Source organism: Cohnella nanjingensis, assembly GCF_014212125.1.
Taxonomy (GTDB): domain Bacteria; phylum Bacillota; class Bacilli; order Paenibacillales; family Paenibacillaceae; genus Cohnella; species Cohnella nanjingensis.
Window position 1 is genome coordinate 1 of sequence record NZ_JACJVP010000025.1, and the last position, 57,671, is coordinate 57,671.

At 61.0% G+C, this 57,671-nt stretch carries 43 protein-coding genes and 1 riboswitch (1 of these 44 running past the window's edge); of the genes, 15 read left to right on the top strand and 28 right to left on the bottom strand.

The features are described 5' to 3' along the window. The 12 genes from H7C19_RS15485 to H7C19_RS15540 form a co-directional block, all read right to left on the bottom strand. Positions 1-363 (bottom strand): helix-turn-helix domain-containing protein, encoded by a 363-nt coding sequence (locus H7C19_RS15485; protein ID WP_185143566.1) that lies wholly within the window; start codon positions 361-363, stop codon positions 1-3. 176 nt (positions 364-539) lie between these two features. Further along, positions 540-1,541: a type I glyceraldehyde-3-phosphate dehydrogenase gene (gene gap / locus H7C19_RS15490; protein ID WP_185143567.1), complete on the bottom strand. Its 1,002-nt coding sequence runs from the start codon at positions 1,539-1,541 to the stop codon at positions 540-542. Positions 1,542-1,850: 309 nt separating this feature from the next. Then, positions 1,851-3,053, bottom strand: coding sequence for a trans-sulfuration enzyme family protein (locus tag H7C19_RS15495; RefSeq protein WP_185143568.1), 1,203 nt, complete (start codon positions 3,051-3,053; stop codon positions 1,851-1,853). 45 nt (positions 3,054-3,098) lie between these two features. Further along, positions 3,099-3,935: a carbohydrate ABC transporter permease gene (locus H7C19_RS15500; RefSeq protein WP_185143569.1), complete on the bottom strand. Its 837-nt coding sequence runs from the start codon at positions 3,933-3,935 to the stop codon at positions 3,099-3,101. Further along, positions 3,935-4,831, bottom strand: a complete 897-nt coding sequence (locus H7C19_RS15505) for a carbohydrate ABC transporter permease (protein ID WP_246469537.1) — start codon at positions 4,829-4,831, stop codon at positions 3,935-3,937. Before H7C19_RS15505 ends, H7C19_RS15500 begins: the two co-directional genes overlap by 1 nt. Positions 4,832-4,899: 68 nt before the next feature. Beyond that, positions 4,900-6,174, bottom strand: coding sequence for an ABC transporter substrate-binding protein (locus H7C19_RS15510; RefSeq protein ID WP_313731684.1), 1,275 nt, complete (start codon positions 6,172-6,174; stop codon positions 4,900-4,902). A gap of 326 nt (positions 6,175-6,500) precedes the next feature. Beyond that, entirely contained in the window at positions 6,501-7,178 is a 678-nt protein-coding gene (locus H7C19_RS15515) for a FadR/GntR family transcriptional regulator (RefSeq protein WP_185143572.1), read from the bottom strand. Positions 7,179-7,398: 220 nt separating this feature from the next. Continuing rightward, positions 7,399-11,289: a galactose-binding domain-containing protein gene (locus tag H7C19_RS15520; RefSeq protein ID WP_185143573.1), complete on the bottom strand. Its 3,891-nt coding sequence runs from the start codon at positions 11,287-11,289 to the stop codon at positions 7,399-7,401. A 411-nt stretch (positions 11,290-11,700) separates the two neighbouring features. Continuing rightward, positions 11,701-13,518: a potassium transporter KimA gene (kimA, locus tag H7C19_RS15525; protein WP_185143574.1), complete on the bottom strand. Its 1,818-nt coding sequence runs from the start codon at positions 13,516-13,518 to the stop codon at positions 11,701-11,703. Between the two features lie 133 nt (positions 13,519-13,651). Beyond that, positions 13,652-13,820, bottom strand: a riboswitch (cyclic di-AMP (ydaO/yuaA leader). Positions 13,821-14,070: 250 nt separating this feature from the next. After that, positions 14,071-14,865 (bottom strand): ABC transporter ATP-binding protein, encoded by a 795-nt coding sequence (locus tag H7C19_RS15530; protein ID WP_185143575.1) that lies wholly within the window; start codon positions 14,863-14,865, stop codon positions 14,071-14,073. Continuing rightward, on the bottom strand, positions 14,865-15,791 hold the full coding sequence (locus H7C19_RS15535; RefSeq protein WP_185143576.1) for an ABC transporter permease: 927 nt from the start codon (positions 15,789-15,791) through the stop codon (positions 14,865-14,867). Before H7C19_RS15535 ends, H7C19_RS15530 begins: the two co-directional genes overlap by 1 nt. A 69-nt stretch (positions 15,792-15,860) precedes the next feature. Continuing rightward, positions 15,861-16,934 carry an ABC transporter substrate-binding protein gene (locus H7C19_RS15540; RefSeq protein ID WP_185143577.1) on the bottom strand — a complete coding sequence of 358 codons (1,074 nt, stop codon included), beginning with the start codon at positions 16,932-16,934 and terminating at the stop codon, positions 15,861-15,863. A 581-nt stretch (positions 16,935-17,515) separates the two neighbouring features. Here H7C19_RS15540 and H7C19_RS34320 point away from each other — a divergent pair. Beyond that, on the top strand, positions 17,516-18,001 hold the full coding sequence (locus tag H7C19_RS34320) for a hypothetical protein (protein WP_221469270.1): 486 nt from the start codon (positions 17,516-17,518) through the stop codon (positions 17,999-18,001). Positions 18,002-18,039: 38 nt separating this feature from the next. On the opposite strand, the gene H7C19_RS15545 is transcribed toward H7C19_RS34320, so the two are convergent. The 12 genes from H7C19_RS15545 to H7C19_RS15600 all read right to left on the bottom strand — a co-directional run bounded on the left by H7C19_RS15545 (position 18,040) and on the right by H7C19_RS15600 (position 33,452). Further along, positions 18,040-20,052 carry a metallophosphoesterase family protein gene (locus H7C19_RS15545; protein ID WP_185143578.1) on the bottom strand — a complete coding sequence of 671 codons (2,013 nt, stop codon included), beginning with the start codon at positions 20,050-20,052 and terminating at the stop codon, positions 18,040-18,042. A 17-nt stretch (positions 20,053-20,069) separates the two neighbouring features. Further along, positions 20,070-22,817, bottom strand: coding sequence for a peptidoglycan-binding protein (locus H7C19_RS15550; protein ID WP_221469271.1), 2,748 nt, complete (start codon positions 22,815-22,817; stop codon positions 20,070-20,072). Between the two features lie 334 nt (positions 22,818-23,151). Further along, a complete protein-coding gene (locus H7C19_RS15555) occupies positions 23,152-23,592 on the bottom strand; it encodes a hypothetical protein (RefSeq protein WP_185143579.1) in 441 nt (146 codons plus the stop codon). An 81-nt stretch (positions 23,593-23,673) separates the two neighbouring features. Next, the gene (locus H7C19_RS15560) at positions 23,674-24,585 is read right to left on the bottom strand and encodes an ABC transporter ATP-binding protein (protein WP_185143580.1); all 912 of its coding nucleotides are present in this window, start codon (positions 24,583-24,585) and stop codon (positions 23,674-23,676) included. Further along, the gene (locus H7C19_RS15565; RefSeq protein ID WP_185143581.1) at positions 24,578-25,597 is read right to left on the bottom strand and encodes an ABC transporter ATP-binding protein; all 1,020 of its coding nucleotides are present in this window, start codon (positions 25,595-25,597) and stop codon (positions 24,578-24,580) included. The genes H7C19_RS15560 and H7C19_RS15565 overlap by 8 nt, the downstream gene beginning before the upstream one ends. Before the next feature lie 40 nt (positions 25,598-25,637). After that, complete coding sequence (locus tag H7C19_RS15570; protein ID WP_185143582.1) at positions 25,638-26,483, bottom strand: ABC transporter permease; 846 nt, start codon at positions 26,481-26,483, stop codon at positions 25,638-25,640. Continuing rightward, positions 26,480-27,439 (bottom strand): ABC transporter permease, encoded by a 960-nt coding sequence (locus H7C19_RS15575; RefSeq protein WP_185143583.1) that lies wholly within the window; start codon positions 27,437-27,439, stop codon positions 26,480-26,482. Before H7C19_RS15575 ends, H7C19_RS15570 begins: the two co-directional genes overlap by 4 nt. Before the next feature lie 206 nt (positions 27,440-27,645). Further along, positions 27,646-29,262 (bottom strand): ABC transporter substrate-binding protein, encoded by a 1,617-nt coding sequence (locus tag H7C19_RS15580; protein ID WP_185143584.1) that lies wholly within the window; start codon positions 29,260-29,262, stop codon positions 27,646-27,648. 298 nt (positions 29,263-29,560) lie between these two features. Then, positions 29,561-31,174 (bottom strand): ATP-binding protein, encoded by a 1,614-nt coding sequence (locus tag H7C19_RS15585; RefSeq protein ID WP_185143585.1) that lies wholly within the window; start codon positions 31,172-31,174, stop codon positions 29,561-29,563. Positions 31,175-31,318: 144 nt separating this feature from the next. Next, complete coding sequence (locus tag H7C19_RS15590) at positions 31,319-31,705, bottom strand: aspartyl-phosphate phosphatase Spo0E family protein (protein ID WP_185143586.1); 387 nt, start codon at positions 31,703-31,705, stop codon at positions 31,319-31,321. Further along, positions 31,665-32,948: a hypothetical protein gene (locus H7C19_RS15595; RefSeq protein WP_185143587.1), complete on the bottom strand. Its 1,284-nt coding sequence runs from the start codon at positions 32,946-32,948 to the stop codon at positions 31,665-31,667. Before H7C19_RS15595 ends, H7C19_RS15590 begins: the two co-directional genes overlap by 41 nt. Positions 32,949-33,260: 312 nt before the next feature. Then, the gene (locus H7C19_RS15600) at positions 33,261-33,452 is read right to left on the bottom strand and encodes a hypothetical protein (RefSeq protein WP_185143588.1); all 192 of its coding nucleotides are present in this window, start codon (positions 33,450-33,452) and stop codon (positions 33,261-33,263) included. A gap of 117 nt (positions 33,453-33,569) precedes the next feature. On the opposite strand from H7C19_RS15600, the gene H7C19_RS15605 reads away from it, so the two are divergent. The 3 genes from H7C19_RS15605 (at position 33,570) to H7C19_RS15615 (ending at position 39,185) form a co-directional block, all read left to right on the top strand. Further along, positions 33,570-34,112 carry a general stress protein gene (locus H7C19_RS15605; RefSeq protein ID WP_185143589.1) on the top strand — a complete coding sequence of 181 codons (543 nt, stop codon included), beginning with the start codon at positions 33,570-33,572 and terminating at the stop codon, positions 34,110-34,112. 454 nt (positions 34,113-34,566) lie between these two features. Further along, positions 34,567-36,183 carry an SWIM zinc finger family protein gene (locus H7C19_RS35255; RefSeq protein ID WP_185143590.1) on the top strand — a complete coding sequence of 539 codons (1,617 nt, stop codon included), beginning with the start codon at positions 34,567-34,569 and terminating at the stop codon, positions 36,181-36,183. Beyond that, positions 36,180-39,185, top strand: coding sequence for a DEAD/DEAH box helicase (locus tag H7C19_RS15615; RefSeq protein WP_185143591.1), 3,006 nt, complete (start codon positions 36,180-36,182; stop codon positions 39,183-39,185). The genes H7C19_RS35255 and H7C19_RS15615 overlap by 4 nt, the downstream gene beginning before the upstream one ends. Before the next feature lie 40 nt (positions 39,186-39,225). On the opposite strand, the gene H7C19_RS34325 is transcribed toward H7C19_RS15615, so the two are convergent. From H7C19_RS34325 to bglX, 4 genes are all read right to left on the bottom strand, one after another. Further along, positions 39,226-39,717 (bottom strand): hypothetical protein, encoded by a 492-nt coding sequence (locus H7C19_RS34325; protein WP_221469272.1) that lies wholly within the window; start codon positions 39,715-39,717, stop codon positions 39,226-39,228. Positions 39,718-40,060: 343 nt separating this feature from the next. Then, positions 40,061-41,026 carry a LacI family DNA-binding transcriptional regulator gene (locus H7C19_RS15620; RefSeq protein ID WP_185143592.1) on the bottom strand — a complete coding sequence of 322 codons (966 nt, stop codon included), beginning with the start codon at positions 41,024-41,026 and terminating at the stop codon, positions 40,061-40,063. A 75-nt stretch (positions 41,027-41,101) separates the two neighbouring features. Then, on the bottom strand, positions 41,102-44,455 hold the full coding sequence (locus H7C19_RS15625) for a GH36-type glycosyl hydrolase domain-containing protein (protein ID WP_185143593.1): 3,354 nt from the start codon (positions 44,453-44,455) through the stop codon (positions 41,102-41,104). Positions 44,456-44,477: 22 nt separating this feature from the next. Continuing rightward, on the bottom strand, positions 44,478-46,649 hold the full coding sequence (bglX, locus tag H7C19_RS15630) for a beta-glucosidase BglX (RefSeq protein WP_185143594.1): 2,172 nt from the start codon (positions 46,647-46,649) through the stop codon (positions 44,478-44,480). Between the two features lie 446 nt (positions 46,650-47,095). Between bglX and H7C19_RS15635 the strand changes: the two genes are divergently transcribed. The 11 genes from H7C19_RS15635 to H7C19_RS15685 all read left to right on the top strand — a co-directional run. Next, a complete protein-coding gene (locus H7C19_RS15635; RefSeq protein WP_185143595.1) occupies positions 47,096-48,358 on the top strand; it encodes a sugar ABC transporter substrate-binding protein in 1,263 nt (420 codons plus the stop codon). A gap of 241 nt (positions 48,359-48,599) precedes the next feature. Continuing rightward, a complete protein-coding gene (locus H7C19_RS15640; RefSeq protein WP_185143596.1) occupies positions 48,600-49,487 on the top strand; it encodes a carbohydrate ABC transporter permease in 888 nt (295 codons plus the stop codon). 26 nt (positions 49,488-49,513) lie between these two features. Beyond that, complete coding sequence (locus tag H7C19_RS15645) at positions 49,514-50,365, top strand: carbohydrate ABC transporter permease (protein ID WP_185143597.1); 852 nt, start codon at positions 49,514-49,516, stop codon at positions 50,363-50,365. 277 nt (positions 50,366-50,642) lie between these two features. Continuing rightward, positions 50,643-51,299 (top strand): response regulator transcription factor, encoded by a 657-nt coding sequence (locus H7C19_RS15650; protein ID WP_185143598.1) that lies wholly within the window; start codon positions 50,643-50,645, stop codon positions 51,297-51,299. A 4-nt stretch (positions 51,300-51,303) separates the two neighbouring features. Further along, positions 51,304-52,746: a HAMP domain-containing sensor histidine kinase gene (locus H7C19_RS15655; RefSeq protein ID WP_185143599.1), complete on the top strand. Its 1,443-nt coding sequence runs from the start codon at positions 51,304-51,306 to the stop codon at positions 52,744-52,746. Continuing rightward, positions 52,743-53,564: a hypothetical protein gene (locus H7C19_RS15660; protein ID WP_185143600.1), complete on the top strand. Its 822-nt coding sequence runs from the start codon at positions 52,743-52,745 to the stop codon at positions 53,562-53,564. The genes H7C19_RS15655 and H7C19_RS15660 overlap by 4 nt, the downstream gene beginning before the upstream one ends. A 756-nt stretch (positions 53,565-54,320) precedes the next feature. Next, positions 54,321-55,082: a M15 family metallopeptidase gene (locus H7C19_RS15665; RefSeq protein WP_246469538.1), complete on the top strand. Its 762-nt coding sequence runs from the start codon at positions 54,321-54,323 to the stop codon at positions 55,080-55,082. After that, a complete protein-coding gene (locus H7C19_RS15670; protein WP_185143601.1) occupies positions 55,079-56,305 on the top strand; it encodes a CapA family protein in 1,227 nt (408 codons plus the stop codon). Before H7C19_RS15665 ends, H7C19_RS15670 begins: the two co-directional genes overlap by 4 nt. Continuing rightward, positions 56,295-57,071 carry an N-acetylmuramoyl-L-alanine amidase family protein gene (locus H7C19_RS15675; protein ID WP_185143602.1) on the top strand — a complete coding sequence of 259 codons (777 nt, stop codon included), beginning with the start codon at positions 56,295-56,297 and terminating at the stop codon, positions 57,069-57,071. Before H7C19_RS15670 ends, H7C19_RS15675 begins: the two co-directional genes overlap by 11 nt. Positions 57,072-57,092: 21 nt before the next feature. Further along, positions 57,093-57,347 (top strand): S-layer homology domain-containing protein, encoded by a 255-nt coding sequence (locus tag H7C19_RS35710; RefSeq protein ID WP_185143747.1) that lies wholly within the window; start codon positions 57,093-57,095, stop codon positions 57,345-57,347. A gap of 185 nt (positions 57,348-57,532) precedes the next feature. Next, positions 57,533-57,671, top strand: partial view of an S-layer homology domain-containing protein gene (locus H7C19_RS15685; RefSeq protein WP_512698976.1) — the 5' end (the start) only. The gene runs 2,855 nt beyond the window's last position; 139 of the gene's 2,994 nt are visible here — the first part of the coding sequence; the start codon lies at positions 57,533-57,535; its stop codon lies off the right edge, out of view.

Consider the following 57,671-nt stretch of genomic DNA (forward strand, 5'->3'; position numbering starts at 1 on the left):
TCATAGCGTTTGCTCCCTCGTCAACCGTTTTATGGCTGTTATGTCGATTGTACTTGTCTTCCTAGTTTGTGTGGGTGTACGGCTTGCCATTTGGTATTTATCGATGAGTTCATATTGTGAATACTGGCCGGAGAGATAATCTTCAACTGCCTTCATTTTCAAGTCCGCTGAATACCTGCGGTTACGAGCTTGAATCTCTAAACCGTTCATTCCATACCGTTCATAGCGATGCCGCCATGTCACCAGCGTTTGGACACTGATGTTATGTTTGCGGGCGACCTCCATCCGAGTGCCTTCACCTGATTCCAGTTCTCTAAGAATCCTCAACTTCGCTCCAGCGGAATATTCATTCTTCTTGGCCAAAGAAATACTCCCCTCCAAGCAGCAGGTTTGTTTATTTAACCTGTCTACTTAAAGGGGAGCATATCAAAGGAATCGCGGGACAGCCTCATCTCGTTTATGGCCTTAATCGATCTCGATCAACCCCGCACCTACCAGCATCCGCCGGATCATCGCCACCGTCTCCGCGGGCATGACCATCACAATTCCGTGAGATATTTGGCGGTGCGTATCATTTGGCTGGTAAAGGAGTTTTCGTTATCATACCATGCCGCTATTTTCACCAGGGTATCGGTTCCTAGTTCCGTGACCTTGGTTTGCGTAGCGTCAAACAAGCTGCCGTAAGTCATGCCGATAATATCGGACGAAACAAGTTCTTCCTCTGTATATCCGTATTGATCCGATTGGGATTGCTCCATTTTCTCGTTGACCTGCTCCGCGGTCACCGAACCACTCACGACTGCTGTCAATTCTGTCAGAGAGCCGGCCATAACCGGTACTCTTTGGGACGTACCGTCCAGTTTGCCATCCAAGGACGGGATGACGAGCCCTATGGCTTTTGCTGCCCCGGTTGACGTTGGGATGATGTTGCCGGCCGCGGAGCGCGCCCGGCGCAAGTCGCCTTTGGCGTGAGGGCCATCAAGGGTATTCTGGTCGTTTGTATAAGCGTGTATCGTTGTCATAAAACCTTTTTGAATCGGCGCAAGCTCGTTCAAGAAATAGGCCATTGGCGCGAGGCAGTTCGTGGTGCAGGACGCGGCCGAAACAATCTTGTCGTCCTTCGTCAGCGTGTTTTCATTAATACCATATACGATGGTGGGTACATCTTTCCCTGCGGTGGTGGAGATCACCACTTTTTTTGCACCCGCATCGATATGCGCTGCCGACGCTTTCTTGGACGCGAAAAAGCCTGTACACTCCAGGACCACATCGACTTGCAGTTCTTTCCACGGAAGTTTACCGGGGTCTTTTTCCGCATAAATCGGAATATCCACGCCGTTCACGATCAAGCTGTTATCGCTGTAGCCGATCTTTTCGTCATATGGTCGCTGCGTCGTATCGTACTTTAGCAAATGTGCAAGCATCTTCGGACTTGTCAGGTCATTGATGGCGACGATCCGATATCCTTCTGCACCAAAAAGCTGCCGAAAGGCAAGCCTGCCGATTCTGCCGAAACCATTAATCGCAATGTTGATTGCCATCATCATAGCCACCTTTCTTTATCTTTGTTAACAGTATAGGCCTCGAATCCTTATGGTACACTGTCATAAGTGAAGCAATTCACTATACTATTTGTCAGGTGAGGACCATGCCGCAAATTGACCGCCACACGGACAATTATTCGCAGCCTTAATTGCTTCCTTCTCCAGCGGTTGCACAACAGCACCAAGCCATCCATCATTTCCCATTGTCAATCCAATCGAACTTATTTTATAAAAAAAAGAGACCGGGCAGCAAGCTTCAGCTTGTCTCTGCACCGGTCAACTTCATGCCGTCAACTATTTTCCGCCTTAAATTTCCTGCATCAATGCCGCGCTCGCTTGCTCGAGATCCGCGATCAATTCCTGCGGATCCTCCAGGCCGACATACAGCCGGACGAGCGAACCCGGCACCGACTCATACCCCGGCCCGAGGCGGCCGACGGTGACGAGGCTCTCGTGCCCGCCCCAGCTGACGCCGATGCGGAAGTATTCGAGCCGGCTCGCCCAGGCTTTCATCCGCTCGGCCGGCAGGTCGGTCTCGAAGGAGAAGAGGCTGCTCACGCCTGTCATCTGCTGCCGTGCCAGCTCATGCTGCGGGTGGGAGGCGAGCCCCGGGTGGTTGACCTTGCGCACGAACGGCAACGTAGCCAGATGGCTCGCGACAGCAAGTCCGCTCCGCTCCGCGCGTTCGAGACGCAGCGGCAGCGTCCGCAAGCCGCGCATCGCGAGCGATGCCGTATGCGGGGTCATGATCCCGCCGAACAGCAGGTACTCCCGCGCGTTGATGCGGTTGATCCGCTCCGCGGAACCGATCAGCACGCCGCCGACGACGTCGCTGTGGCCGCCGATGTACTTGCTGATCGAGTGGGCGACGAGATCGACGCCGAAGGCGAGCGGGTTCTGAAGGAGCGGCGTCGCCCACGTGTTGTCGATGATCGTCACGGCGCCGATGCGCTTCGCCAGGTCCGCGCACGCGCGCAGGTCCTGCAGCTGGAACGTGAGCGTCGTCGGGCTCTCCAGGTAGATCAGCTTCGTATTCGGACGGATCGCCGCTTCGAGCGCTTCGAGGGAAGCCCCGTCCGCGAAGGTCGTCTCCACGCCGAATTGCGGCAGGAAATAGGCGAGCAGCTCGCGGGTCGGTCCATACGCCTGATCCACGCAGACGATATGGTCGCCGCCGCGAACGTTCGCGAGAATCGCGGTGGAGATGGCCGCCATGCCCGAGGCGAAGCAGCGCGCCTTCTCTCCGCCTTGCAGCAGGGCGAGCCGCGCCTCCAGCTGACGGACGGTCGGGTTGTGGCCTCGCGAGTATACCGGCGTATCGTCGGTCCCCGTCGAGGCGCGATCGAATGCCTCGTAGTCGGCGAAGGTGAACAGGCTGTTCTGGTAGATCGGCATGACAACGGCGCCTTGGTGCGTCTCGTCGTGCGGATCGTGCGCCACCCTCGTATAGGGATCAAGCGATGCCGCCTGGCTTTTCTCGTTAGCTTTGCCTTTGTCTAGCTCCTCCACAGCTTTCCTTCCCTTCGTATGATTATCCTTGATGCGCGGCGCGCGTCATCCCTTGACGGCGCCCTGGGTCAGCCCTTCGACGATGAAGCGCTGGCAGATGGCGAACAGCACGACCGTCGGGACGACGGACAGCACCGTAGCGGCCGACATGGAGCCCCAATCGATGTCGAACTTGGTGATGAACGAGTTCATCGCGACCGGCAGCGTCTTCGAGCTCTCCCGGTCGATGAACATGATGGCCATGAACAGCTCGTTCCAGTTCTGCACGAAGGCGAAGATGAACGTCGCGGAGATGCCCGGCATCATGATCGGCACGATGACCCGGTAGAGCGCGCCGAGCCGCGAGCAGCCGTCGATCATCGCCGCTTCCTCGAGGCTCGCCGGGATGCGCTGGAAGAATCCCCGCAGCATGATCGTACAGAACGGCACGAGCCCGACGGTATACATGAGGATCAAGGACGCTTGCTTGTTCAAGAGCCCCATCTTCGACATCATCATATACAGCGTGCTGAAGCCGATGAACAGCGGGATCATCTGCGTCACGAAGAACGCCATCATGAGCTGTCCGCTCCCCCGGAACGAGAACCGCGCCAGGACGTACCCGCTCAGGATCGTCACGAGCAGCACGATCGCCGCGGCGACGAGCGAGATGAACAAGCTGTTGCCGAGATAGACGTGGAACTTCGAGATCTTGAAGATCTGCACGTAGTTCTCGAAGGAGATCTTCTTCGGCCAATACTGCAGCGGGAGCGTGAAGATCTCGTTGCGCGGCTTGAGCGAAGTAATGATCATCCAGTACAACGGGAATACCATGAATACCAGGTAGATGCCGAGAACGACGATCTTACCGGCAAGGCCGAGCTTCGCGAATCTTTTCTTCATTAGAAGTCACCCGCCTTCCCCGCGCGTGTGGCGAAGAGATAGAAGGTCGTGAACAGCACCAGGATCGCGATGCAGATGATGCCGATGGCGCTCGCTTGGCCGTAGTCGCCGGAGAAGACGATCTTGTCCAGCATGTACGTCGTCAGGATATGGGTCGAGCCGGCCGGACCGCCGTTGGTCATCCCGTAGATCAGGTCCGGGAAGTTGAAGATCCAGATCACCCGCAGCGCGGTCGTGGAGATAATCGTCGGCATGATATACGGGATCGTGACGTGACGCAGCTGGCCGAAGCTGCCCGCCCCGTCGATCTCCGCCGCCTCGTACAGCTCGGACGGAACGGACTGCAGCGCCGCCAGCAGCATGATGGCGAAGAAGGCGACGCCGTACCATACGTTGGCGACGATGACCGAGAACATCGCCCACTTCGGATCCGACAGGAAGCCGATCCTCTCCGAGATCAAGCCCATCTTCAGGAGCAGATCGTTCACGACGCCGATCTGTCCGTTGAACAGCCAGCGCCAGATGATGCCGATCAGGAAGCCGGACAGCGCCCAAGAGTAGAAGACGAAGCCCTGATAGACGCCGCGCCCGCGGAAGCTCCTGCGCATGAGCAGCGCCACGCCGAAGCCGATGACGAACTGCAGCACGAGCGAGATGGATACCCACAGCGCCGTATTTTTCAGGATCGTGCCGAACTGCGCCGAGCTCGTCACGGTCTTGAAGTTGTCCATGCCGATATACCGGACGTCGGACAGATTGAATAGCGAGTAGTTGCGGAACGCGACGTCGATGCCCTTCACGATCGGATAGTACGTGAACCCGAAGACGAGCAGGATGGTCGGAAGCAAGCATAGGAAGATAAAAGTCTGCGTGCGGTTCAGCCGGAATAACTTCAACTTCATCGACTCCTTCCGGAACGAAGACGACGGGTAGAGGGAATCTACCCGCCGTCCCGGTTAATCTGTTATTTGCCCTGTTGTTTTTCGTTCATCCAGTAGGCATCCCACTTCTTCAGCGCGTCGTCGATCGACAGCTGGCCGAGGAGGACGGCTTGCCCGTCCTGCTGGACGATCTTCCGCCACTCGCCGAAGCCCTTGTAGTCCGTCTCCGGCTTGTAAGCCACGAAGTGCTCGGGATCGTTCGCCATGTCGATATACGGCTTGTACGCGCCTTCCTTGAAGTAGCTGTCGACGGATGCGCTGTTGTGGATCGGGATGACGCCCGCCGTCTTGGTGAAGATCGCGTTCTGCTCGGGACTCGAGAGGAACTCGATCAGCTTCCAGGCTTCCTTCGGATGCTTGGAATAGGAGGTCATGCCCCATCCGGCCGCTCCCACTTTGTAGTGCGAGACTCCCGTCGGACCGACCGGCATCGGCGCGGTCGCCCACGTGCCTTCGCCCAGCTTCTGCTTGACCGGATCGATCGTGTCCGGATCTTGGATCAGCATCGCCGTCGCGCCGGAGACGAAGCCCTGCACCTGCTCGGCGAACGCCCAGTTGATCGCGTCCTTCGGCGAGCCGTCTTTGTAGAGATTCGTGTACAGCGTCAAGCCTTGCTTCGCTTCAGGCGTGCTGAAGATCGTAGCGCCGCTCTTCAGGAACATCGCGTCGTCCGTGTTCACGTTCGCGCCGTTGAAGTCGCGGAGCAGGTCGACGATGTACCCGTCTGCGCCGGAGCCGCCGCGGAACGAGTAGCCGAAGCGGTTGTTCGCGGAGTCGGTCAGCGTCTTGGCCGCGTTCAGCAGGTCGTCCCACGTCTTCGGCGGGGTCAAGCCTTTCTCGTCGAACCAGTCTTTGCGGTAGAAGAGCATCTTTTGATAAAGGCCGTAAGGAATGTAGTAGGGCTTGTTCTCGATGTAGTTGGCCATAGCGAGCGAGTTGGCGTTCAGGTCCTTGTATCCGCTCCATGCGTTCGTGTCCTCGGTCAGATCGGCGATCCACTTGTTCGTCACGAACTGCTTGACCGTCACGTCGCGGACTTCCAGGACGTCGAGGCTTTCTTTGCTGTTCAGCATGGTGGAGATCTTGTTGTCGGCGCTCTCCAACGGCGGAGAGATCAGTTCGACCTTGATGTTCGGGTTCGCTTCTTCAAAGCTGGCGATCATCTTCTTGATCACTTCGGTACGGGCGGGACTGGTGAGACTCTCGATCATCTTCAGCTTGACGGTACCTTTGCCGTCGCCCCCATCGCTACTGCCGGAGCAACCGCTTACGACACCAGCCGCCAGCGCGGCAACCACAGGTAGAGCTAACCATCTCTTCGTCCCCTTCACACTACCAACCTCCACCTAATGAGTTTTTCGACACCCTGTGGACCCGTATACCTGTCTGATAGGTCGCGACCTCGTTCAGCGAACATCGGCTGCGCCGAGACGGGGGTCTCTCAGAATCTGCTCGCTCGCCGGCTATATACCTGTATGACAGGTAAACAGGCAGCTGCGTTAGACAAATCATAATATGGAGAAAGTAGAACCGTCAATATGTTTTGTCATCTTTCTTCGGCATGAAGCAAAATGAAAACGCTCTACTGGCAATCAAATGAAATATTGCGTTAGGTATTATGACATCACAGTCCGAATTTTCGAATGGAAACCTCCATATTGTCCATCATCCGATTGAATTCCTGACGCGCCCTTGCCGGATCTTTGTCGACGATGGCTGCGTATAACGTTTGATGGAAAGGATAGCTCTCTTCGAAAATCTCCTGCTTGCCGAAAGGCGCATTCCAGAAAACGGAAAACAGCTCCCACACGGACTCGACGATGCTCTGCAGAATCGGGTTGCCCGTCGCCTTGTAGATCGCTTGATGGAACTTCATATCGGCGATCGAGCTCTCGTGCCCTCTCGTTCTGCCGATCTCGATCAGGTAGTATTCCATCTCTTCCAGATTCTCCGGCTTGGAACGCAGCGCCGCCAGTTCGACCGCGAGCACTTCCAGCGCCTTGCGCACCTCCATGAGCTGCAGCAGCGCGGCCCGCTCGTCGTCGATCTGAATCTTGGCCGACATGTGGTACTGCGCCGTCTCCTTCACGTAGATCCCTTTGCCGTTGACGACTTCGATGACGTCGCCAGCCTCGAGATACCGCAGCGCTTCCCGGAGCGACGATCGGCCGACGCCCAGATTCCGCATGATCGTCTCGGCGGGCGGGAGCTTGTCTCCTTTCTTGAGGTCGTTGCTGCGAATGTAATCCTTCAACTCTTCGGACACCATCTCATGCATTCGGACCTTATTGATTTTTTTCATCCCGCTCTTCCCTTCCTTATCCGCAATCCATTTCCCATTATAGCAATTCTCCCCATGAAAGGAACCCTGACGAAATTGGAAACGCTAGATTGCGAGACGCCCGGCGCGCAGCAACGCTGCCCGTCCGGCCCGCCGCCGCTTGCCGATTCGTCCATAACGGCAGAAGCCGGAGCCCCCTTCGGGCGGCCCCGGCTCTCCCCTTGCTGTCGGCTGCGCCGAGTTACGGATTGACCTTGATGGTGAACGTGGAGGTCGTGTTCTTGATCGGCGTGACCACGTTGTTGAACTTCAGGTTGTTGAACGTAACCGAGCCGACGGCCGGTCCTTGCCCCGGTTCGGCCGATTCGTTCGCCCAGATGCCGACGCCCGACTTGGCGTCGTAGGCGTCCCCGCTCTTCCGCGCGCCGGAGATCGTAATGTTGGTGAAGATCGTGTCCGCGACGGGGAACTGCGGGTTGCCTCCGACGTAGTTCGTCTGGAACATGATGCCGTGATACGTCGGATCGATGATGTCCACGTCGCTGACGCGGATGCCCTGGAAGATCTTCGAGGCCGAGAACACCCAGATGGCCGGGAACGTCTGCGCCCCCCAGAAGTGGCCGCCCGCGCGGACGATCGAGATATTCTGCAGGTTCGTCGTCGGCGACGCCCCGAAGCCGTTCATCGGGTAGCCGAAGTCGAGCGAGCTGATCGTGATGCCCGAATAGCAGAGCGTATCGGCGATGTAGATGTTCCTGAACGTGTTGGCGTACCCGCCGTAGACCGCGACGCCCGCCGCTCTCCAGGTGAGGATCGACGTCAGGTTCTCATACACGTTGTCCTTCATGTCCGAGCCGCCGGCGTCGATGGCGGAGAACAGCGCGAAGCTGTCGTCCCCGGTCGCGCGGGCTTCGTTGTTCGAGACGAGATTGTTCGTGCTGCCGTTCGTCATGTTGATGCCGTCCGCGAACGTATTGCGGATGCGGGAGTTCTTGATCGTCATGTAGTCCGTATTCGCGCCCCAGTACATGCAGACCTGGTGCTCCGTCCAGATGTTGTCGATCGTCATATTGGCCACGTTGGAGAAGTCGAACACCTTGCCCGGACCGTCGATCCGCGACGTGTAGTTCCCGAAGTACGCGAAGTTGGCGAAGGTGGAGCCGTTCGCCGACGAGGTAGCCGAGAACCCGATGTCGGTATTCGACTGGTTCGCCGGCGCGACGAAGCGCGTATACCACGGTCCGGCGCCGATCACCTGGATCGCTTTGCCGTACACCTGGAATTTGTTCGACGTCTCATAGGTGCCCGGAGGCAGATAGACGCCCACGAATTTGCCCGTCGTATCCATGCGGACCTGATCGAGCGCGTTCTGCACCGCCTGCTGCGTGAATCCGGCCGGCGTGACATACTTCGCAGGGTCCGGGTTCGCGATCGGCGCGACCTGCTCCAGGCTGATGAAGTCGATCGCATAGTTCGTCGTGTTGGCCCCATCCTTCTGCAGCTTGATCGTGCTGCCCTTCGGGATGCTCGTATCGAACATCATGTTCGCCTCGTCGTAGATATGGCGCGGCGACCCGGCACTCGGACTGTTGCCGGGATTCGTCTCGGATCCGTACAGCCATGCGTACTTGGAGGTCAGGTTGATCGCCTTCGCGAACGTCCCGTTCACGTAGACGTTCAGCGTCGAGTCGATCCCACCGCCGCCCGGCGCGTCGGGAATAGAGAACCGGACGACCAGCGTATTCGTGTCCGCCTTGGTAGTGAACTGCACATAGCTGCCGGTGGTGTTCAGCGTAACCGCTTTGCGGCCGGACGCTTCGCCGGCCAGATCGCCGATATCGCGGTTCGGGCCGACGACCGCGGCGCCGCCGCCGATCGATCCGTCTTCGGCCTCGTACATGTCATACGGCATGTTGGCGCCGCGTCCGACGAAGAACGGCTGCGTGGAGACGTTGTTGGCTTGCTTCACCGGCAGCTCGTTGGCGTCGACGGCGACCTCCGTCTTCAGGTTGTACTTGCCGTTCGCGGCCGTCCACGTACCCATACTGATCGGAGCCGCTGTAGCGCCGCTCGCGATCGTCCCGCTCACGCTGCCCGTCAGCGTCTTCACGACCGCGCCGGTCGTCGCGTCGGTGAGCGTCAGCGTGACGCCATGCGCGCCCGCGGCGGATGCAGCCGTGCCTTGGTTTTTCAGGACGACGGTGAAGCTGATCGTGTTGCCCGCCGCCGGATTGCCGGGCGACCAGCTCACGGCGGACGCGATAAGATCCGAGCTGGAGACGGGCGCCACGACCAGGTTCGTCGGGCTGGTGTAGCTGTTGTTCGTCTTATCCAGTTCGATGATGGCGTTCGATTCGTCCACCTTTACGCTCGGCGCATAAGTGCCCGCGTCCTTCGCGCCGATATTCAGCGAGACGTTCGCTGAAGCGCCGGCAGCGAGGGCGCCGACCGGCGCGGAGCCGGCCAAGGCCGAGCCGAGGTAGAAGTTCGCGGTCGTCGCGCCGGACGGCAGCGTGCCGATATTCTTGACCGTGGCCGTCAACGTGATCGCGTCCGTCTCGACGGGCGCCGTCGGTGTCCAGGCGAGGCCGGTCACGGCGAGGTCCGGGTTAGGCGCAGGCGAACCGATCACTTGGAACTCGGCGACTTGGCCGGCGCTCGCCCCCGTGTTGGCCGTGAACTTCAATTGCACGGCGCTGGCCGTCGCGCTGACCGGAATCGTCACCGTATTGCCGGTCGCCGGATTAAAGGTGTAGTTTGCCGAAGAAACCAAGTTTGCGTAATTCGTGCTGTTCTGATCGTGCGACAGCACCTGCAGCGTCTGCGTCCGGGTCGACCAGGCCGGGTCCGGATTCAGCTTCAGCACGATTGAGGTGATATTCGCGTTCGCGCCCAGATCGACGCTCAGCGTATTCGGATAGCTGTTCGCGCCGCCCTCCCAATAAGACGTCACGCTGCCGTCGTTCGCATTCGTCGCCACATAGGTGAAGACGTAAGACGATGCGGCGATCGGCTTGCCTTGGGCGAGATTCACCGAGCCCGGAGGCGGTGTTGGCGTTGGTGTCGGTGTCGGCGTTGGTGTCGGTGTCGGCGTTGGCGTTGGCGTCGGCGTCGGCGTCGGCGTCGGTGTTGGTGTTGGCGTCGGTGTTGGTGTTGGCGTCGGCGTCGGTGTTGGTGTTGGCGTCGGCGTCGGAGTCGTTCCAGTCGCTGCCACCGTAATGTTATCCAGATTGATGTTGCCGGAGTCCGCCGCATCGTACTTGTACGCGATCGTGTTGCTGCCCGCGTTCAAGCTGACGGTCTCGGCGCTCGTCGACCAAGCGTCCCAGTTCGCGAGATTGGCGAGCGAGATCTGTTTGAGCTTCGTCCCGTTCACGTAGAAGCTCACCGTCTTGGCTGCGCCGCTCGCATTCCCGTATCGCAGCGTTACGCTGTAATTGCCCGCCGCGGCGGCATTCACCGTGAACGTCGTCGCGGCGCCCTGCGTCCAATAGCCGTCGACGAATCCCGTGCCCGTGTAGCCCGCATGGTCCGTATTCACCTTGGCGCCCCCGGACAGGGCCGCGGCTTCCGCTTCGTAAGTGCCGGGCGGCGGAGGCGGCACCGATCCGTAGACCTCGAACTCGGACAGCTGGCCCGCCGGCCAGCCGCTGTTGGCGGTGTAATTCAGTTTGACGTATCGCGCGCTAGCGGCGGTGAAGTTCACCGTCACCGTATTTCCGGTCGACGGATCGAACGAATAGGTCGCCGAAGCGGCCAGATTCGTGTACGTAGAGTCGTTCGTACTCCCCTGGACGGACAGCGTCTGCGAGCGGGCTTCCCAGTTCGCGGGAAGCTTCAGCACGACTTGGTTGACGGTGGCCGCGGCGCCCAAGTCCACCCGGATCCACTGCGGGAAGGCGTTGTTCGCGCTCTCCCAGTAGGTGGCGGCATTACCGTCCACGACGTTGCCGGCCGCATACACATCCGCATAAGAGCTGGCCGTGACTCCTTTGCCCGCAGCCAGGTTCGTCCCGGCCGCGCTCGCCGGCGCAGCGGCCGGCGGGTACGCGAAGGATGTAAAGACGAGTGCGAGGACCAAGAAGATGGCTGCGATGGGTTGGCGCCGAATACCGTGCCCTCTGATCAGCATAATCAACCTCCTAAGTTTGGATAATCCCGTGCGATTCGATCCGCAATGCCGCTCATTCGCTCAGCCTTTCGACAAAGTATGCGCTTACATTTTACCGAATCCGTTCTCCGATCTTCCCACCCCCTTCGGGTCTCCGTCCGGATGCGTCGTGCGGACCTGTGCCGTACCCTCATTTCCGGGACGCAAGAGGTATTATACGGCAGCCCTCCCGCGCGCTCGATGCACATTTCTACGATGAATGTGTGCATTCTTATGGATTGCGTGGACAGCGTTCCCGGCGAAGCCGCGCCCTGCTCCGCTTCCGTGGCAGCGGGACGTCAGCCGGGATCGTCGTCAGCTCGCCGTCGTCCCCAATCAGAAAGCCGCCCGAATGTCGGACGGCTTCATACACATGCGCGGGATGCCCCCAAACTAGCGCTTTAGGTGATAAGGCACCGTGGCGATCACCACGTCTTTCTGGTTGTACAGGTATGCCCGCAGCAGCAAGCTGGACTGATTATGCAGAATATGCTGCCACCAGTGCTTGGCGATGAATTGGGGAATGAGCACGGTGATATGATCCGTGTCTGCGGTCTTCCATTCGATCGTATCGATGAACTTCATGATCGGCCGGATGATGCTGCGATAGCTCGAGCGAAGCGTAATGAGCCGCACGCCCGGATTCCACTCCTCCCACTTTTTCTCCATCCGCTCGATCTCCTCGTCGTCGAACCCCACGTATACGGCGACCACGTTGTCCGTCAGCGACTTGGCGTAGCCGAGCGAATTCATCACGACGCGCGTGATGCCGGCGACCGGTACGACGATCGTGCTGCCCTTGATGCACGGTTTATCCGTATCCAGGTTAATGCGCAGCTCGGCGGCCGTGTTGATGTAGTGGCGTTGAATCTGATAGAAGAGCCCGATGACGATCGGCAAGAAGACGAAGACCATCCAGACGTGCGCGAACTTGGTGAAGATGAAGATCAGCGTGATGGACAGGGTCGTCAGCATGCCGATCGTATTGACCGCGAAGCGGCCGATCCATTCGGCAGGCCTTAGCTTTAGCCAGCGGATCATCATCCCGAGCTGTGACAAGGTGAAGGGGATGAATACCCCTACCGCATACAGCGGGATCAGATTCTCCGTATCGCCGTGGAAGAGAACGACGAGCAGCGCCGAGAAGACGCCCAGGAAAATGATGCCGTTCGAGAACCCGAGCCGGTCCCCGCGGACCATGAAGGCATGCGGCATGTATTTGTCCTTGGCGAGCATGAAGGCGAGCAGCGGGAATGCGGAGTAAGCCGTGTTCGCCGCCAGGAAAAGGATGAGCGCAGTCACGCCTTGAATGGCGTAATAGAGGGCGCCCCGTCCGAAGGTGGAGGCCGCGATCTGCGACACGACCGTCTGCTTCGGATCGGGCGAGATGCCGTACCAGTAAGCCAGCAAGCTGATCCCGATGAACATGGCGCCCAGAATGGCCCCCATCATTATGAGCGTAGCCGCGGCATTGCGTTCCGCCGGCTTCTTGAAGTTCGGGATGGCGTTGGAGACGGCTTCGACCCCCGTTAGGGCCGAACAGCCCGAGCTGAACGCCTTGAGCAGCAGGAACAGGCTGATGTTGGAGACCGTCGCCCCGAGCTCCGGCACGTCCGCATGGATGCCTCCGGTCAGGTATTTCACGATGCCCGACACGATGAGGACGAAAATCGCGAAGACGAACAAGTAGATCGGGATCGCCAGCACGGACGCGGATTCCGTCACGCCGCGCAGGTTCATCACCGTGAGGAAGACAATCATGATCAAAGCGATGAGGACGCGGTGTTCATGCAAGGACGGGAAGGCGGAGGTGATCGCGTCGGTCCCGGCGGAAGAGCTGACCGCCACCGTCAGAATATAGTCGACGAGGAGCGATCCCCCCGCCAGCAGCCCGGTCGGCACGCCCAGGTTGTCCTTGGCGACGATGTATGCGCCGCCTCCGGCCGGGTAGGCATAGATCGTCTGACGATAAGACAGGATCAGGATCAGCAGCAAGCCCAGGACGGCCAACGAGATCGGGAGCGAATACCAGACGGCCGCGAATCCGGCCGCCATCAGGACGAGCAGAATCTGCTCCGTGCCGTACGCGACGGACGACAGCGCGTCCGACGACAGCACCGCCAGCGCCTTCAGCTTGCCAAGCTTCTCCCCTTCGATCTCTCCGCTCCTCATCGGCCGGCCGATTAACAATCGCTTCAACCTGCTGACCATGCGCGATTCCCCATTTCATTCGACTGTTCCTTCGCGAACCGAACACCCGTTGCCCGTAAGCGAACAGCACAAAAAAGCCGCAGGAAAGCTGGACCTTCCCGCGGCTTCTCTTGGCAAAGAGAAGCTTGCGACAATATCCTCTTCCGGACGCTTACGAGGTTAGCTGACGGATTCGGGCACGGAGAGCAGCCCTACGCGATCGGCGCTTGCCGATGCGATTCACCCCTTGGACGCAGCTTGCGGCCGCGGTCCTGTTGGGTCCCCCGATCCCCTCCGAAGACGGGATTCAGCGATTAGGATTTTTATGAGGTTAACTACCCGGACCTGCACGTTCTTGAAGCACGAGATGAATAATACTACGCGTGAAAAAAGGTGTAAAGGAACAAAGTCGCGCAAACGCGGCGGGTATCGGGCGGCTGTAGCCGGAGAGAGCGTTTACAACCGAATCGGTCTTCGATTATCACCTATTATCTGCGCCTGTCTTCCGTTCTCCGCAAAACGGAAAAAAAGGCTGCGCCCGGAGGGCTTTTCGCCCGGGAACAGCCTCCTATCCTAACCTAACACGACGCGGTCGTCCGCCATCTTGTGCCCGCTGATCCGCTCGAACTCGCCCAGCAGCTGCGCGACCGTCAGATCCTGCTTGCGGCTCTCGGGGATATCGAGGATGATCCGTCCCTTGTCCATCATGATGAGCCGGTTGCCGAGCCGGATCGCCTGCTCCATGTTATGGGTGACCATCAGCGTCGTCAGCTTCATGTCCCGAACGATCTGCTCGGTGAGCTTCGTGATCAGCTCGGCGCGCGCCGGATCGAGCGCCGCGGTATGCTCGTCGAGCAGCAGGATATCCGGCTTCGTGAAGCTCGCCATCAGCAGGCTGAGCGCCTGCCGTTCGCCGCCGGACAGCATCCCGACCTTCGCCTTCAGGCGATGCTCCAGACCGAGTCCGAGTCGCTGCAGTTGCTCGCGGAACAGCTTGCGCCTGGCGGCGGACACGCCCCAGGAGAGTCCGCGCGGCTTGCCGCGCCTGTACGCCATCGCCAGATTCTCCTCGATCGTCATCGTCGGCGCGGTGCCGGCCATCGGATCCTGGAACACGCGTCCGACCCAGCGGCTCCGCTTGAACTCCGGCAAGCGGGAGATCGAAGTGCCGTCGATCCGCACCTCGCCGAGGTCCGGCTTCATCACGCCCGAGATCACGTTCATCAGCGTGGACTTGCCCGCCCCGTTGCTCCCGATGACGGTGACGAAGTCGCCCGGATTCAGCTTCAGCCGGATATCGATCAAGGCGATCTTCTCGTCCGGCGTGCCCGGATTGAACAGCTTGGAGACCGCGTTTAGCTCGAGCATCAGATCGCCCCCTTTCCGCGCGCCGCAGCCGCCAGCTCCGCCGTTCGCCGGCGAGCCAGGCTCTTCTGTTTGTAATAGCGGTTAATCGTCGGGATGACCAGGGCGACGATGACGATGAGCGCGGTGATCAGCTTGAGATCGGTCGACTTCAGATGCAGCCACTCCGCGCGGTAAGCCAGCGCGAGGACGATCCGATAGACGATCGACCCGACGATGACGGCCAGCGTCGCCCAGAAGACGCTGCGCGTCCCGACGATCGCTTCCCCGATGATGACCGAAGCGAGGCCGATGACGATCATCCCGACGCCCATGTTGACGTCCGCGAAGCCGGTATCTTGCGCGACGAGCGCGCCCGAGATCGCGACCAGCCCGTTCGCGAGGCTGATGCCGAGGACGATCGACGTGTCGGTGTTGCCGCCGAGGCTGCGGATCATGCGCTTGTTGTCGCCTGTCGCCCGCAGCGACAACCCTCGATCGGTATGCAGGAACGCGTCGAGCAGCGTCTTGATGACCAGGATGACGACCGCAAGCACGAGAATGTAGAGCCAGGTCTTCGATGCGATCGAAGAGAACAGCGTCTTCGCATCGATCAGCGAGATGTTCGGCTTGCCCAAGATTCGAATGTTGATCGAGTAGAGCGCGATCATCATCAAGATCCCGGACAGCAGGCCGTTAATCTTGCCCTTCGTATGCAGCAGCCCGGTGATCGCCCCCGCGGCGAGCCCGCAGGCGAAGGCCAAGAGCGTCGCGATCCACGCTGCGTAACCGTTCGAGATCATGACGGCCGCTACGGCTCCGCCGGTGGCGAAGCTCCCGTCGACGGTCAGGTCGGGGAAGTCCAAGATGCGGAACGTGATATAGACGCCCAATGCGAGCAGGGCGTACATGAGGCCGAGCTCGACGGCGCCGGTCAGCGATTGGAACATGCCAAGATACCTCCTGTAGAAGAGAAAGCGAGGTGGACGCCGCCGCCCACCCCGTCCGATCCCGTGCGATTACTGGATGATGTTTTTCTCCGGATCTTGCACCTTTTTCTTCATCTCGTCGGTTACCGCGATGCCTTGCGCTTCGGCCGCCTTCAGGTTCAGGATGAGGTCGAGCTTCTCCTGCATGCTCACCTTGAGATCGCCGATGTTCTTGCCGTTCTTCAGCACTTCGACCGCCATCTGGCCGGCTTGGTAGCCATGGTCGTAGTATTTGAAGCCTACGGTCGCGAAGGCGCCCTTCTCCAGCGTGTCGCGGTCGCTCGAGAAGAACGGCAGCTTGTTGTCGTTTGCGACCTTAATAATGGAATCCACGCCGCTGACGACCGTGTTGTCCAGCGTGATGAACAACGCGTCAGCGCGTCCTACGAGGGACTCCGCCGCTTGCTTAACTTCGGAGGTGTTGGTGACAGGCGCCTTGACCAGCTTGATGTCGTGCTTGGCCAGCGTCTCCTCGGCGTTCTTCGCCATGACGACCGCATTCGACTCGCCTTCGTTAATGACGACGCCGACCGTCTTCACCTTCGGGAAGTCCGAAGCGATGAAGTCCATCAGCTGCTGAACGGCCGCCGGGTTCGTGTCGGAAGCGCCGGAGACGTTGCCGCCCGGCTTGTCCAGATTCGTGACGAGCTTCGCGTCCAGCGGATCCGTGACCGCCGCGAACAGGACCGGCTGGTCTTTGATCTTCTGCACGATCGCCTGCGCGGAAGGGGTCGCGATCGCCAGAATCAAATCGTACTTCTGCGACGCGAATGTCTGCGCGATCGTCTGGTTGTTGCTCATGTCGTTCTGGGCGTTCTGGTAATCGACGTCGAGGTTCTGCTTCTCGACCAGGCCCGCATCCTTGAGAGCGGCCAGGAAGCCTTCGCGCGTCGCGTCCAGCGAGGGATGCTCGACGATCTGGGAGATCGCGATCTTGTAGTGCTTGCCGTCCGGGCTGGCCGGCGCGCTGGCGCTAGCGCTCGCGCTGGAAGACGGACTCGCCGACGGACTGGCCGCGCCGTTCTCGCTCGGCTTGTTGCCGCAACCGGCAACCGTCAAGATGGAAAGCGCAACCAATAATGGCGTCCACAATTTTTTCTTCATTTCCTTGCCCCTCTCCGGTCATAACCGCGTCATATTTTTATCAGTTTAAAGGTGTAACGATCGTTTAGTCAATTCATTCGTTTAATTTGCAACGCGTTAAAGCAAAAAGTCGTCCGGGACCGCAAATGATCGGATCGCGACATGCGGTTTCTCTGTGAAAATACCACAAACCGTCCGCGCGGCCCGCGTCCTCCGGGTTCCTATTGTGCCCGAAACTTGCCGCTCGCCGCCCCCTTTTTCAGGGCATGCGGCGGCTCATGCGGCGGTTCGGTGCGCTATAACGATAAAAAGTATCGTTGCGGCAGTTTATGAGGCGACGCGGCGGGCTGTAGCGATAAAAAGTATCGTTACAGCGGCGAATGAGGCGACGCGGCGGGCTGTAACGATAAAAAGTATCGTTACAGCGGCGAATGAGGGGGCGCGGCGGGCTGTAACGATAAAAAGTATCGTTACAGCGGTGGACGAGGCGACGCGGCGGGCTATAGCGATAGAAAGTATCGTTACTGCGGCGAATGAGGGGGGGTACAGCGGCGAATGAGGCGTCACGGCGAGCTGCAACGATAAAATGTATCGTTACAGCAGTGTATGAGGCGACACGGCGGGTTGTAACGATAAAAAGTATCGTTACAGCGGCGGACGAGGCGCTACAGAGGGCTGTAGCGATAAAAAGTATCGTTACAGCGGCGTATGAGGCGGCGCGGCGGGCTGTAACGATAAAATGTATCGTTACAGCGGCGTATGAGGCAACACGGCGGGCTGCAACGATAAAATGTATCGTTACAGCGGCGGACGAGGCGACGCGGCGGGCTGTAGCGATAAAAAGTATCGTTACAGTGGCGGACGAGGCGCTACAGCGGGCTGTAGCGATAAAAAGTATCGTTACAGCGGTGTATGAGGCGACGCGGCGGGCTGTAGCGATAAAAAGTATCGTTACAGCGGCGAATGAGGCGACGCGGCGGGCTGTAGCGATAAAAAGTATCGTTACAGCGGTGTATGAGGCGACGCGGCGGGCTGTAGCGATAAAAAGTATCGTTACAGCGGCGAATGAGGCGGCGCGGCGGCTGTAACGATAAAAAGTATCGTTACAGCGGCGAATGAGGCGCCCTCAATCCCAAGTCGATCTGTTTGCAAAATTCCACGTGCGCTCCTGCTCCCTGCCGTTCACTGTATAGAAATAATTGGTGACCGTCCTGTCCTGGAACGACGCCACGCCTAGATTGTGCTCGCCGACATACCTGGAGTTATAGATGTCGTTGACGCGCTGCCGGAAGAGCCGGCCCGGCTTGACCTCCTCCTTCGCCTTCCGCACGACGACTTTTCTCCCTTCGGCGAGGTCCCATTCCACGATCGCGAAGCCGTCGCTCTCCGCATCGCCCGAGAGCGTGCGGCCGTCTTCCGTCAGGATCGTTGCCGTATCCGGCGTTGTCAGATTGGCCGGAATTCTAGTGAAGGTATTGCTGGCGTAATTTTTCAACGCGCTGCTCGTCAGCTGCAGAAACCTCGCCGACCATAACGGCTCATACGTCGGCGAAGCGCCGGACGGCGTCCGGGGCAGCGTCGTTCCCGAGGGCAGCCACTTGATCATCTCCCGCAGCGTCCGATCGTCGTAGACGACGGTCTTCATCGTCGAGGTGAACGCGTAGTGCACATCCCCCGAGAGGATGACCACATCCCGGTCGGCCATCAGGTTGAGGAACAACAGGAGATGCCGCCGATTCGCCGACCAGCTCTCCAGATCGAGAAAATAAGGACCCGCGACCGCGGAGACGGCGTTCTGCAATTCCTCGATCATCTTGAATCCGAATACCGGCGCCGCAGCGACGAGGACCAACGGCCAGTTTCGGTTCTGCCTCTTCAGCAAGGCGTCCAGCTTCTTTTTGGTCGTCGACCAGGAATCCGGGCTCTTCAGATATGCGGGCGCGCCTTCGTCGCTTCCGCGCTGCCCGTCCTTCATGCCGCGCTTCGTGCGGGTGTCGAGAAAGTAGATAAACGGATAGGTCGGCGTATGAAACTCCCAATCGCGCATAGACCAGAATAGGAGCTCAACGCGCTCATACTGCCGGTGACGGTCGCGAATCCGATCGGCGATGTCGAATAGCGTCTTGTCGCCATACAGATCCGGGTCGTTCCCGTAGCCTTGGGCCAGCCAGTAGGCCATCAAGCCGTTGGCGATGATTCGGCGGCCCAACAGCCTGCTGTAGACCTCCTTCTGCCACTTTACGCACAAGTTCCAGTCGTCGGTAATGTCGTGATCGTCAAAGATCATATAAGTCGGAATGTTGGCCAGAAGCCGCCGCACGTTCCCCAAGGTGCTCGTAAAGGAATAGAGCGCGCCGAACGGGGCGGACCAATTGTTCACGTTCCACATCAACCCGTACATGGCCAAATACTCCGCGAACGTGACCAGATGATTGTCGCTCTCGCCCGACGTGAATTGGGCGTATTTGGTGACGAAGTCCTTTCTGCCGCCGACGCCCGGCAGCGGCGCCGCGATCGGCAGCTTCTCGGCATCCGCGCCTTCGATCCGCTTGGCGAGCGCCAGAATCTCCTTCATCGCGACGGGATCCACGTCGTCGGCATAGATCTGGTCGCCGCCCAGGCACAAGATGGCCGGCCGCTTGTCCAGATCGCCGAAGTTAGCGGCTATGAGCGCATCGCCCTTGAACAGCGCGTCCGACCTGCCGCCTTGCTCGTCATGCATTTTTCGGCAAGATCCGTACATCACGTTCAACTTCTGAGCCGGGCTCTGCAAGAAGAACGTAGGAAGCTTGTTCTCCCCGTAAGCAAGGCCCATCCCGTCGGTTGCCACGATCGTCTCGAAAGGCGCGTAATCGGCATTCTCGTCCGCGTCTAGCACCCCGATGCTGTACTCCAGCAGCGTGCGAACCGGAAACGGCCGCCCCCTCTCGATCGGGGTCACCCGCCCGAAGTAAAAAAACAAATTCGCCGAGACCTGGATCGGCACGGGGGTATCGTCATGCCCCAGCCAATCGTCTTTCCCCCATTCTCTGACGGAAAATTTCAAGTTGATCGGCATGAACGTGGCCAGGCAAATGACGACAAGGTCTTGCTGCGCCCGCCGCAGCAGGGGACCGATAAAAATATCTTTGGCGTTCATTCGACTCCCCCCGCCGCTCAGATCTGCCGTCCGGTCTTCGGATCGTAGACGACTTCGACGGGAACGACCTGGTCGGTCGGGAGCACTTCGATCCATTGATCGAACACTTGGAAATGCCGGTCGGCATTGTTCGGATCGGGGTTCGCGTCGTTCGGGGCCACGCGGAATCCGCCCTTCAGCGGATAGAAGCCGTGCTCGAATACTTTCTCCACCGGGGTGGAGAGCACCTTGTTGTCATCGTTGATCTCCGCGGTCGGATAGGATTTGACCTGATTCGACTCTTCGGATTTCTCCTTCACCTCGAGGCAAAGGAAATCGATGGCTTGCCTGATCGTCACCGCCGCGGAGGGATCCAGTCCCAACTTCGCACGGATGACCGCAAGCTCCTCCTCCGGCGCGGCATAGGCCGCATCCAGCCCGTCGGAGCCTTCGACGTTGGCATTCTGCAGCCAATTCAAGGCCGCTTGTTCCTTTCCGGGGCGAATCGGGATGACGGCTTTGACCCACGGCGCGTTCAGGAACGCATTGCGCAGATTGTCGCCGTCCAGCTGCAGCAGCCAGCCTAGCGAGCTGCCCATCGGCGCCGGAGCGGACTTCTCGGTGATGAGGTAATTGTCCTGCCGCATGGCGCTGTCGCTCCAGGCCACGACGCTGCCGTCCAGCTGCGATTGGAGATCCGGCAGATTGAGGTGCTGATAGGCGCGGGGCTTCCACCATTCCGGCGCGACGAAGTAGAGCATCTTGTCGATATCGAAGATGGAGAGCAGCAATTCCGAGAGGACGTGCCGGGTGCTGTCGCTGGCCGAATGGTATTGGAATCCGGTCATTAAGGAACCGATCAGTTTGCGGTAAACGATAATGCGTTCCTCTTCCCGCAGCTCTTCGAAATTGCGTTTGGCGATCCCGCGGGCAAGCTCGACGCGCTCCTTCGCGGATTTGATGAACGTTTCTTTCGTGATGCGGTCATTTTCGGCGGTAGCCGCTTCTCCCTTCAGTTTCTTGGCGGTATTCGCGGCGGCGATTTCCGCCTTTTTGGCCGCGCTGGCCGTGCACTTCACGACCGTTCCGACCGTAAAGTCGATGCGTTGATTCCACTCGATGCCTCCCGGCCCCGTGATAACGCCGATCTCGATTTGTCCGCCCGTCGCGAAGCGGGCTCCGAACGCCCAGACGCCCGTGAAGTCTTCGCCGGAGCCGGACATTTGCGCGGCCGGAAAGACGCCGGCTTCTTTGACGATCTCGAAGCCTTCCGGCGCTGCGGGAGGATCCACCGTCGCCACCGTGACGAAGCCGTATTTTCTCGAACCTCCGAAATTCCACTGCGCGTTCGTCTTCAACGGGATAAATTGGTCCGGGGGCACGGGAATCTCGGTCTGATCCGGAATCGGGAGCAGATTGGCCGGCTGCGCGATATGTATCAGATTGGCCAAGCCGAGGCTGTCGCCGGGTTCGTCCACATACGCCTCCCAACACAAATAGGTGCCGACGTCCTGCACCTGAACGCCCACCTGCCTCATCTTTCTGCGCAGCTCGTAGTTGATCAGCTTCTCTGTAGTGTTGGTCAACACGTAACGCTTGCTGGAGGTATCCGTCGTCTCCGTGATCGTCTTGAACGTCGACTTGTAATTTTCCCGGATTTCGCTGGACAGCTTCTCGCTCTGCTGACGCATCTTCTTGTGGGTCGTCTCCCGCGCCACCTGCTGGGTCTTGTCCATGTTCAGGCTGGCGGTGGCCGAAGCGCTGCCCGTCCCCCAGGATTGGTTGACCGTCGTCGTAATCCCGAGCTTCAAGTCGTCCTTGTTGTCCTGCTTGACCGCTTCGCTGATTTCGTCCTGATCCGTCGTGCTCGATTCGGTTTTTTTGGTCGTCTCCACGGAGATCTCCGTCGTCTTCTCGATGATCGTCTTGCGCGTGCTGACCTCGATCAATTCGACGGTGGCGCCCGGACTCAGCCACACATGGCCGGTCGGCGTCCCGAGAAAGGTGTCCAGCTCGAAAAAATACTGCCGATACAAGTGGACGATGCCGAGCGGGGACAACGAGACGTCCTTCACGTCCTTCTTCGGGTCGAAGGAGAGATAGGGATCGTCGAAGTCGACATCCGTTTGGGAAAGGGCGTCGAAAAAGCCCGCTTTGGCATCTACGTTCAAATTGGCATAAAAAAGATCCAAAAGCTCGGCTACGCGCTCGTTGTTGAACAGCTCCGAAAGCACGCCGGCGATGACGGCCTCGTTCTCGATCGCTTTCTTCGTCTCCTCCTTGCTCTGCTCGCGCAGGCGATTCATCAACTCGGGATCGTTGCCGTTCGCTCTGGCGATCCGTTTGCAAGCATCCATGGAGGCTTGGTTGTACGTCTCCAATACTTGACGCTGCAAAATATCCCGAAGCACCTCTTCGCTGACGATTTTTTTCCACTCCTCGACGTTCCGGGGGATGCCTCCGAATTCGCGGAGCATCGCGCTTACCGCCTGCAGCACGATCGAATCTTGCTGCTTCAGAAAGGGTCCCGCAAAGCCGGCGGGCCTCAGGTCCGGCGCCGATACGTAGCAGTCTTGATTGACGTCGATCGGAGCATTGTTGGCCAGGTAACGCTGCAGCCTCGGCAACAAGGCGCTTTGGTCGAACTTGAGGTTGGCATGGAGCTTGTTCAGCACGCGTTTCGATTTCCACCCGATCAAGGACTGGTGTACGCCGAAGAGCTCGCTGGCATAGGGCAATACGGATTGATACTCGATCAGGTCGGTGATTCGCTTCACGTTTGTCATCGGGGCGCTTCTCCCATCGTTCTGAATTTTTGCCGTCCATACGGGCGTGCCAAAATAGAGCGCAGATCGGCCTGACAGGTTGTGAGCTTGGCGGTCGTGAAAATTGTGGGAAGATGCAGGATGTTAGGGGATTGCCTTGCCCTGCACATGATGAAGGGAGGTTCGTTCATAAGCTGTTGGGAGAAGCATTCGCGGGAAAGCATCCGATATCCTGCATGAGACGACGGCAGCAAGCGAAAAGCGACCCAAAGGCCTAGAAGAAATAAAACCAAACGCCTAAGGGACGAGGACGTCCCGGGCGTTTGGTTTGAGATAAGTCCCTGATACGCAAGCCTTAAGCCCGCGCCGGTTCGATCCGATAGCGATCGGACTCGCCAGCCGCGGGGCTGATCGTCCAGCCGTACGACAGCACGGACGCGAGGCGATCCCGCTCTGTGGGCGACAGCCGGGCCGTCACCGACTCGTTGCCGGGATCGCGCACGACCTCGGGCTCTTGGCCCAGCACGACGAAGATCCAGCTGCGGATGCCGCCGATCGTGTTGTACTTGATCTGGTACCCCATCTTCACCGCCGCCTCGAAGGTCTCCGGCTCCCGGTTCGCAAAGGCCGTCAGATCGCCGTATTCGAAGCGGAAGTCGCTCTCGTCCGTCGGCGTCTCCCCGCTCCGCACCCGGCGGATCAGTTCGTCGTCGGAGCAGCCGAGCGCGCGCAAGGACTCGACCAGCAAGGCGTCCCACTGGGACAGTTTGATCTTCGTTGGATTGGATGCCGTCATCGCTTGTGTCCTCCTCTGTCTCACCTGATATGTCCAAATCCCGCCGCGCGCCCGGCCTCCTCGCGGCAGAACAGCCGCCGTTCACTCCGGCAGCGCCACGAAGTGCCCCGGGCTCGCTTCCCGCAGCGCATGTGCTTCGCTGTCCGCCGTCTCGCCGGTCCAAGCGATGCGCTCGCTGACCGCATGCGGGTCCGGGACCGGGATCGCGGAGAGCAGCGCCTTCGTGTACGGATGCAGCGGATTGTCGTACAGCTCGTCGCTGTCCGCCACCTCGACCAGCCGCCCGCGGTACATGACGCCGATCCGGTCGGAGATATGCCGCACCATCGACAGGTCGTGCGCCACGAACAGATACGTGAGGCCGAATTCGGACTGCAGATCCTCCAGCATGTTCACGACCTGCGCCTGCACGGACACGTCGAGCGCGGAGATCGGCTCGTCGCAGACGACGAAGTCCGGACGGACCGACAGCGCCCGCGCGATCGAGATCCGCTGGCGCTGACCGCCGCTGAATTCGTGCGGGTATCGGTACAGGTGCTCGCGCTTCAGCCCGACGCGCTCCAGCAGCGTCGCCACCGCTTCCTTGCGTTCGTCGCCCGGATACAGCCCGTGGATGTTCATCGGCTCGCCGATCAGCTCGAGCACGTTCATGCCGGGGTTCAGCGAGGAGTACGGATCCTGGAAGATGGACTGAATCCGTCTGCGGAACGGCTTCAGCTGCTTCTCCCCGAGCTTCGTCAGATCCTGGCCGTCGAAGCGGACCTCGCCGTCGGTGTAGTCGTACAGCCGCAGGAGGCAGCGGCCGACCGTGGACTTGCCGCTCCCCGACTCCCCGACGAGCCCGAACGTCTCGCCCCGGCGGATCTGGAAGCTGACGCCGTCCACGGCCTTCAGCACTTCGGTCGTGCGTCCCCACAGGTCCTTGCTTTTGGAGAAGTGCTTCTTCAGGTTCCGCACGTCGACCAACACTTTGCGTTCTGCGCCTTCAGACATCTGCATCCTCCCCTTCCGCTTTGACATCCGCTACGGTCGGGTGATCCTTCTCCGCCAGCCAGCAGAGCGAGCGGTGCCCCGGCCCGATGTGAAACATCGGGGGCAGCTCCTTGCACTTGTCCATCGCGTGCGGACAGCGCGTGATGAACGGGCAGCCCGGCGGCGGATCGAGCAGATCGGGCGGCGTCCCCTCGATCGGCACGAGCCGCTCGCGCGTGCCGCCGCCCCGCTTCGGCACCGAGCGGAGCAAGCCGATCGTGTACGGGTGCTGAGGGCGGTAGAAGATATCCTCGACCGGCGCCTCCTCCATGATCATGCCCCCGTACATGACGATGACGCGCGTGCAGACTTGCGCGACGACGCCAAGGTCGTGGGTGATGAGGATGACGGCCGTATCGGGATTGTCTTTGAGCCGCTTGAACAGCTCGAGGATCTGCGCCTGGATCGTCACGTCGAGCGCGGTCGTCGGCTCGTCGGCGATGAGCAGCTCCGGCTGGCAGGAGAGCGCCATCGCGATCATGACGCGCTGGCGCATGCCGCCGCTGAATTCGTGCGGGTACTGGCGAATGCGGCGCTCCGGCTCCGGGATGCCTACCTCGCGCAGCAGCCGGATCGCCTCCTCGGTCGCGGCATCCCGGCTCAGCCCGCGATGCCTGCGGATGACCTCGGTCATCTGCTCCCCGATCTTCTTGACCGGGTTGAGCGAGGTCATCGGATCCTGGAACACCATCGCGATCTGATTGCCGCGGATCTTCCGCCACTTCCGCTCGGAGAGACCCGTGAGATTTTCCCCGCGGAATTCGATCTCGCCCCCGATCACTTCGCCCGGAGGCTGGATCAAGGACATGATCGCCTTGGCCGTCACGCTCTTGCCGCTGCCGGATTCTCCGACGATGCCGACGGTCTCGCCGGCATCGATGTGGAAGCTGACGCCGCGAACCGCCTGATTGTCCCCGTCGCGGGTATGGAACGATACGCGCAAGTCGCGGGCGGTCAATAACCGTTCTGTCATGTCGTCTTCACTCCTTCTGTGCCGCGGTTACTCCGCCGGACTACCTGCGCCCGAGCTTCGGCTCGAAGCCCACGCGCAGAATATCGCCCAGGATGTTAAAGCTTAATACGGTTAACAAGATCAAGAGGCCGGGGAACAAAGCCAGATGCGGCGCATACGCGACGTACCCCTGGGCATTGTTCAGCATGCTCCCCCACGTGGCGTTCGGCGGCTGCACCCCGAAGCCGAGGAAGCTCAGCGATGACTCCATCATGATCGCGGAAGCGATATTGTTAGTCGCGCCTACGATAATGACGGGCACGAGGTTCGGCAGAATATGCTTCGAGACGATCCCGAACGCGCTCTGCCCCGACGCCTTGGCGTAGAGGACGTATTCGCGCGTCTTGAGCGACATCGTCTCCGCCCGGACGATCCGGGCGATGTTCATCCACATGAGCAGGGCGATGATGACGATGATGTTGCCGACGCTCGGATGCAGGAACACGCTCAGCAAGAGCAGCACGAGGAAGGAAGGGATGGATAAGAACACTTCCAGAATCCGCATCAGGAGATTGTCGAGACGGCCGCCGAAGTAGCCGCTCACGACGCCGATGACGACGCCGATCCCGGTCGCGATGATCATCGAAGCGAAGCCGACGAGGAGCGACACCCGTCCGCCGTACAGCGCCCGCGTGAAGTAATCGCGGCCGTAGTCGTCCGTCCCGAACCAATGCTTGGCGTTCGGCGATTGGAGCTTCGCGGTCACGTCCAGCTGGTTCGGGTCGATCGGCGACAGGAAGGCGAAGATCGCGCTGAGCGTGAACACGGCCAGGATGACGATCGCGACGATGCCGAATTTGTTCGCCAGCAGCTCGCTGCGGAGATTCTGCCATCGGGTGCGGTTCATGAGGACACCTCCCCGGATTTGATTCTGGGGTCCGCGACGCCGTACAGAATATCGGCGGCCAGATTGCCCAGGATCAGCAGGACGGCGGAGAACAGCGTGATGCCCATGATGACCGGATAGTCCATCCCGCGCACGGCGGTCATCCCGAGCGAGCCGATGCCCGGCCAGGAGAAGACCGTCTCCGTGACGAGGGCGCCCGTAACGAGGTCCCCCATCGACATGCCGAGCAGCGTGATGATCGGGAGCAGCACGTGCTTCATGACGTGGCGGAACAGCACCGTCGACTTTTTGGAGCCGAAGGCGTATTGGATCTGCACGTATTCTTCCTTGAACTGGCCGATCGTGCCGGAGCGGATGTATCGCACGTAGCTCGCCAGGAATCCGATCGTCAGCACCGCGCAAGGCAGGATCCCGTGCTTCACGACGTCCAGCGCCGATTCTTTGCCGATCGTCCGCATCCCCATGCTCGGAAGCCAGTGCAGCTTGATCGCGAACAGATAGATGAACAGGATCGCCAGCCAGAACAGCGGCACCGAGATGCCGATGTACGCGATGAGATTGATCAGCTTGTCGATCCAGCGGTTCCGGTTCGCGCCCGCGATCATGCCGAGCGGGATCGCGAGGAGGACCGCCAGCGCGATCGAGATGCCCATCAAGCCGACCGTGGCGGGCAGCCGATCGACGATCTGATCCAGCACCGGCTGATGGTTGACGAGCGAATAGCCCAGGTTGCCGGAGAGGCATTCCTTGAGCCACAGCAGATATTGAACGTATGCCGGCTGATCCAGACCCAGGTTGTGCCGGATGCGTTCGATGTCTTCCGCGTGCATGTTCGGGGTGACGAAAGACAGCACCGGATCCCCGGGCGCCAGCTTGATCATCCCGAAGCACACGACCGACACGACGAACAGCATCGGTATGGCCTGCAGCAGCCGTCTGACGATGAGTTGTCTCATGCGATTTGTTCTCCCAGGTGTTAATCGTGGCAAGTCGGTGAAACTTATACTTTCTGATACGTCAAGTAAAAACGGCTTTGCCGTCTTCCCGGACGGCGACACGTTTTTATCGGAGGTCATACGGAAATGGATAGGCGTAAAACTTATACATTCTGTATGACCAAAAAAATAAGCTGAGCGTTCCAGCTTATTTTTTCGCGGCGCGTTTATTTCAGGTAGAGCTTGGACGGGTCTTCGAAGATGACGACCGGCTTCAGCACGGCTTCATCCACGCCGCCGTAGCGCTTGTCGACCGCGACGATCGTCTTCGTGTAGGCGATCGGATAGACGACGGCGTCGCTTGCGATCGCTTCTTGAAGCTTCTTGTAAGCCTCGCCGCGCTTCGCTTCGTCCGCTTCGCCCGCGCCTTGCTCGAAGAGCGCGTCGACTTCCTTGTTCGAGTAGCGCGAGTAGTTCGAGTTGCTGCCGGACGCGAACAGGATGCGATAAGCGTCCGGGTCGTAGCCCATGATGTAGCCGGCCAGCGCCAGCTCGAAGTCTTTGGACTTCAGGTCTACGAACTTCTGTCCATAAGCGGATGCGTCCATGCTCTTCAGCTCGACGGTGATGCCGACGGCCTTCAGCTTCTGCTGCACGTACAGGGAGACGGCTTCTTGCGCCTTGTTGCCGCTCGAGACGATGAAGCGCAGCTTCAGGTTCTTCACGCCCGCGGCGTCCAGCAGTTCCTTCGCTTTGGCTACGTCGTTGTCATAGGACGTGACATCGTTAGTGTGGAAAAGTCCGTCCGGCGTGACGAACGACTTCGCAGGGTCGGCGTATTCGCTCGACGTATACGTCGTCTGAATCAACTCGTCGCGGCTCAGCGCGTAGGAGATCGCTTGACGCACTTCCTTCTTGCCGAGGACGCCGGTGTCGCTGTCTTCGTTGAACAGCAGGTAAGCCAGACGGCCCTCGCTATAAGGCAGAATGTCGAAGTTGTTCGTCGCCTGGATCGTCGCGACGTCCTGCGGGTCGAGGTACTTCACGTTGATCTCGCCGTTCTGCAGCGCGAGGTTCGCGGCATTCGTGTCCTTCGCGATGCGGTACGTGATCGAATCCAGATGCGGCTTGCCGCCGAAATAGTTGTCGAAGCGCTCGAGCGTCACGTACTCGCCCGACTTGTACTCCTTGAACTTGAACGGGCCGGAGCCGACCGGAGCGTTGTTCTTCGTGCTCTTCTCGATATTCGCTTCATTCTCGAAGACGTGCTTCGGAATCGGCGTGAGCTGAACCAGCGTCGCTTCGAACGCCGGGCTGACCTGCGGCAGCTTGAAGTCGACCGTAGTGTCGTCGACCTTCACCGCTTGGACCGGCTTGCCGCCGATGATGAGGCTCTCGCGGAACATGCTGTTCTGCTTCTCGTCCAGGATCTTGTCGATCGTGAACACGACGTCGTCCGCCGTCAGCGGCTGGCCGTCATGCCAGGTGAGGCCGCTCTTCAGCTTCAGCGTGTAGGTCAGGTTGTCGGCCGAAGGCGTGAGGCTGTCCGCCAGGTAGAACGTCTTCTTGCCGTTGTTCACTTGGAACAGGGGCGCGTACAGCGCTTGGTCGATCGTCAGGCTGACGCGGTCGCCCGCATAGTTCGGATTTAGAATAACCGGGTCGGCGCCGACGGCGATGATCAGGTTGCCGCCGTCCTTCGGTTGACCGCTCGCGGCCGGCTGCGAAGCGCTGGCCGAACCGCCGCTCGCCGGCGGAGAAGCTGCGTTGTTCCCCCCGGAGCACGCGCTGATTAATACGGTTAACAACAGTAGAGCAAGTACGCCAGACAATCCTTTACGCATCGTTTCCATCCTCCATGTCTCTCTATCGCATGCTGTGTTGAAACTTTTTTATACATTATATATCGGATTACTCGGAATTACAATCCGTCATTCATTTCCTGAATTCCCAGCTCGGAACGGCCGTTCCGACAACCTTAACCAAGGCAAGACAAGCCTGCCCATACAGTATGTGCAGAATCCGCCATATTATGGCCGACGGATGCTCCGCGAGGCAAATCATTCCGCGAGCTACCTATTATACGACATTTTGACCAAGCGCGAAAGGCAACCGACCGAAGTCGGCTGCCCCTCTCTTGAACTAGGCAAAGCGGTCTCCTTCGTCCGCGGGTCCGCTCCCGATCGGCAGGAAGATCTCGACCGCCGTTCCCGAACCCTTCTCGCTGCGGATCGCGATTCGTCCCCGGTGCGCGTCCACGATCCGCCGCACGATCATGAACCCGAGCCCGTTGCCGTCCGGCCGGGTCGTGTGGAACGGCTCGCCGAGCCGTCTCAGCACCTCTTCGGTCATCCCCTCCCCGTCGTCCGCGATCCGGATGCGCTGACAGCCGTCGACCTCGTCGAGACGGATCTCGATCTCGCCCCCGTAGGGCAGGGCTTCCATCGCGTTCTTCAGCAGGTTGAGCAGCGCCTGCTTGATCTGGTTGCGGTCGCAGCGGATCGGGAGGTCCCGCACGAAGTCGCGCCGGATGACGATGCCGTTCATCGTCGCCTGAATCTCGAAGATGCCCAGCACCTCCTGCAGGATGGGCAGGCACCGCTCCTCCCGGAAGCGCACGGCTTGGGGCTTGCCCAGGATCATGAACTCGCTCACGATCAGATTCATCCGCTCGAGCTCGGACATCATCATGCCGTAATGCAGCGGCTTCGTCTCGCGTCCGGCCAACTGCAGCATGCCTTTGACGGTGGTCAGCGGGTTGCGGATCTCATGGGCGATGCTGACCGCGACCTGGCCCGCGAATACCAGCTTCTCCGTATTGCGCAGCAGCTCCTCGGTCGACTTCATCTCCGTGATGTCCCGAAGGCTCCCTACCACGCGAACGAGCGTGGAGGCGCGATCGTAGATCGGAACCACGTCGAGCAGATAGTGGCGGGGAGCGCCGCCGACGGCGATCGACAACTCCGCGCCGACGCATGCTTCCTGGCGGAGAATGACGCCGCGGAAGCGCTCGCCGATCTCCTCCATCCCGAAGATGCTGGACCCGATCCAAGCCTCCGCCTGACGATCGTCCAGATCCAGCGCATCTTGAAGATGCCCGTTCATCTCGACGACGGTGCCGGACGCATCGGTGATCAGGACGCCGTAGTACTTGGTATCCAGCAGCACCTGATTCAGAATCTGGAGCTGCGTGTTCTGTCTGCGCAGTTGAAGCTCCCGCTCCACCGAGTCGGTCATCGTACAGAGGAGCGCAAGCAGATGAGGATGTTCGACGGATACGTCCGTCATGAACGACAGCGTGCAGAGGATCCGGCCGCTCTGACCGTCGAAGACCGGGGCCGTGCAGCAAGCGATGCGATGCAGCACCCGTTGATAATGGTCCTCGCCGGACAGTCGAACGGGCTCGCCGTACCGCAGGCACAAATCGAGCGCATTGATCCCGATCTCGTCGTCGAACCGGACCCCCTCTACGATCCCGAGCATCTTCACCGTGTCGATGATCGAAGCGTTCCCTTTGAAGGTCAGGACATGCCCCTGGTCGTCGGAGATGAGAATCACGATCGGATCGCCGGGCACGGAAGCGAGGAAGCGGTCCACGAAAAAGGAGATCACCGCGATGACTTCCTCGTATTCCGCCAGTCTGCCCGCCAGCGCCGCACCCGCAAGCCGCTCGCGGAATACCGGAAGCCGGTCGGGGTCCAAGCCCCTCAGCGCGCTCTGCCGGTTCATTTGTTGAATCAGGGTCTGATCGATCATTTCGATTACCGATTTACCTTTCCCATATAGAACGATAGTGCTATATCCATTCGATCTTCGCGGCCGACTCTCCTGCCTCCCGCCGGTGTGGATTTTCCTGTGCGGCGCCTTTGCGGTTGGCGAATTGCAGCCCAGAAAGCCAGCCTATTCGGCTGGCTCCCCGTTTCGATAGAAGAGGTTGATCAGTTCGTCGAGCTCCATCGAGTATCGCAGGCAGCCCCGGTCGGACAGTCCGTGCCTGTCGGCGTGCCGGTTCAACTGCTGCCGCTTGTCATGAATCGCCTGCTTCAGCGCCGACAGCAGATCCCCTTTTCCATCGCTTAACGGTCCGGCGCGGAGGCGCCTTAACCGCTGCATCCAGACATTGCCGGCGCAGGGCTGGAGAGGCTCGGCGTCCGAGCCGGTCCCCCGCGCCGCCAACGAGGCGATGGCGGCGAAGCGGCTGTCCGGGCCGACGAATCCGTGGAGCGGGTCCAGATAGGCGAGGCATTCAGGGCATTCGGGGGGCAGCCCCCGCTTGATCGTACTCATGTGATATCCTCTCCTTTGTCTCGTGTTCGACAGCGAGGAATCGGAAGGGATATCGGGGCGGCTGGCCCGGCGGCGGCTTCGACCATTGATCGGCTGCGAGCACCTGGCTTCGATCGTAAGCGCGCTCGCGCTCGCTGGGCGGCCGGAGATGTAGGCCCGGCGCCGTCAACAGGCCCGCGTGCGAAGCGGACGGACCGCCCGGCTGACCGAGCGAGGCGCCGCCCCCTGCGGCCGCGCTCTCCGTCAGCGGATAGGCGGCCGGGAGCGCGCGTGCGCCCCTGGACTTCGGGCGCTTGGCGGACGCGGCAGGACGTCCTGCCGGGTCCGCCTGAAGGACGACGCCCGGCTTGTCCTCGCTCGGCGGCGGCGAGAGCGTTCTCGCCGCCGGGACGAGTCGGTTCGCGCCGGCGGGCGCGGCGGCCGGATTGGGCTGTTCGGCGGACGTTGCGGCAGGTGCAAGCGTAGGTGCGGCAGTTCGAGCCTGCTCGTCCGGCGCAGGCTTCCGCTTGGCGGAAGAGGCGGCGTCGGATGCGGCGGTCGGCAGGGGCGGCTTCGAAGGGCGAGATCCGGCAGGGTCGGCGGCAGGCGGGGTCGGGGCGGCGGAGCCGGATGGCGCGCCTGGCGCAGGCGTCGGCTCTGGCGCAGGCGGCGATTCGGGCGGCCCGTCAGGCGTATCTATCGGATCGGACGGGGTGCCCCCCGGCGGCGCCTCTCCTCCCCCCGAGGAGGGAGGAGAGAGCAGCCCGTCCAGCGAGACGCGGATCGTCGCGCCGGGCGCCTCGATGTCCAAGAGCGGCGCGTCGATCCGAACGCCGGTCGCCTCCAGCGTCAGCTTCGGCGATGCGTCGGGCGATAGCGGGATCTCCGCTTGAACGGCCGGCGTCGTGACCTGTACGAGCGGCGCGGCGATCTGCCCTGCGGTCACTTGAACCGAGAGCGGGCGCTCCGAGCGCGGCGCCACGTTCAATTCCGCGGCGGGGAGCGCTATGCGCAGCAGAGGCGTATCGAGCGTAAGGGACGGCGTGCGAAGCACCCCGTCGGAAGGATCGGCGGACGCGTCCGATCCGCCGGACGACAGGACCGGCGCAAGGGAAGCCAAGGCGGGCGCCAACGGGACGATCTCGCGATTCGCCGCCTCGGCGCGGTCCTGGAAGGCGAACGGCAGCACAAAACCAAGCGCGAGAACCGCTCCTGCGCGCCAGGTCCGCCGTCTTGCTGCTGCTTCGTCGAATATCGGCCTCAAGATGCGTCACGTCTCCTTCCCATACGTCGATGGTGGGCACGCTACCGAGGATGAGGTTGTCGATCCTTGTATCATTGTAAGACAAGTGTAATTGTCGGAAAGTTGCAGAAGAAATCGACATTTTTCTAAATTTTATGTAAATGCGTCTTCTGCGTCGTCGGTTCGGGCCGCGTCACGCCAAGAACGCCCCGGCCTGGTTGGGCCGGAGCGTTCCTTCCGGCCAGGCCGGCGCTAAACACGCTCACGGTCTTGCGTCGCATGATTTGACGCCACGCGAGCTGTAGGAATCCGGGTAGCGGTTCGCGTCTTCCTTCAGCCAGACATCGCCATATTCGGCGTTCGATCGAGATCGATATGATCGATGATGATCCAGGTGTCCACGTCTACCGTCTGATACGAAATCCCGCCAACCTGGCCGGTCCGGTCCCGCAGGATGTAGCCGTTGCCTTGCTTCTGCGCCTCGACTTCCCTCGACCGGAACCGATGCGAGCGATACAGCAGCACGTAGAAACGCTAGAACAGCGCGGGGCAGGTCGCCCCCGTCAGGTTGACGACGCCCGGAAAAGGGTAAGGAACGAGACGAGCCAGTCATCGCCATTCCAATCGCGGGAGGGAACCCTCATGGCAAACCATAAGAAAATCGTTGGCGTGTTCACGACGGAGCAGGAAGCGATTCGGGCTATCGAAGGACTGAAACGGCAAGGCTATACGTCCGATGACATCTCCGTCGTCGGGAAGAACAAGGACGATATCTACGGCGTAACGAACGAGACCGGGACGAAGGCGCCTGAAGGCGCGACTGCCGGCGCCGCGACCGGCGGCGTGGTAGGCGGTGCGACCGGATTGCTCGCCAGTCTGGGCCTGCTGGCCATCCCCGGGATCGGACCGATCCTCGCGGCCGGCCCGATCGCGGCGACGCTGGCGGGTCTCGCGGTCGGCGCCGGCACCGGCGGCATCGTCGGCGGGTTGATCGGCACGGGCATTCCCGCGGACGAGGCCAAGCAGTATGACGCGTACGTGAAGGACGGCCGCATTCTGGTGCTGGTCGATTCCCGTGCCGACCACGATACGGCTTTCGATGCCCGGGCGGATCGCGACCGCGACGTCTACGACACGTTCCGCGACAATCGATCGCTGAACGCGAACTACTACGATAGAGTCTGATCCGACGCCTCGCGCGCATTCGCGATGGCGCTATCGAACGCAGCTAGGCATCCGCCGCTTTAGCCGCTAACGGAATCCATCGCTCGCCATCCTGTCCGCCCAGCTCTCCGCCCGCGGCAGCGGCTTCGGACAGCTAAGCCATAGAAGCCATCGAATCCGCTGCCTCAGGACGGATTCGGTGGTTTCTTTGCGTATGCCGGGACCCGCTCTCAACGCCTCTCAAGGCACGTCTTCTTATCGCAATCGACGCTGTTGGAAGGCTCGCTTCTTGACGCCCTCCGCATCCGGAAGTGCTATAATAAGGAGACCAAGTAAAAACGGCTTCGCCGTCCTCAGAAGAGGGCGAGACGTTTTTATCGGAGACCCTTTAGAAATGGATAAGCGTGAAACTTATACATTCTAAATGGTTCAAAAAGAGGGACTCGCGTCCGCTCTGTACACGGATGGTGGACTCATGCAACCGAACTACGTCATGGACGACACGCAGTGGCATCAGCTCGTCGAAGACGCTGCCGAGCACTTCAACGATCTGACCCTCAAGCGGGGCTTCCAATATTACAAGCAAGAACGCGTCCTCCAGCTGCGCGCGGCCGCGGCGGGACGGATCGCGGCGGTCGTCATGGACGAGGAGCGCTGCCAGGTCGAGATCGACCTGACGCGTCTCGCCGACAGCCGCTGCAGCTGCCAGGCCGCCAGCGGCTGCAAGCACATCGCCGCCGCGCTGATGGCCTATGCCGAGCGCCAGGGACGCTCGGTGAACGCGCTGGCCAACGCCAAGACGGCGGCGGCCGCCCAGCGTGCGGCCCAGGCCGTCCCGGCAGGGGGCGTCGCCCGGCCGCAGGAGCTGGCGGACCGCATCCCCGGAATGTCCGCGGCGGAGTGGCGCGAGCTGTTCGCGCGGGTTACCGCGCCATTGGCGCACGAGACGCGCAACGTTCAGTACGTGAAGGACGCATTGACCGCGATCGGACGGCTGAAGCCCGCGCTCTCTCCCGTGCCGATGCGGCTGTTCGCGCTGCACGCGCAGCTCCTCGTCCTGGAAGAGGTGATGAAGCCGGCGAGAGCCTCCTGGCAGCAGCTCGGCTCCCACATGGGCTATCACACGCACTTGGCGGCGTCGGAGCTGCAGGATGCGATCAGAGCCGCGCTCGCCGAAGGATTGGATCTCGCCGACGAGCCGGAGCAGTGGGCGCGCGTGGAGGAGACGCTGGCCGCGATCCGCGGGAAGATGCTGTCGGAGTCCGGCGCGCAGGCTGAATACTTCGATATCTACGATCGGCTGTGGCGGCATGGGATACGTGCGAACCTGAAGGACCGTCAGCGGTACGAGGAGGAGCTGCGGCAGCTTCGGTCGGCGGGCGCCAAGGCGGAGGCGGCGTCCAAGCGGACGCTGCTGACCCAGGCGCTCGCGCAGAGCCGCATGCGCTTCTATCTGGGCGAAGACGAGGCGGCGTGGACGCTGCTGCAGGAGGCGGCGGGCCGCAAGCTCGATCTCCTCTCGGGCGATCTGTACCGCTTCCTGGCCGATCTGTCGGAGGCGGAGGACTGGGCGCGGCTGCTGGCATGGCTGGAGGCGATCGCCCCGCTGCTCGCGAACCATGCGAACCGGAACCACCTGAGCGAATACGCCGCCTATTGGGAGATCGTCGCGGCGCGCCTGCCCGGCGCCGAGGCGCGAATGTGGGACGCGCTCGGCCGGATGCTGCCGTACGCGGGCGATATCTATGAAGCGCAGATGCGGGCGCGCGGCGAATGGCACCGCTGGGTCGACTACCAGCTCAGCGCGGGACGGGAGCCGCTCGACTTCCGCGCGACCGAGCTGCAGCCCCTGGAGAAGGAGGCGCCCGAGGCGCTGCTGCCCTTCTACCATCAGGCCGTGGAGAGATACGTGGCGGAGAAAAACAGAGCCGGCTACAAGGCCGCGGCCAGACTGCTGAAGCGTCTCGCCAAGCTCTACAAGAAAATGAAGCTGGAGTCGCGGTGGGAACTGTTCCTGGACGCCTTCGCGGCCCGCCATAGTCGGCTGCGCGCCCTGCAAGAAGAGCTGCGGAAAGGAAAGCTGATTCCATGAGCACGCACCTGAATACGATCCAAATCCGACTCAGCATGAGCGGCCATGGCGACGCCGTCATCTGGGGCACCCTGGAAGGCTACAGCTACGTGCCCGGCACCTATGTGAAGCAGCGTCTGTTCGCTTGGCATGCGCCGTCCTTCTATGGGACCGAGCTCGAAGTCAAGAACGTCCAGGACGGCATCGACGTCGTGATCCTGCCCGCCGAGCAGGTGATCCCGTTCTTCGCGGAGCTTCATCTGCTCCGGCATATCGACTGGGTATGGGCGGACGGAGCCTCTCGCGCGCTGATCAAGCTGGCGCCGATGCTCGCGGAGAGCCTCGAGGCGCGCAAGTTCGCACCCAGCCTCTCCGCCTTCCGGCAGCACAAGCTCCAATGGACCTGGGACGCCCCCGCGGTGGATGAAGCGCTCGCGGCGATCGATCGCGCGGAGGCGCGCGAGCCGGATGACGAGTCGTCCGAGGAAGAGCGGCTCGCCTTCCTGAACGGCCTGCAGGCCGCCTTCTCGGCCTCCGTATCCGAGCGGCACTTCGGCACCGAGGCGGAAGCGGCCGACCTGCGGAGGGAATACCCGCTGCTGTTCGCCCGGGACCCGGCCGCCTTCACCGGCATGGATGCGGAGTCTTGGCTGGTCGCGGTCGGCTGGAAGGCCGACGCCGCGCCGTTCCGCCCCGTGCTGCAGCTGCTGGAGCCGGACGAGGACGTGCCGGAATGGCGTTTGCGGCTCATGCTGCAGGACAAACGGGACCCGACCGCGCTCGCTCCGGCGAGCTTGAGCGCCGGCGGAGAAGCGACCGGCTCATGGCCGGGCGCCTGGACGGCGCATGTGCGCCAGCGCGCCGAGAGCTGGCTCGATCGCCTGCGCGCCAGCTTGCCCGAAGGCAGGCTGGGCAACGGCGCCGACGTGCTCGCCCGGCCGCTGGACGACCAGGCGGCCTGGCAGTTCCTGACCGTCGACAGCCGCCGTCTGCTCGAAGGCGGCTGGCAGGTGCTGCTGCCCGCCTGGTGGGAGGCGGCGAGCCGCAAGAAGCCGCGCCTGCGCGCCAAGATCCGCGAGGGCGAGGGCGATCCCGCGGCCAAGAAGGGCGGCGGCGGCTCGCTGTTCGGTCTGGACTCGATCATCGACTTCGATTGGCGGATCGCCATCGGCGATACCGAGATGACCGAAGCTGAATTCGCGGAGCTGATCGCGCGGGGAGAGCGTCTCGTCAAGTTCCGCGGCCAGTGGGTCCCGCTCGATCCGGCGCTGCTCGCGCAGATCCGGCGCGCGATGGACGGCATGGACAAGTCCCAAGGCCTCTCCTTCCAGGACGTGCTGCAGCTCCATCTGCTCGCGAATCGGAGCGCCTGGGCCGCGAGCAACGGCGAGACCGCGGAGCCCGAGCCGGATCCGGAAGCCGGGGGGCATGCGGCGCGCGTCGAGCTCGAAGTCGAGCTGAACGCGCATCTCGCCCGGATCATCGACCAGCTCGTCCAGCAAGCCGAATGGCCGAAGCTTCCCGCGCCCGCGGGGCTGCGAGCCGAGCTGCGCGCCTACCAGCGCGACGGCTACTCCTGGCTGGCCTTCCTGCGGACCTTCGGGCTCGGCGCCTGCCTGGCGGACGATATGGGGCTCGGCAAGACCGTGCAGCTGATCTCCTATCTGCTGCACATCCGGGAGAGCGGCGCGGATACCGCCGGCATCCCTTCGCTCGTCATCTGCCCGACCTCCGTGCTCGGCAACTGGCAGAAGGAACTGTCCCGCTTCGCGCCGTCGCTGCGGGTCATGCTCCACTACGGCGCGAGACGCGCCGGCGGCGAGGCGTTCGCGGACGCGATCCGGGAGGCGGACGTCGTCCTCACCTCGTTCGCGACCGCGGCGCTGGACCAAGAGACGCTCCAGGCGTACACGTGGGCGACCCTCTGCCTGGACGAAGCGCAGAACATCAAGAACGCGCAGACCAAGCAATCCGCGGCCGTCCGCAGCATCCCCGCCCGGCATCGGGTCGCGCTCACCGGCACGCCGATCGAGAACCGGCTGGCGGAGCTGTGGTCCATCTACGACTTCATGAACCCGGGCTACCTGGGCAGCGCACGGGCGTTTCAGGAGCGCTTCGCCGCGGCCGTCGAGCGCGAGCGCGACGAACGTCGCACGGCCGACCTGCAGCAGCTGGTCAAGCCGTTCATGCTGCGCCGCAAGAAGAAGGATCCGGCCATCCAGCTCGATCTGCCGGAGAAGAACGAGATGAAGACGTATATTCACCTGACCGCCGAGCAAGCCTCGCTCTACGATCAGACGGTCGGCGAGCTGCTGGAGCGCGTGCGCAAGCTGGAGGGCATCGAGCGCAAAGGCGCCATCCTGGCCGCGCTCACGCACCTCAAGCAGCTCTGCGACCATCCGATGCTCACGACGAAGGAGCCGCTGCCCGCCTCCGACGACGGCGAAGGGCTCGACACCGATATGCTGATCGGCCGATCCGCCAAACTCGAGCGCCTGATGGCGATGGTGCGGGAGCTGCGGGACGAGGGCGAGCGCTGCTTGATTTTCACCCAATACATCGGCATGGGGGAAATGCTCCGGGCGGTGCTCCAGCAAGAGCTCGGCGAGCCCGTCCTCTACCTGAACGGCAGCACGTCCAAAACCGCGCGCGACCGGATGATCGAGCGGTTCCAGTCGCAGACGCTGCCGCCCGAGGAGCAGCCGAACGTCTTCATCCTCTCGCTGAAGGCCGGCGGCGTCGGACTCAACCTCACGGCGGCCAATCACGTCTTTCACTTCGACCGGTGGTGGAACCCGGCCGTCGAGAACCAAGCCACGGACCGCGCCTTCCGGATGGGCCAGACCCGCGACGTTCAGGTCCACAAGTTCATCTCGCTCGGCACGCTGGAGGAGAAGATCGACGAGATGCTCGAGAACAAGCAAGCGCTGAGCGACAACGTCATCTCCGCCTCCGAAGGCTGGATCACGGAGCTGTCGACGGACGCGCTGAGAGATTTGTTCGTCCTGCGGAGGGATTGGTAACGAACGGCTTGCGCCAAGTAAAAACGGCTTCGCGTCCTTATTAGGGGCGAACGCTTCTTATGAAAACACCCGTGCTGCGGGAGATTTTCATTATAGCCTGTGCCCGGTTACGGGCGTGAATGTTTTTATCGTTACTGTGACTATCGGAGGCTTGTAGGAAGCTGTAACGATACATTTTATCGTTACAGCGACTGTCGCCGGTTTGCGGGATGCTGCAACGATACATTTTATCGTTACAGCGGCTGTCGCAGGTTTGCGGGATGCTGCAACGATACATTTTATCGTTACAGCGACTGTCGCCGGTTTGCGGGATGCTGCAACGATACATTTTATCGTTACAGCGACTGTCGCCGGTTTGCGGGATGCTGTAACGATACATTTTATCGTTACAGTGGCTGTCGACGGTTTGCGGGATGCTGTAACGATACATTTTATCGTTACAGCGACTGTCGACGGTTTGCGGGATGCTGCAACGATACATTTTATCGTTACAGCGACTGTCGCCGGTTTGCGGGCTGCTGTAACGATACATTTTATCGTTACAGCGACCGTTTGCAGTTTGTGGGATGCTGTAACGATACTTTTTAGCGTTACAGTGACTATCGGCGGCTTGCGGGATGCTGTAACGTTACTTTTTAACGGTTACAGTGACTGTCAGCGGTTTGCGGGCTGCTGTAACGATACTTTTTTATGAAAACGCCCGTGCTTAGGTGGATATTCATTATAGCCTGTGCCCGGTTACGGGCGTGAATGTTATGATCGGAGACGGATCAGCGGAGGAATAGGTGAAGCCTCTCCTTCCTGATCCGTGCAAAAAAAAGGTGGAGCAGCGTTGTTCGCTGCTCCACCTTTCTGCGCGTGTACGATAAAACCGCTTAAACGGCGCCCACAGACGCCCCTTTGACGAGACTGACGTAGATCCGCTCATGCTCGACGTGCTCGCCCGCGATCAGCTTGAGCAGCTGCTCGGAAGCGAGCGCTCCCCACTTGCGCTTCGAATACTCGATCGTCGCGAGGCGAGGCTGCACGTACTCGGATACCTCGATGTTGTCGAAGCCGACGAGGTGGATATCCCGGCCGATCCGCAGCCCCGTCGTCGCGATGTAGTCGTAGATCCCGATCGCCATCTCGTCGTTCAGGCAGAATACAGCGGCGGGACCGGCGAATTCCTTGGCGATGCGAACGCCCGCCTGGGCGCCGGCGGACTTGTTGAAGTCGCCTTCGATCTCGATGTATTCCAGGTCCGTCCGGCGGTCCACCGTCATCTTGACGGCTTGCATCCGCTGCTTGGCGTCGAACGAGCCCCTCGGACCCGTCACGACGTAGAGCTTGCGGTGCCCCATCTCGAGGAGATACTCCATCGCGAGCGTCGCGCCCGCCTTGTTGTCCAGCAGCACTTGATTGATATTCGGATGAGCCAAATCCCGGTCCAGGACGACCAGCTTGTGGCCGAGATCGGCGTACTTCAGCAGCTCCTCGCTGGAGAACGTCTCGTCGAGCACGATCGCCCCGTCGATCATGCGCTGCGGGAGCAGCCGATGGGACTGCTTGCCGCTGCAGACGACCAGATCGTATCCGCTCCTGTTCAGGCCTTCCTTCAAGCCCTGCAGCAGATCGCCGTAGAACGCGCCGCTGAAGTCGGTCAGGAACGCCCCGATAATCTTCGTCTCGCGCATCTTCAAATTCCTCGCCGCCGCGTTCGGAACATAGTTCAGCTCCTTGGCGATCGCCAGAATTCGGGCGGCCGTATCGTCCGTAACTTTGGGACTTCCGTTCAGCGCATAAGAGACGGTCGAGATCGAGACGCCTGCCCGTTTTGCGATATCCTTGATACTGACCACGGCACTCGTCTCCACCTTTCCCCGTGTCTTTTGTCTTCATAATATACCACAATCTGCTAATCGTGTGCGCTGCCGTCAGCGATAGATATCGATGACGTTGCCTTCGTCCGACAGCGTCCGGGCGAGCCACTCGCGGCCGATCCGCCAGCCGCCCTCGCGATAGCGGTTCGGCTCCGGAAGCGCGGGCGCTTCCGCCCCGTTCACGGTCACCCGGCCGGCTTGGCCGCCGCCGGCGCTCAGATGATAGACGAACGTGACGGGCCGGTCCATGTACCGGAATGCGAAGCGCAAGCCGTCGAGACGCGCCGGCAGCACGGGATCGACGACCAGGTCGCCGCCTGCAAGCCGGATGCCCAGGCAATTGGAGATGAGCTGATTCATATAGATGCCCGGGCCGCTGGAGTAGATCCGCCAGCCTCCTTTGACCGGCACTTTGCCCGCCCGCAGCTCTTCGAATCGTTCCTGCGCCTCGTAGCGGTCGTTGAACTGGCCGTCGGAGCTGCTGAAGTAGGCGTTGCTCTGCCGCGGCGCCGCGTTCGGCACGACGTCCCGGAGTCCGATCGGATTGATCGCCAGCAGGCCCTGCCACGCCTCGTCCGAGCGGCCCAGCTTGGCCATCGCCTCGACGTAGCGGATATGCGCGTGCACGTACTGCAGGCCGATCTCCCGGCCGAAGTTCGCCGCCTGCTCCGCGCGCTTGAAGTGCGTGCTGACCCCGCCGGCATACCGGGCCGGCCGGTTCATCAGCCGCACGCCGTCCGGACAATAGAGCCGTTCCTTGATCAGCTTGTAGTGCGCTTGCGCTTGCTCCGCCGTCAGCAGCTCGGCGATCATGCTCCGCGTCATCGGCAGCAGACGGTAATGAATGCCCGTCTTCGTATCGTCCGGATGAAGCATCGGCTCCGCCCGCTCCGGCTCCTCCATATAGAGGAACCCCGGGATCACGTCGGTCCGCAGCATGTACCGCCTGAAGTCTTCTTCGATGCCCGACGCGAGCCGCCCCAGCTCCTCCGCCATGCCGCCATCGTATTCGGCGAGCGCCGCGGATAGCTGCTTCAACGTCTGATAGGTCAAGGCGACCGTCCAGCTGCTCACCATGAATCGCTTCAGCTGCGCGTTGGCCGGCTGGAGCGTGTCGTCCCAGTCCCCGTCCCCGTACGCGGACAGATGCGTGCCGTGCAGGAAATGCGCCCGGATATACGCGATCTCCTTGCGCGCATGCCCGAGCACCGTATCGCGCGTTTCCGTCGGAACGCCCGTATGCCGGTCCGTATAGGGCACGGCGGCTTCGAGGATGCCGAAGTCCCGGGTAGCCCGCAGATAATCGCCCAGCACCTTGAGCGGCCAGACGATGATGTCGCCGTGGCTCTCCTCCTGCTGGATCTTGAAGTACCGGTCGAACATGAACCACTGCGGCCAATTCCCGGTATCCTCGTATTGATGGGCATACACCGTGAGCAGCACCTCGCGCACCGCCTCGTGCTTGTGGGTCGCGAGGAAGTACTCGACCGGGCCCTGGCAGACGTCGCGCGTCCCCCAGGCGGCCCCGCCGTACTGCTCCAAGCCGTGCGGCACGGAGTAATGGACGAGCATATTGTGGGTATACCACCAGGCCAGGGCATTGACCTTGTCCAGCTCGCCGCCCGCCTCGTCCCCGCCCAGACGGAATCCGTTCATCACCTTCTCGTAGAAACGCCGGTACCGCTCGGCTTCCGCTTCCGCCTCCCGCGGCGCCGAAGGCCACGCTTCGCCGTCCAGCGATCCTTGAACGGTCAATTGCCAAGCCGCGCTGCCCCCCAATCGGAGAACGACCAGCGAAGCGTCGCCGGGCGCGGCACCGTCCGCGAGCAGACGTTCGTCGCCGACCTCGAGGCCGGCTCCCTCCACGCGCATGCGGTAGCGCAGCTCCGGATAGACCGACGCGCTGAGCGATCGCCCGTCCGCCCGGAAGACGATCGCGTCCTCTTCGCGCTCCATGCGGAACGGCACCTCGAACTCGTTGCCGTTCATCGTCACCTGATTCGTGACGAGATAGCGGTAGGGCCTTCCGCTCTCCGAGCGGACGGTCAGCACGATCTCCGGCGAGTCGACGGTCGAGAAGTTCGTGACGACCAGCAGATCGTCCGGCAGACGATAATGCCACTTGGCATAATTGAATCCCATCTCGAACCAGGAGGGCAGCGTCAGCAGCCGATAGATTCCGTCGATCTCGACGTAGATGCGCTGCCCGGACGTCTTCATGACGTTCAGCGCGTTCCGCGCGTTCGTCAGCATCTTGTTGAAGGACGTATTGCCCAGCACCAGCTGGGCGTTAAACAGCCCGTACATGAACGAAGTCGTGGTCATCACGCGCTCGTTCATCCGGTCGTTGTTTCCCGTCATGAGGATGTGCCCGTGCGGGCGTTCGACCCGAAGCTCCTTCTCCTTCAGCACGACATGCTCGTGCGTCGGCGTGAAGAAGGACAGCAGCGTATCCCCGTCCCGTTCCTCCTGGTACCGGACCGGGAAGCGGCGATCGAGGTCTTCGGCCGTCATCGGCAGCGCGGTCAGCGGCTCGCCGATCTCGGCTCGGATCGTCGCGCGCGGGATCTCCGCCCCCTGGACGGGGCCGGCCGACTCCATCCGGCGCCAGGCTTCGGCGACCTCGCCGCCGTATTCCAGCGCCGTGACGGCCGCGGGGTGATCGGGTCTGAACAGCCCGTAGAAGACGATCCTCGCCTCGCCGTCCAGCCGGATGCGGCCGGATTGCAGCCCGGCATAGGCGAATTCATATTGATAGATCTCGTTCGCGAGCGACGCGGCCGTTAGGCTGGCCGGCTCGTTCGTCTCCTTGTAGGACAGGCCGAAGAATTGATAGCCGTCCGTAGCGTACCCGATGGCGCCCGTCAGCGCGCCTTGTTGCAGATAGGGGAACCGGCCCCCCTGCTGCGGCTGGTTCTGGCGCGAGCAGATGACGTAGCCCCACGCCGGATCTTCGAACACCGAATGTCCGATATATTGCGACATGTAGGCTTCGTTGCTGCGCACCGCGCCCTTGTCGGCCAGCCCGATATCCTGGCCGTAGAGGATATCGGCCTCCACGCCTTGCCCGTTCAGCTTCACGTCCCAGAACCAGATGCCGTCCGCAGCTAGCCGGAAGTCTACGCGGAAGGAGACGCCGTGCGCGTCTCCTTCCCACGTCATCGCGCTCCGCTCGACATAGCGGAGCCGGCTGCCCGAACGGACGCCGAGCAGCGGCACCGCGCGGATGCCGGACGGCAGGTACAGCCGCAAGTAGAGATTGTTCGGCGATCCGTCGACGGGATTGCCGGGCAGTTGGTTGATCAGCGTGTCCCCGTGCGCCGCTTCGTACAGATCGCCGCCGTTCGTGAAGAGGAATCTGCATGTCCCCGTTTCCACGCGAAGTTTGGTATCCACCGCTTCTGTCATGCTGCTCCCTCGTTTCTCGTCATTACTTGATCAATCGGAACGCCAGCCCGACCGCGTCGCGGCTGTTGGGCCCGACATAGGCCAGGAACGCTCCGGCGTCGCTGGCATGCGTACAATCGGCATGGTAGTAGCGCAGCTGCGGCTCGGTCAGTTCGAACGTCACCTGCGCCGTCTCCCCCGGCTCCAGCGAGATCTTGCGGAACGCCTTCAGCTCCTTGACCGGACGGACCACCTCGCCGGCCAGATCGCGCACGTACAACTGGACGACTTCCTCCCCCGGCGCGTCGCCTTCGTTGGTCACTTGCACCGTGACGGCCAGCGGCGTCTCGGCCGACATCTCCGCGGCCGACAGCTTCGCCTCTCCGTACGCGAAGCTCGTGTAGCCAAGGCCGTAGCCGAACGGGTACAGCGGCTCGTTCGGAATGTCGAGGTATTGCGATACGTAACGGACTTGGGCGTCGGGCGCATCCTTCGGACGGCCCGTATTGTAGGCATTGTAATAAACCGGCACCTGACCGACCGCATAGGGGAAGGACATCGTGAGCCGACCGGACGGACGGGCCGCGCCGTATAGCAGATCGGCGACCGCCGCTCCGCCCTCGCTGCCCGGGAACCAGGCTTCGAGCACCGCATCGGCTTGATCGGCGACGCCGTGCAGGTCGAGCGGCCGGCCGTTGAACAGCACGGCGGCCATCGGCTTGCCCAGCGCCTTCAGCCGCGCGACGAGGTCGAGCTGCGCCTGGGGCAGGCGAATATCCGCCCGGCTGCCCGCTTCGCCGCTCATCTCGGAGCGCTCGCCCAGCGCCAGCACGATGACGTCGGCGTCCCGCGCCGCGTCCATCGCTTCGCGCAGCTGCGCCTCCGTCGCCGCCTCGTCGACGCCGCATCCGTCGGCGACCGCGATGCGGCCGGGGTCCGCGGCTCGCGCCGCCATCCCGTCATGCAGCCGGACCGCGTCGTCCCGGGACCCGAGCCAAGACCACGGGCCGAGGATATCCCCGCTCCGCGCGAACGGACCGATCAAGGCGACGCGCTGCTCCCGCGCGAGCGGCAGCAGGCCGCCTTCGTTCTTCAGCAGGACGCAGGACTTCGCGGCCAGCTCGCGGGAGGCCCGGCGATGCGCATCGCTATAGACGACTTCGCGCTCCCGCTCCGGATCGGCGCCGCGATAGGGATTGTCGAACAACCCCAGCTTCTCCTTCAGCCGCAGAATCCGCAGCACCGCTTCGTCGACCAGCCGCTCCTCCACCTCGCCGGCCTCGATCAGCGCCTTCAGATGATGAACGTAGCAGGAAGTCATCATCTCGATATCGACGCCCGCCTGGATCGCCAAGCGGGCGGCTTCGGCTTCGTCCGCGGCGACGCCGTGCGGGATCAGCTCCTTCAACGCGCCCCAGTCCGAGATCAGAACGCCGTCGAAACCCCATTCCTCCCGGAGCAGCTTTCTCATAAGCCGCCTGTTCCCGGTAGCCGGGATGCCGTCTACCGTATTGAAGGCGGTCATGACCATCTCGCAGCCTTCATCCAGCGCCGCTTTGTAGCCGGGCAGGTAAAATTCCCGCAGCTGCCGCTCGGACAAGTCCACCGTATTGTAGTCCCGTCCCGCCTCGGCCGCGCCATACGCGGCGAAGTGCTTCACGCAGGCCGCTACCCGGTCCGTCTCGCGCGCCAGATCCTGTCCTTGGAAGCCCCGGACGAACGCGCGGGCGAATTCGGCGTTCAGATACGGATCCTCTCCCGTCGACTCCATGACTCTGCCCCAGCGGGGATCCCGCACGAGGTCGACCATCGGCGCGAAGGTGACGTGAACGCCCGCCGCAGCCGCTTCCTTGGCCGCGATCCGGGCGCTCTCTTCCGCGCCCGCCAAGTCCCAGGAGCAGCCGATCCCGAGCGGCACCGGGAAGATCGTCCGGTAGCCGTGGACGATGTCCGCCATGACGAGGAGCGGAATGCCGAGCCGATTGCTCTTCAGATGGGCGTCCTGCACGGCGATCACCTGCGCGGCGCCCGTCAGTCCGAGGACGGAACCGCTATTGCGCACATGCGCTTCCGCCAGGCCCAGACCTTCGAGCGGGCCGGTAATTTGCCCCTCGTCCTCCGCGCCCCGGAAGAAGGGCGCCGCCAGCTGAAGGAGCTGCGCGACCTTCTCTTCCAACGTCATTCGGCGAAGCAGGTCATTCAACCGGTCGTCCATCGCAAGTCCCTCATTTCTTGGTGTAATCGATGCGTTATACGTATATACAGGTATTTCGAAACGTTTCTATTTTCATTCTACACGATTGTAAACAATCTAAAACCGGACGTCAATTGCTGAACGTATCCGTTTTCACCTTAATAGAAACGTTTCACGCATACAAATTATGGGTACAAAAAAAGAAGTTGAATGCGATTACAGTTTGTTCTATAATGACATCGAAACGTTTCTATAGCTTGCATTTAGGTTAATGTCTATGTCGCAGGAGGATATCCAAACGTTTCACCGATCTTCAATTTCGTTTGCCGACGGTAATCGGACGGATATTCGCAAGGGGGGTCAGCAAGCGGTTCGCAGTGATCGAATCGCTTGCCGGAAAGGAAGATTCCACGCATATCCAGCAAGTCATCTTCAAACCATAAGGGAAACTCGGGGAGGAACGCGCTATGTTCACCAACAACAAAACGAAAAAAGCCGTAACGCTGATCGCCAGCACCGCGCTGATGGCGGGCGTGCTCGCGGGATGCGGCGCTTCGAACGGAGACGGCGGCAAGGGCGGGAAAGTCACGCTGAACGTCTGGGGCATGGGCGACGAAGCGAAGTCGCTGCCGGCGATGGCGGAGAAGTTCCAAGCGGAGAACCCGAACATCACGGTCAAGATCCAAGCGATCCCGTGGGCCACGGCGCACGACAAGCTGTTAACCGCGGTCGCTTCGAAGAAAGGGCCGGACGTCGTACAGATGGGGACGACCTGGATTCCCGAATTCGCCGCAGCGGGCGCGCTGATGGACTTGTCCGGTTCGCTGGATCAATATCCTTCGCTGAAGCAGGAGAATTTCTTCGACGGCTCGCTGAACACCACCAAATACGACAATAAGATCGTAGGCGTGCCGTGGTATATCGATACGCGCGTTCTCTACTACCGGACGGATCTGCTCGCTTCGGTCGGGTACAACGAAGCTCCGAAGACGTGGGACGAGCTGAGCGACGCGGCCCAGAAGCTCGCGAAGCGCGGCAAGGGCAAGTACGGCATCACGCTGGATCCGAAGGAACAGACGCTCTCGTTCATGTTCGCCCGCCAGAACGGCTCGAAGCTGCTGGACGACCAAGGCAAGCCGCTGTTCAACCAGCCGGAATTCGTCGAAGCCGTCAAGTATTTGAACTCGTTCTATCAGAACGGCTCCGCGCCGAAGGAAGATCTCGGTCTCGATCCGGTCCAAGCGTTCAAGGGCGACGCGATCGTCCCAATGTTCATCTCCGGTCCGTGGATGGTGAAGCCGATCAACGACCAAGCGCCTGAATTGAAGGACAAATGGGCGACGGCGGTTCTGCCGAAGAAGGAGAACAACATCTCCAACCTGGGCGGCTCCAACTGGTCCGTCTTCCAGTACACCAAGGAGCAAGAAGCTTCCCTGAAGTTCATCGACTTCATGAGCAAGCCGGAGACGCAGATCGAATGGATGAAGCTGGCGAACGCCATGCCGGCCGCCAAGGCCGCTTGGGATGACCCGTTCCTGAAGGAGAACACGAATCTCGCGGTGTTCGGCGAGCAGATGAAGAACGCCGAGCCGATGCCGCTCATCAAAGCTTGGGAGGAGATCTCGCAGAATTACCTGAGCTCCTTCGAGAAGATCTTCCGCGGCGGCGCCGACATCCAGAAGACGCTGGACGAATTCAACCAGACTGCCGCAGCGAAGCTTGGCAAGTAAAAACGGCTTTTGCCGTCTTCTCGGGAGAGGGCGACACGTTTTTATCGGAGGTCATACAGAGATGGATGGGCGTAAAACTCATGCATGCTGTATGACCAAGTAAAACCGGCTTTGCCGTCTTCTAGGGAGAGGGCGATACGTTTTTAAGCAACGAAGCGCGCAGGCGCATCCCGCGTCCGGCCGAACTTCCCTTCGGCCGGACAACGGATCATTTACTTAGGCGCACGAAGGATGTGACACGATGAGAGGGTATGGCAACAGCAAGGCCCCTTATTTCTTTATCGCACCGACCCTTATTCTTCTCACCATTTTCTCCTTGATTCCGATCGCCGTCGCGCTCGTCATCAGCTTCACGGACATGGACCTGACCGGTCTCGCGGACTATTCCGCCATCAAGTTCATCGGATTGCGCAATTATATCGACGTCGTCTCCGATCCGATCTTCGGCAAGGCGATCCTGAACACGCTGTTCTACGTCATCATCGGCGTGCCGCTCGTCATCGCCGTCTCGCTGGCGGTCGCGCTGCTGATCAACTTGGGCAAATCCCGGCTCTACAAAGTATTTCGCGTCGTTTACTATATGCCCTCCGTCACGAACGTCGTGGCGGTCGCCGTCGTCTGGGGATATCTGTACAACCCTTCGATCGGCCTGTTCAACTACCTGCTCGGCAAGCTCCACATCGCGGGCGTTCCCTGGCTGACGGACCCCGTCATGGCCAAGATCTCGCTCATCATCCTCGCCCTGTGGCGGGGCATCGGGCTGAACATGATCATCTTCATCGCCGCGCTCCAAGGCATCCCGAAGTCGTACTACGAGGCGGCCCAGCTGGACGGGGCGAACCTGTGGCAGCAGATGACCCGGATCACGCTGCCGATGCTGCGCTACGCGATCTTCTTCGTCTCCATCACGACGATGATCGGCTGGCTCCAATTCTTCGAAGAGCCGTTCATCATGACGAACGGCGGACCGTTGGACAGCACGACGTCGGTGTCGCTGTTCATCTACCGCAACGGCTTCCAGCTCAGCCATTTCGGCTACGCCGCGGCCGGCTCGTTCGTCTTGTTCGCCGCCATCATCGCCGTGACGCTGATCCAATTCCGGATGCAGAACAAAGACACCGACCTGTAATCCCAGTCTGAATCGAGGTGAGTCCGATGCGTACGACTAACACGCAGGCGGCGCGACGGCCGAATCGCGGGACCGCGCTGCAATGGATCGTAGGCGTCATCCTGACGGTCGGAGGGATTCTCGTCGTCCTGCCGTTCGTCTGGATGATCTTCTCCGCCTTCAAGACCGAAGCGGAGGTCATGCAGATCCCCCCTACGCTGTTCCCGGAGACGTTCACGATGGACAATCTCCGGAATCTGTTCGAGAACATGAACTTCATGGTCTATCTGCGGAACACGCTGATCGTCGTGCTGTTCTCGTTCGTGGGGCTGTTCCTGAACGCCATGGCCGGCTTCGGCTTCGCGAAGTATCGGTTCAAGGGGCAGAACAAGCTGTTCCTCCTCGTCCTCGCGACGATGATGATCCCCGGCCAAGTGACGATGATCCCCGTGTACCTGATCCTGAATTACTCCCACTTGACCAACACGATGATCGGCATCGTGCTGCCGGGGCTCGTCGGCGCGTTCGGCATCTTCCTGTTCCGGCAGTTCATGTCGACCATCCCGGACGAGCTGCTGGAGGCCACGCGGCTGGACGGCGCCAGCGAATGGCGGACGTTCCTGCAGATTATCCTGCCCATCTCGAAGTCCATTCTGGCCGTCCAGGGCATCCTGACGTTCATCGCGGGCTGGAACAGCTTCCTCTGGCCGCTCATCGTCGCCAACGACGAGAAGCTGTACACGCTGTCCGTCGGATTGTCGCTGCTCAAAGGCCAGTATGCCGGCAACTACGCGCTGCAGATGGCCGGCTCCGCCTTCATGGTCATCCCGATCATCATCATCTTCGTTTTCTTCCAGCGGCACATCATCGAGAACTACTCGATCTCGGGGATGAAGTAAAAACGGCTTCGCCGTCCTCTTGAGAAGGCGATCCGTTTTTGTCGGAGATCGTTCCGAAATAAATAGACGCAAAACGAATGAATTCTGAATGATGAAGGATCCGCCGCGTCTCTTCCTCCCTGCCGAACGACGGCGCGGAGGAACTTTCCAAGAGGCCGTTCCCAAGCCCATCCGGCTTGCGGGGCGGCCTCTTCCGCGCTGCCCGGCGCCTCTCGCCCCGGCGGGCGGATGGCAATGATGCGCGTCTTCGGTTATCTTGGAGGAGGAGGGTGATCGCATGGCCAGGAGAATACTCATCGTCGAAGACGACGTTCATATCTCGAAGATTATCAAGATGAACCTGAATATCGCGGGCTACGAGACCGAGGAAGCGCACGACGGGCTGACCGGACTCGACGCCGTCCGGCAGGGCAAGCTCGATCTCGTCCTGCTGGACGCGATGATCCCCGGCCTGGACGGCTTCGCGCTCATGGAGAAGATCCGGCCGCTTGGCATCCCCGTCATCTTCCTCACCGCGAAGAACGCCGTCACCGACAAGGTGAACGGGCTGAAGCTCGGCGCCGACGACTACATGGTCAAGCCGTTCGAAGCGATCGAGCTGCTGGCGCGGATCGAGACGGTCCTCCGCCGCTACGGCAAGGAGGAGAACGTCCTCGCCTTCCAGGACGTCCAGGTGTCGCTCGACAAGCGCGAGGCGACGTTGTCCGGTTCGCCGGTAGATCTGACGCCCAAGGAATTCGACCTGCTCGTGGTGCTGCTCAAGAACAAGAACATCGCTCTCTCGCGCGAGCAGTTCCTCGACAAGGTCTGGGGCGCGGACTATTACGGCGAGACGAGAACGGTGGACATGCACATCAAGTCGCTCCGCAAAAAGCTCAACTGGCAGGAGCATATCAAGACGATCTACAAGATAGGCTACCGGTTGGAGGATTAACGATATGAAGTTCTGGCAGAAGATCTGTCTGTTCTCGATCCTCGCGTTCGTCATCGTCTTCAACGCCGCCTCCATCATGGTCATCGAACGGAACCACAGCAAGCTGCTGCAGCAGGTGATCGACAATACGCTGAGCGAGCACATGAACATCCTCTCCAGCGTGGACGCGGTCGTGCCCGTCCTCCGGATCTACGACTCCCTGGACTACGAGAAGACGGTCCTCTCCAATATCGCGAGCACCTTCGTCGCGCGGAGCGGCGACGCGACCAACTATCTGGAGATCACGAACGCCGCGCAAGGCGTCGTCTACAGCAACCTCGACTTCGCGATGCCGGACGTCCGGCCCGAATTAACCGGGTTAACGACCGACGAGACGAAGTACATCTTGCGGGATCTCGGCCATCGGACGCTGCTCTTCACGACGAACAAGAAGATCGTGAACGACAAGGACTACGTCTTCACCTATATCAAGGACGTGACCTCCCTGTATGCGGAGCGGGTGGATCAATACCAATTTTTCGTCAAGGTGGATATCGGCGCCTGCCTTCTGTACGTCCTGGCGATGTACTTCATCAGCCGGGGCTTGACCAAGCCCATCGACCATATGGTCGGCACGGCCCGGATCATCGCCAAGGGCGGTTTCTCCGAACGCGTCGCCTTGAAGTCGAAGGACGAGCTCGGCGTGCTCGCCAGCAACTTCAACGAGATGGCAGCCGTCGTGGAGGGCAAGATCAACGAGCTGGAATTGAACAACAGCGAAAAGCAGCGGTTCATCAACAACATCGCGCACGAGCTGAAGACGCCGCTGACCTCCATCATCGGCTATTCCAACTACTTGCGGTTGACCAAATACGACGAGGCGACTTTCCTCGACGGCCTGCAGGTGATCTACTCGGAGGCCAAGCGGCTGGAGGCGCTGTCGACCAAGCTGATGGACCTGATCCTGCTGCGGCGGGACGAGTTCCGATTGGCGCCGGGCCGACTGTCCGCGGTTCTGGAGGAGATGGAGCCCGCCCTGGCGATGAGAGCCAAGGAGAAGCGGATACAGGTCTTGATCTCCGCCGAAGGCGGCGAGCTCCCGATGGACGAAGACCTGATCAAGATCCTCGTCTTCAACCTGGCGGACAATGCGATCAAGGCTTCGCCCGAAGGCGGACGCATCGAGATTCGCGCTTATCGCGACGGCGGATCGGTCGTGCTCGAAGTGAGCGACGATGGGATCGGCATCGCCCCAGAGCATCTGGAGCGGATCTTTGAGCCCTTCTATATGGCGGACAAATCCAGGACCAGCAGCCGCGAAGGCGCCGGCCTCGGGCTGTCGATCTGCAAGAGCATCGCGGAGATCCACCATGCCGCGATGGAGGCGGTCAGCACGGAGAGCGCGGGGACGACGATACGCGTCATTTTCGGGGAACCGCATGAATCCCGATGGGGGGTGGAGGCATGAGAAAGGCGGCGATGGTCGAAGGCAGGAGAAAGGCAGCGATGCCCTTAGGCATGAGGACTGTAGCGATGCCCGGGGGCATGAGGACTGCAGCGATCGCCTGCTGCGCCGCGCTGATGCTGATCATGACCGGCTGCGGCGCCTTCTACCAGCCGATCGAGAAGGACACGGTCATGGTGCGCAAGATCAACAAGCAGCAGCCGAATCCGCCCGCCGCGTACGAAGGCATCCTGTCGGCTGAGGCGGTCAAGACGCTGAGCGTCAGTGCGATGGCGAAGTATCTGGACCTCCACGCGAAGAAGGAGGAGCTCTCGTTCGAGGTGCTGTCCGTCGACGCGCCGTCCATCAATCAAGCGCTGGCGAATCTGAACGGGCTGCAGGGCGACGCGAGAACGAAGATGAGCGGCGGGCCGGAGGCGGAACCGCTCATGAAGAGCCCCGTGTACTTCGTTACCATCAGCTACAAGGACCATGTCGCAGAGCGGATCACGGCGATTCTGCAGGCGGAGACGGGCGAAGTGCTCGGGATCGCCGTGAACGACTACCGGGCGAGCGTCGTTCAGGAGCCGTCCAAGCCGAGCAAGACGCAGATCAAGCAGATCGCGGACGATTATCTGCGGCAGATCGGGCATGACGTATCCAATCTCGAGATGGATGACGTTTACGCCTCCTACGGGATGATCTCCGCATTCTACTATCGGGCCAAGGGGAGCAAAAGGATCGTGGTCAACCTGCTCGTGGATATGCGGTCGCAGAAGGTCATCAGCTACATGAAGGACGAGATGGTGGGCCTGCAATTCTATAATCCGTACATGAAGTAATAAAGACGCGAAAGACGCGGACGCGCTCCGCAACGATCCGGCGCGTTCGGCGTCCATGCGGCGAAGTGCCTCGATGAGGGAGTCCTAGACTCCCTCTTTGGCGTTAATGCGGTGAAGTGCCTCAAAGAGGGAGTCCTGGACTCCCTCTTTGGCGTCCATGCGGCGAAAACGCGCAATGTGATGTACTGGGTACATCACATTCGCCCTGCTTCGGCGATGTCGCGCCATGTGACGTACTGGGTACGTCTCTTTAGCCCTGCTGCGGCGATGTCACGCCATGTGACGTACTGGACACGTCTCTTTTGGCCCTCCTGCGGCGATGTCGCGCCATGTGACGTACTGGGTACGTCTCTTTGGCCCCGACGCGGCGGTGTCACGCCATGTATCGTACTGGGTACGTCTCTTTGGCCCTCCTGTGTCGATGTCGCGCCATGTGTCGTACTGGATACGTCTCTTTGGCCCTGCTTCGGCGATGTCGCGCCATGTATCGTACGGGGTACGTCTCTTTGGCCCTGACGCGGCGAAAAAGCTCGCTGTCTCCTCTTCCACTTCCTCTTTTTCCACTTCCACTCCGCTTCCTCTTCTACTTTCACTTCCACTCCCCCTGCGTCTCTCACCCCCCCCACTTCTCCTCAGCCTTCCGCCCCTTCGCTCCCCCACCTTTTACAACTTCGTTACAACTCGATCGTACTTCCTATATATCCTTATCCTACACTTGAATCTATCAATACGATTCGAAGATAAGGAGTCCTTGCCTTGCCAACACGCATTCGCGCTCTCATCGGCCTCATGGCCCTCTCTCTTAGTCTAACCGCCTGTACTCATCTGCTAGAGACCCGTGCGGCCGCGAACGTGCCGTCGCCCTCTTCTTCCGGTCAAGCGATCCCTATCACCCCGTCCACGCCGCCCATCTCGTCGGATGACCCTGCGTCAGACCCATCCATTCAAATCCTCGTGAACAAGCAGAAGAGCCTCGACGCCGACTACGCCCCCGAAGATCTCGTGCGGGTCGACGTTCCGACCGTGCTGAAGAGCGAGGAAGTTAATCAGCTGCGTAAGGAAGCGGCCGACGCGCTCAAGGCGCTGTTCGCCGGAGCGGAGACCGCCGGTTTCAAGCTGTACGCCCGCTCGGGGTACCGGTCGTACAAGACGCAGACCGCGCTCTTCGCGGGCTACGTGAAAAACCACGGCGAGAAGGAAGCGAACCGCTTTAGCGCCAGGGCGGGACAGAGCGAGCATCAGACCGGCCTGGCCATGGATATCACGAGCGACAGCGTCTCGCTCCAGCTATCCGAAGACTTCGGGGATACCGAAGAAGGCCAATGGGTGCGCGAGCACGCCCCAGAGTACGGATTCATCGTTCGCTATCCGAAGGGTAAAGAAGACATCACGGGATACATGTACGAGCCCTGGCACTTGCGCTACCTCGGCACGAAGTTGGCGGCCGACGTCGCGCGGAGCGGCCTGACCTATGACGAATACGCCGCCAAGGCCGCGGACGGAGGGAATCCGTCATGAGCGCACGTAGAAGAAGCCGAAAAGGCCGGCGCGTCGCCATCGTTCTATTTCTGGCGGCCGTCTGCGCCGGATGGGCCGTATTCGCCTGGAACGAGGGCTTAGGAGACGCCTCCCCCGACGCGAAGCATCCGCTCGCGCCGCCGCCTTCCTCCTCCTCGGCTGGCGAGGGCTACACGGAGATCACGTTGGCGGCCGCGGGCGACATCATGTTCCACGACACCGAATTGAAGAGCGGCTACGACAAGACGACCAAGCGTTACGACTTCCGTTCGTTCTTCGCCGACGTGAAGCCGATCCTGAGCGCGGCGGACGTCGCGATCGCCAACTTCGAGACGACGACGGGCGGCCTGGATGCGATGCCGTACATGGGCTATCCGCGCTTCAACTCGCCCGACGAGACGATCGACGCGGTCCGCGACGCCGGGTTCGACGTGCTGACGACCGCGAACAATCATGCCCTGGACACCGGGAGCCAAGGGATCGTCCGCACGCTGGAGCAGATTCACAAGCGCGGCATCGACACGGTCGGTACCTACGCCAAGCGGCCGGATACGCGCGTGTTGATGAAGGACGTTCAAGGCATCAAGCTCGCCTTCCTCTCCTACACCGAGAGCACGAACGGCCTGGAGAACGCCCTGACGCCGGAGGAGCTCGATACGATGATCAACGTAGTCGACGAGCGCAAGATCAAGGAAGATATCGCTTACGCCAAAGCCCAGAAGGCGGACCTCATCATCGCCGTCATGCACTGGGGCAACGAATACGAGCGGGAACCTGCCGCCAAGCAGCAGAATCTCGCCAAGCAGCTCGTCGGCGAAGGCGTCGATCTCATCCTCGGCAGCCATCCGCACGTCATTCAGAAGTCCGAGCGCCTGTCGGCGGGCGGCCGTGAAGGCTTCGTCATTTACTCCATGGGGAACTTCATCTCCAATCAGCGTCTCGAGACGCTGGACAACGCGTATACCGAAGACGGCATCATCCTGAGCTTCCGCATCCGGAAAAACAAAGCCACGAACGAAACGTCCATCCGGAATGTCGACTACGTGCCGACTTGGGTGTACAGAGACAAGGAGCAAGGCCGAAGCACTTATACGTACAAGATTCTGCCGATCATGGACTTCATCGAGGACGGCGAGCTCTCCGCGGCCTTTAAGCAACGGATGCAGCGGTCTTACCAGGATACGATGGCGCAAATGGATGGGAGTTCCCGCGATGAACAATAAATGGCCCCAAGCCCCCACGTACCGCTCCCGTCCCCGAATCCGTTCCCGCCGTCTCCTCTTCCTCCTCGGGGCGGTCGCGCTCGTCGCGTTGATCTGGTCCTTCTCCAACCGCGCGCTGCCGACCTCGTCGGGCAGCGAGTCCCGGGCCTTGCTGCCGGGGGTCTCGGCGGGTCAGCCTGACGGTTCGGCCGCACCGCCCGCCGGAACTGGCCGTTACAAGATCGTCGTCGACGCCGGCCACGGCGGCTTCGATCCCGGCGCGGACGGAGCCAGCGGCGACGAAGAGAAGGACTTCACCTTGTCCTTGGCGACAAAGGTAGCCGACCTGCTCCGCCAGGAGCCGGACATGTTCGAGGTCCACATGACCCGCACGGACGACACGTACATCGAGTTGGAAAACCGCTCGGGGATGGCCAACGCGATGGGGGCGGATGCCTTCATCTCCATTCACGGCAATACGTTCGTCGAAGACCCGAAGGTGTCCGGGACGGAGAGCTACTATTACGACAGCGGGAGCCAAGCGCTGGCCCAAGCCATCCACGGGCCCCTGCTGGAGGCGCTCGGCTTCCGCGACCGAGGCGTCAAGAAGGAAGGCTGGAAGGTGCTCACGACCAGCCAAGTGCCTGCGACCCTGCTGGAGATCGGCTTCCTGACGAATCCGGCCGAGGAGGCGAAGCTGCTGGAGCCGGAGACGCAGGATCGCGCCGCCCAGGCCATCGTGAACGGGTTAAAGCAGTATCTCCAAAAGGCCGACGTGCAGCAATAGTTCCGAAGCTCAGGCCCCAAGATCCAGGCTTGGGCCAAAGGCGCGGTAGCCGCGGGCCACGCGGACGGCATCGTGAAAGGTCGGGAAGGCAACAAGTTCGACCCGAACGCCACGGCGACGAGTGCCGAGGCGGTCGTCATGAACATGCTCCAATCCTTAAATAAGGGGATGTTCACCGGTCCATCGCGCGACTTTCGCCCCCTTCTATTAAGACTATTTTTTACTATCTCGACGATTTACCCCCCCATTCGGGGGATTTTTTTTGACTTTTCATAGGTTTAAAGTAGGGGGATGTAGAACGGAATTTGTCGCCTGATGTCGCGTTTGCCGGATGTCGACGAACGGAAACGAAGGACGTTCTGTAAGATTCATATTTTAATAAAAGGAGACATAGGACAACCATGTGGAAACGATGGAAAATCGCATGCAGCTTGTTGCTGACCTTGTTGCTCGCGCTCAATATGGCGCAGCTCGCGGCGGCCGAGCCCACCCCGGGCGGGAACTCGGTGGCGGGTCATTTGATTGCATTCGAAGAGGGTTTCAACGATCTGGATGACGGGTGCAGCAAGCCCATTCCCCTGCCTGAAGATTTCAATTTTT

Excerpts from the sequence above, each read along its gene's own strand:
- gap (WP_185143567.1), bottom strand. The coding sequence starts at position 1,541 with ATGGCAATCAACATTGCGATTAATGGTTTCGGCAGAATCGGCAGGCTT.
- H7C19_RS15500 (WP_185143569.1), bottom strand. The coding sequence starts at position 3,935 with ATGAAGAAAAGATTCGCGAAGCTCGGCCTTGCCGGTAAGATCGTCGTT.
- H7C19_RS15515 (WP_185143572.1), bottom strand. The coding sequence starts at position 7,178 with ATGAAAAAAATCAATAAGGTCCGAATGCATGAGATGGTGTCCGAAGAG.
- H7C19_RS15520 (WP_185143573.1), bottom strand. The coding sequence starts at position 11,289 with ATGCTGATCAGAGGGCACGGTATTCGGCGCCAACCCATCGCAGCCATC.
- kimA (WP_185143574.1), bottom strand. The coding sequence starts at position 13,518 with ATGGTCAGCAGGTTGAAGCGATTGTTAATCGGCCGGCCGATGAGGAGC.
- H7C19_RS15530 (WP_185143575.1), bottom strand. The coding sequence starts at position 14,865 with ATGCTCGAGCTAAACGCGGTCTCCAAGCTGTTCAATCCGGGCACGCCG.
- H7C19_RS15535 (WP_185143576.1), bottom strand. The coding sequence starts at position 15,791 with ATGTTCCAATCGCTGACCGGCGCCGTCGAGCTCGGCCTCATGTACGCC.
- H7C19_RS15540 (WP_185143577.1), bottom strand. The coding sequence starts at position 16,934 with ATGAAGAAAAAATTGTGGACGCCATTATTGGTTGCGCTTTCCATCTTG.
- H7C19_RS15545 (WP_185143578.1), bottom strand. The coding sequence starts at position 20,052 with ATGAACGCCAAAGATATTTTTATCGGTCCCCTGCTGCGGCGGGCGCAG.
- H7C19_RS15550 (WP_221469271.1), bottom strand. The coding sequence starts at position 22,817 with ATGACAAACGTGAAGCGAATCACCGACCTGATCGAGTATCAATCCGTA.
- H7C19_RS15555 (WP_185143579.1), bottom strand. The coding sequence starts at position 23,592 with ATGACGGCATCCAATCCAACGAAGATCAAACTGTCCCAGTGGGACGCC.
- H7C19_RS15560 (WP_185143580.1), bottom strand. The coding sequence starts at position 24,585 with ATGTCTGAAGGCGCAGAACGCAAAGTGTTGGTCGACGTGCGGAACCTG.
- H7C19_RS15565 (WP_185143581.1), bottom strand. The coding sequence starts at position 25,597 with ATGACAGAACGGTTATTGACCGCCCGCGACTTGCGCGTATCGTTCCAT.
- H7C19_RS15570 (WP_185143582.1), bottom strand. The coding sequence starts at position 26,483 with ATGAACCGCACCCGATGGCAGAATCTCCGCAGCGAGCTGCTGGCGAAC.
- H7C19_RS15575 (WP_185143583.1), bottom strand. The coding sequence starts at position 27,439 with ATGAGACAACTCATCGTCAGACGGCTGCTGCAGGCCATACCGATGCTG.
- H7C19_RS15580 (WP_185143584.1), bottom strand. The coding sequence starts at position 29,262 with ATGCGTAAAGGATTGTCTGGCGTACTTGCTCTACTGTTGTTAACCGTA.
- H7C19_RS15585 (WP_185143585.1), bottom strand. The coding sequence starts at position 31,174 with ATGATCGATCAGACCCTGATTCAACAAATGAACCGGCAGAGCGCGCTG.
- H7C19_RS15590 (WP_185143586.1), bottom strand. The coding sequence starts at position 31,705 with ATGAGTACGATCAAGCGGGGGCTGCCCCCCGAATGCCCTGAATGCCTC.
- H7C19_RS15605 (WP_185143589.1), top strand. The coding sequence starts at position 33,570 with ATGGCAAACCATAAGAAAATCGTTGGCGTGTTCACGACGGAGCAGGAA.
- H7C19_RS35255 (WP_185143590.1), top strand. The coding sequence starts at position 34,567 with ATGCAACCGAACTACGTCATGGACGACACGCAGTGGCATCAGCTCGTC.
- H7C19_RS15615 (WP_185143591.1), top strand. The coding sequence starts at position 36,180 with ATGAGCACGCACCTGAATACGATCCAAATCCGACTCAGCATGAGCGGC.
- H7C19_RS34325 (WP_221469272.1), bottom strand. The coding sequence starts at position 39,717 with ATGTATCGTTACAGCAGCCCGCAAACCGGCGACAGTCGCTGTAACGAT.
- H7C19_RS15625 (WP_185143593.1), bottom strand. The coding sequence starts at position 44,455 with ATGACAGAAGCGGTGGATACCAAACTTCGCGTGGAAACGGGGACATGC.
- bglX (WP_185143594.1), bottom strand. The coding sequence starts at position 46,649 with ATGGACGACCGGTTGAATGACCTGCTTCGCCGAATGACGTTGGAAGAG.
- H7C19_RS15635 (WP_185143595.1), top strand. The coding sequence starts at position 47,096 with ATGTTCACCAACAACAAAACGAAAAAAGCCGTAACGCTGATCGCCAGC.
- H7C19_RS15640 (WP_185143596.1), top strand. The coding sequence starts at position 48,600 with ATGAGAGGGTATGGCAACAGCAAGGCCCCTTATTTCTTTATCGCACCG.
- H7C19_RS15645 (WP_185143597.1), top strand. The coding sequence starts at position 49,514 with ATGCGTACGACTAACACGCAGGCGGCGCGACGGCCGAATCGCGGGACC.
- H7C19_RS15650 (WP_185143598.1), top strand. The coding sequence starts at position 50,643 with ATGGCCAGGAGAATACTCATCGTCGAAGACGACGTTCATATCTCGAAG.
- H7C19_RS15655 (WP_185143599.1), top strand. The coding sequence starts at position 51,304 with ATGAAGTTCTGGCAGAAGATCTGTCTGTTCTCGATCCTCGCGTTCGTC.
- H7C19_RS15660 (WP_185143600.1), top strand. The coding sequence starts at position 52,743 with ATGAGAAAGGCGGCGATGGTCGAAGGCAGGAGAAAGGCAGCGATGCCC.
- H7C19_RS15670 (WP_185143601.1), top strand. The coding sequence starts at position 55,079 with ATGAGCGCACGTAGAAGAAGCCGAAAAGGCCGGCGCGTCGCCATCGTT.
- H7C19_RS15675 (WP_185143602.1), top strand. The coding sequence starts at position 56,295 with ATGAACAATAAATGGCCCCAAGCCCCCACGTACCGCTCCCGTCCCCGA.